This window comes from Streptomyces sp. NPDC046821 (genome assembly GCF_040645335.1).
In the GTDB taxonomy this organism is placed as follows: Bacteria; Actinomycetota; Actinomycetes; order Streptomycetales; family Streptomycetaceae; genus Streptomyces.
In genome coordinates, this window is sequence record NZ_JBEYYB010000010.1 from 1 (window position 1) to 56,934 (window position 56,934).

50 protein-coding genes, 1 tRNA gene and 3 pseudogenes (1 of these 54 only partly in view) are annotated in these 56,934 nt (G+C 70.5%); 30 read left to right on the top strand and 24 right to left on the bottom strand.

What is annotated here, in order from left to right; genetic code table 11:
- Positions 1-124: 124 nt before the first annotated feature.
- The 3 genes from ABZ893_RS21025 (at position 125) to ABZ893_RS21035 (ending at position 4,144) form a co-directional block, all read left to right on the top strand.
- Positions 125-1,537, top strand: coding sequence for an FG-GAP-like repeat-containing protein (locus ABZ893_RS21025; RefSeq protein ID WP_361405821.1), 1,413 nt, complete (start codon positions 125-127; stop codon positions 1,535-1,537).
- Positions 1,538-1,589: 52 nt separating this feature from the next.
- Positions 1,590-3,059: an FG-GAP-like repeat-containing protein gene (locus ABZ893_RS21030; protein WP_361405824.1), complete on the top strand. Its 1,470-nt coding sequence runs from the start codon at positions 1,590-1,592 to the stop codon at positions 3,057-3,059.
- A gap of 74 nt (positions 3,060-3,133) precedes the next feature.
- A complete protein-coding gene (locus ABZ893_RS21035) occupies positions 3,134-4,144 on the top strand; it encodes a Yip1 family protein (protein ID WP_361405827.1) in 1,011 nt (336 codons plus the stop codon).
- An 85-nt stretch (positions 4,145-4,229) separates the two neighbouring features.
- On the opposite strand, the gene ABZ893_RS21040 is transcribed toward ABZ893_RS21035, so the two are convergent.
- Positions 4,230-4,727: a phosphoribosyltransferase gene (locus ABZ893_RS21040; RefSeq protein ID WP_361405830.1), complete on the bottom strand. Its 498-nt coding sequence runs from the start codon at positions 4,725-4,727 to the stop codon at positions 4,230-4,232.
- A gap of 8 nt (positions 4,728-4,735) precedes the next feature.
- Positions 4,736-5,311 (bottom strand): dCTP deaminase, encoded by a 576-nt coding sequence (gene dcd, locus ABZ893_RS21045; protein ID WP_361405833.1) that lies wholly within the window; start codon positions 5,309-5,311, stop codon positions 4,736-4,738.
- 555 nt (positions 5,312-5,866) lie between these two features.
- Here dcd and ABZ893_RS21050 point away from each other — a divergent pair.
- A tRNA-Gly gene (locus ABZ893_RS21050) sits at positions 5,867-5,940 on the top strand.
- A 173-nt stretch (positions 5,941-6,113) separates the two neighbouring features.
- On the opposite strand, the gene ABZ893_RS21055 is transcribed toward ABZ893_RS21050, so the two are convergent.
- Entirely contained in the window at positions 6,114-7,106 is a 993-nt protein-coding gene (locus ABZ893_RS21055) for a hypothetical protein (protein WP_361405836.1), read from the bottom strand.
- A 113-nt stretch (positions 7,107-7,219) separates the two neighbouring features.
- On the opposite strand from ABZ893_RS21055, the pseudogene ABZ893_RS21060 reads away from it, so the two are divergent.
- Positions 7,220-7,291 (top strand): annotated as a pseudogene (locus ABZ893_RS21060) (hypothetical protein); the annotation flags it as partial.
- Positions 7,292-7,346: 55 nt separating this feature from the next.
- On the opposite strand, the gene ABZ893_RS21065 reads toward ABZ893_RS21060, so the two are convergent.
- Positions 7,347-8,540, bottom strand: coding sequence for a hypothetical protein (locus ABZ893_RS21065; RefSeq protein ID WP_361406653.1), 1,194 nt, complete (start codon positions 8,538-8,540; stop codon positions 7,347-7,349).
- Positions 8,541-8,753: 213 nt separating this feature from the next.
- Between ABZ893_RS21065 and ABZ893_RS21070 the strand changes: the two genes are divergently transcribed.
- On the top strand, positions 8,754-9,149 hold the full coding sequence (locus ABZ893_RS21070; RefSeq protein WP_361405839.1) for a helix-turn-helix transcriptional regulator: 396 nt from the start codon (positions 8,754-8,756) through the stop codon (positions 9,147-9,149).
- Between the two features lie 59 nt (positions 9,150-9,208).
- Here the strand turns inward: ABZ893_RS21070 and ABZ893_RS21075 are convergent, their stop codons facing one another.
- Positions 9,209-9,691, bottom strand: coding sequence for a molybdopterin-dependent oxidoreductase (locus ABZ893_RS21075; protein WP_361405842.1), 483 nt, complete (start codon positions 9,689-9,691; stop codon positions 9,209-9,211).
- A 202-nt stretch (positions 9,692-9,893) separates the two neighbouring features.
- Here ABZ893_RS21075 and modA point away from each other — a divergent pair, with 202 nt between their 5' ends.
- From modA to ABZ893_RS21095, 4 genes are all read left to right on the top strand, one after another.
- Positions 9,894-10,739 carry a molybdate ABC transporter substrate-binding protein gene (modA, locus tag ABZ893_RS21080; RefSeq protein ID WP_361405845.1) on the top strand — a complete coding sequence of 282 codons (846 nt, stop codon included), beginning with the start codon at positions 9,894-9,896 and terminating at the stop codon, positions 10,737-10,739.
- 209 nt (positions 10,740-10,948) lie between these two features.
- Entirely contained in the window at positions 10,949-11,749 is an 801-nt protein-coding gene (modB, locus tag ABZ893_RS21085) for a molybdate ABC transporter permease subunit (protein WP_361405848.1), read from the top strand.
- A complete protein-coding gene (locus ABZ893_RS21090) occupies positions 11,746-12,822 on the top strand; it encodes an ABC transporter ATP-binding protein (RefSeq protein WP_361405851.1) in 1,077 nt (358 codons plus the stop codon). Before modB ends, ABZ893_RS21090 begins: the two co-directional genes overlap by 4 nt.
- Positions 12,823-13,001: 179 nt before the next feature.
- Positions 13,002-13,421, top strand: coding sequence for a TOBE domain-containing protein (locus tag ABZ893_RS21095; RefSeq protein ID WP_361405854.1), 420 nt, complete (start codon positions 13,002-13,004; stop codon positions 13,419-13,421).
- A gap of 501 nt (positions 13,422-13,922) precedes the next feature.
- Here ABZ893_RS21095 and ABZ893_RS21100 read toward each other — a convergent pair.
- Positions 13,923-16,982, bottom strand: coding sequence for a tetratricopeptide repeat protein (locus ABZ893_RS21100; RefSeq protein ID WP_361405857.1), 3,060 nt, complete (start codon positions 16,980-16,982; stop codon positions 13,923-13,925).
- 178 nt (positions 16,983-17,160) lie between these two features.
- Here ABZ893_RS21100 and ABZ893_RS21105 point away from each other — a divergent pair, with 178 nt between their 5' ends.
- Positions 17,161-18,087, top strand: a complete 927-nt coding sequence (locus ABZ893_RS21105) for an ATP-binding protein (protein ID WP_361405859.1) — start codon at positions 17,161-17,163, stop codon at positions 18,085-18,087.
- Positions 18,088-18,144: 57 nt separating this feature from the next.
- Positions 18,145-19,602 (top strand): tetratricopeptide repeat protein, encoded by a 1,458-nt coding sequence (locus ABZ893_RS21110; protein ID WP_361405862.1) that lies wholly within the window; start codon positions 18,145-18,147, stop codon positions 19,600-19,602.
- A gap of 29 nt (positions 19,603-19,631) precedes the next feature.
- Here ABZ893_RS21110 and ABZ893_RS21115 read toward each other — a convergent pair whose 3' ends face one another.
- The 4 genes from ABZ893_RS21115 to ABZ893_RS21130 all read right to left on the bottom strand — a co-directional run bounded on the left by ABZ893_RS21115 (position 19,632) and on the right by ABZ893_RS21130 (position 22,699).
- Complete coding sequence (locus tag ABZ893_RS21115) at positions 19,632-20,210, bottom strand: hypothetical protein (RefSeq protein ID WP_361405866.1); 579 nt, start codon at positions 20,208-20,210, stop codon at positions 19,632-19,634.
- On the bottom strand, positions 20,207-21,451 hold the full coding sequence (locus ABZ893_RS21120; protein ID WP_361405869.1) for a hypothetical protein: 1,245 nt from the start codon (positions 21,449-21,451) through the stop codon (positions 20,207-20,209). Before ABZ893_RS21120 ends, ABZ893_RS21115 begins: the two co-directional genes overlap by 4 nt.
- A 127-nt stretch (positions 21,452-21,578) precedes the next feature.
- Positions 21,579-22,307 carry an MIP/aquaporin family protein gene (locus ABZ893_RS21125; RefSeq protein ID WP_361405872.1) on the bottom strand — a complete coding sequence of 243 codons (729 nt, stop codon included), beginning with the start codon at positions 22,305-22,307 and terminating at the stop codon, positions 21,579-21,581.
- Entirely contained in the window at positions 22,304-22,699 is a 396-nt protein-coding gene (locus ABZ893_RS21130; protein ID WP_361405874.1) for a metalloregulator ArsR/SmtB family transcription factor, read from the bottom strand. The genes ABZ893_RS21125 and ABZ893_RS21130 overlap by 4 nt, the downstream gene beginning before the upstream one ends.
- Positions 22,700-22,785: 86 nt before the next feature.
- On the opposite strand from ABZ893_RS21130, the gene ABZ893_RS21135 reads away from it, so the two are divergent.
- The 5 genes from ABZ893_RS21135 to ABZ893_RS21155 all read left to right on the top strand — a co-directional run bounded on the left by ABZ893_RS21135 (position 22,786) and on the right by ABZ893_RS21155 (position 28,330).
- A complete protein-coding gene (locus ABZ893_RS21135; RefSeq protein WP_361405877.1) occupies positions 22,786-23,490 on the top strand; it encodes a methyltransferase domain-containing protein in 705 nt (234 codons plus the stop codon).
- 309 nt (positions 23,491-23,799) lie between these two features.
- Positions 23,800-24,849, top strand: a complete 1,050-nt coding sequence (locus ABZ893_RS21140; protein WP_361405880.1) for a hypothetical protein — start codon at positions 23,800-23,802, stop codon at positions 24,847-24,849.
- Between the two features lie 211 nt (positions 24,850-25,060).
- Entirely contained in the window at positions 25,061-26,596 is a 1,536-nt protein-coding gene (locus ABZ893_RS21145) for an AMP-binding protein (protein WP_361405883.1), read from the top strand.
- 533 nt (positions 26,597-27,129) lie between these two features.
- Positions 27,130-27,927: a DUF4389 domain-containing protein gene (locus ABZ893_RS21150; RefSeq protein ID WP_361405886.1), complete on the top strand. Its 798-nt coding sequence runs from the start codon at positions 27,130-27,132 to the stop codon at positions 27,925-27,927.
- Between the two features lie 103 nt (positions 27,928-28,030).
- Positions 28,031-28,330, top strand: a complete 300-nt coding sequence (locus ABZ893_RS21155; protein WP_361405888.1) for a DUF6401 family natural product biosynthesis protein — start codon at positions 28,031-28,033, stop codon at positions 28,328-28,330.
- A 16-nt stretch (positions 28,331-28,346) separates the two neighbouring features.
- Here ABZ893_RS21155 and ABZ893_RS21160 read toward each other — a convergent pair whose 3' ends face one another.
- The 7 genes and pseudogenes from ABZ893_RS21160 to ABZ893_RS21190 form a co-directional block, all read right to left on the bottom strand.
- On the bottom strand, positions 28,347-29,123 hold the full coding sequence (locus tag ABZ893_RS21160) for a hypothetical protein (RefSeq protein ID WP_361405891.1): 777 nt from the start codon (positions 29,121-29,123) through the stop codon (positions 28,347-28,349).
- Positions 29,124-29,238: 115 nt separating this feature from the next.
- Complete coding sequence (locus tag ABZ893_RS21165) at positions 29,239-30,066, bottom strand: urease accessory protein UreD (RefSeq protein WP_361405894.1); 828 nt, start codon at positions 30,064-30,066, stop codon at positions 29,239-29,241.
- A gap of 26 nt (positions 30,067-30,092) precedes the next feature.
- Positions 30,093-30,803: an urease accessory protein UreG gene (gene ureG, locus ABZ893_RS21170; protein ID WP_361405897.1), complete on the bottom strand. Its 711-nt coding sequence runs from the start codon at positions 30,801-30,803 to the stop codon at positions 30,093-30,095.
- Positions 30,804-30,891: 88 nt separating this feature from the next.
- The gene (locus ABZ893_RS21175; protein WP_361405900.1) at positions 30,892-31,566 is read right to left on the bottom strand and encodes an urease accessory UreF family protein; all 675 of its coding nucleotides are present in this window, start codon (positions 31,564-31,566) and stop codon (positions 30,892-30,894) included.
- Between the two features lie 127 nt (positions 31,567-31,693).
- Positions 31,694-33,703 carry an urease subunit alpha gene (locus ABZ893_RS21180; protein ID WP_361405903.1) on the bottom strand — a complete coding sequence of 670 codons (2,010 nt, stop codon included), beginning with the start codon at positions 33,701-33,703 and terminating at the stop codon, positions 31,694-31,696.
- The gene (locus ABZ893_RS21185; protein WP_361406656.1) at positions 33,700-34,116 is read right to left on the bottom strand and encodes an urease subunit beta; all 417 of its coding nucleotides are present in this window, start codon (positions 34,114-34,116) and stop codon (positions 33,700-33,702) included. Before ABZ893_RS21185 ends, ABZ893_RS21180 begins: the two co-directional genes overlap by 4 nt.
- A 51-nt stretch (positions 34,117-34,167) precedes the next feature.
- Positions 34,168-34,464 (bottom strand): annotated as a pseudogene (locus ABZ893_RS21190) (urease subunit gamma); the annotation flags it as partial.
- A 346-nt stretch (positions 34,465-34,810) separates the two neighbouring features.
- Here ABZ893_RS21190 and ABZ893_RS21195 point away from each other — a divergent pair.
- Entirely contained in the window at positions 34,811-35,884 is a 1,074-nt protein-coding gene (locus tag ABZ893_RS21195; RefSeq protein ID WP_361405906.1) for a hypothetical protein, read from the top strand.
- Positions 35,884-36,804: a ParB/RepB/Spo0J family partition protein gene (locus ABZ893_RS21200; RefSeq protein ID WP_361405909.1), complete on the top strand. Its 921-nt coding sequence runs from the start codon at positions 35,884-35,886 to the stop codon at positions 36,802-36,804. The genes ABZ893_RS21195 and ABZ893_RS21200 overlap by 1 nt, the downstream gene beginning before the upstream one ends.
- A gap of 102 nt (positions 36,805-36,906) precedes the next feature.
- On the opposite strand, the gene ABZ893_RS21205 is transcribed toward ABZ893_RS21200, so the two are convergent.
- On the bottom strand, positions 36,907-37,542 hold the full coding sequence (locus ABZ893_RS21205; protein ID WP_361405912.1) for an NAD(P)-dependent oxidoreductase: 636 nt from the start codon (positions 37,540-37,542) through the stop codon (positions 36,907-36,909).
- 101 nt (positions 37,543-37,643) lie between these two features.
- On the opposite strand from ABZ893_RS21205, the gene ABZ893_RS21210 reads away from it, so the two are divergent.
- The 7 genes from ABZ893_RS21210 to ABZ893_RS21240 all read left to right on the top strand — a co-directional run bounded on the left by ABZ893_RS21210 (position 37,644) and on the right by ABZ893_RS21240 (position 45,980).
- A complete protein-coding gene (locus tag ABZ893_RS21210; protein WP_361405915.1) occupies positions 37,644-38,072 on the top strand; it encodes a hypothetical protein in 429 nt (142 codons plus the stop codon).
- 96 nt (positions 38,073-38,168) lie between these two features.
- The gene (locus ABZ893_RS21215; RefSeq protein WP_361405918.1) at positions 38,169-39,131 is read left to right on the top strand and encodes a hypothetical protein; all 963 of its coding nucleotides are present in this window, start codon (positions 38,169-38,171) and stop codon (positions 39,129-39,131) included.
- Entirely contained in the window at positions 39,128-39,640 is a 513-nt protein-coding gene (locus tag ABZ893_RS21220; RefSeq protein ID WP_361405921.1) for a hypothetical protein, read from the top strand. The genes ABZ893_RS21215 and ABZ893_RS21220 overlap by 4 nt, the downstream gene beginning before the upstream one ends.
- 144 nt (positions 39,641-39,784) lie before the next feature.
- The gene (locus tag ABZ893_RS21225) at positions 39,785-40,729 is read left to right on the top strand and encodes an endonuclease/exonuclease/phosphatase family protein (RefSeq protein ID WP_361406659.1); all 945 of its coding nucleotides are present in this window, start codon (positions 39,785-39,787) and stop codon (positions 40,727-40,729) included.
- Between the two features lie 33 nt (positions 40,730-40,762).
- Positions 40,763-42,730, top strand: coding sequence for an FUSC family protein (locus ABZ893_RS21230; RefSeq protein WP_361405923.1), 1,968 nt, complete (start codon positions 40,763-40,765; stop codon positions 42,728-42,730).
- A 363-nt stretch (positions 42,731-43,093) separates the two neighbouring features.
- On the top strand, positions 43,094-44,827 hold the full coding sequence (locus ABZ893_RS21235) for a VWA domain-containing protein (RefSeq protein WP_361405926.1): 1,734 nt from the start codon (positions 43,094-43,096) through the stop codon (positions 44,825-44,827).
- 139 nt (positions 44,828-44,966) lie between these two features.
- Complete coding sequence (locus ABZ893_RS21240; protein ID WP_361405928.1) at positions 44,967-45,980, top strand: zinc-dependent alcohol dehydrogenase; 1,014 nt, start codon at positions 44,967-44,969, stop codon at positions 45,978-45,980.
- 49 nt (positions 45,981-46,029) lie between these two features.
- Here ABZ893_RS21240 and ABZ893_RS21245 read toward each other — a convergent pair.
- Both ABZ893_RS21245 and ABZ893_RS21250 read right to left on the bottom strand, forming a co-directional pair.
- Positions 46,030-46,146: pseudogene (locus ABZ893_RS21245) on the bottom strand (IS5/IS1182 family transposase); the annotation flags it as partial.
- A 91-nt stretch (positions 46,147-46,237) separates the two neighbouring features.
- Positions 46,238-46,837 carry a DUF4822 domain-containing protein gene (locus tag ABZ893_RS21250; protein WP_361405931.1) on the bottom strand — a complete coding sequence of 200 codons (600 nt, stop codon included), beginning with the start codon at positions 46,835-46,837 and terminating at the stop codon, positions 46,238-46,240.
- Between the two features lie 253 nt (positions 46,838-47,090).
- On the opposite strand from ABZ893_RS21250, the gene metG reads away from it, so the two are divergent.
- Together metG and ABZ893_RS21260 are read left to right on the top strand one after the other, a co-directional pair.
- Positions 47,091-48,803, top strand: coding sequence for a methionine--tRNA ligase (gene metG / locus ABZ893_RS21255; RefSeq protein ID WP_361405934.1), 1,713 nt, complete (start codon positions 47,091-47,093; stop codon positions 48,801-48,803).
- A 97-nt stretch (positions 48,804-48,900) separates the two neighbouring features.
- Positions 48,901-49,344: a hypothetical protein gene (locus tag ABZ893_RS21260; RefSeq protein ID WP_361405937.1), complete on the top strand. Its 444-nt coding sequence runs from the start codon at positions 48,901-48,903 to the stop codon at positions 49,342-49,344.
- A gap of 116 nt (positions 49,345-49,460) precedes the next feature.
- Here ABZ893_RS21260 and aspS read toward each other — a convergent pair whose 3' ends face one another.
- Positions 49,461-51,230: an aspartate--tRNA ligase gene (gene aspS, locus ABZ893_RS21265; RefSeq protein ID WP_361405940.1), complete on the bottom strand. Its 1,770-nt coding sequence runs from the start codon at positions 51,228-51,230 to the stop codon at positions 49,461-49,463.
- A gap of 134 nt (positions 51,231-51,364) precedes the next feature.
- Between aspS and ABZ893_RS21270 the strand changes: the two genes are divergently transcribed.
- Positions 51,365-53,560, top strand: a complete 2,196-nt coding sequence (locus ABZ893_RS21270) for a SpoIIE family protein phosphatase (protein WP_361405943.1) — start codon at positions 51,365-51,367, stop codon at positions 53,558-53,560.
- Here the strand turns inward: ABZ893_RS21270 and ABZ893_RS21275 are convergent.
- The 3 genes from ABZ893_RS21275 to ABZ893_RS21285 form a co-directional block, all read right to left on the bottom strand.
- A complete protein-coding gene (locus tag ABZ893_RS21275) occupies positions 53,494-54,621 on the bottom strand; it encodes an AI-2E family transporter (RefSeq protein WP_361405946.1) in 1,128 nt (375 codons plus the stop codon). The two genes, ABZ893_RS21270 and ABZ893_RS21275, sit on opposite strands and share 67 nt — an antisense overlap.
- An 85-nt stretch (positions 54,622-54,706) precedes the next feature.
- The gene (locus ABZ893_RS21280; RefSeq protein ID WP_361405949.1) at positions 54,707-55,672 is read right to left on the bottom strand and encodes a pirin family protein; all 966 of its coding nucleotides are present in this window, start codon (positions 55,670-55,672) and stop codon (positions 54,707-54,709) included.
- 151 nt (positions 55,673-55,823) lie between these two features.
- Positions 55,824-56,291, bottom strand: a complete 468-nt coding sequence (locus tag ABZ893_RS21285; protein ID WP_127827615.1) for an SseB family protein — start codon at positions 56,289-56,291, stop codon at positions 55,824-55,826.
- Between the two features lie 204 nt (positions 56,292-56,495).
- Between ABZ893_RS21285 and ABZ893_RS21290 the strand changes: the two genes are divergently transcribed.
- Positions 56,496-56,934 carry the 5' end (the start) of an acyl-CoA dehydrogenase gene (locus ABZ893_RS21290; protein WP_361405952.1) on the top strand. Its footprint extends 1,388 nt past the window's final position, so 439 of the gene's 1,827 nt are visible here — the first part of the coding sequence; its start codon is at positions 56,496-56,498; its stop codon lies off the right edge, out of view.

Here is a 56,934-nt window from a genome sequence, read left to right on the forward strand (position 1 = left end):
GGGGCGCGCGCCCGGCGGCCGCCCCCCCGGCCTGGGGGCCCCCCCCCCCCCACCCCCCCCCCCCCCCCCCCGGGGGGGCCCCCCCCCCCCCGGGGGGGGCCCCACCGCACCTCCCTGGAGCCCCATGCGCAAGCGCACCCTCCTCCTGACCACCGCCCTGACGACGACCCTGCTCACCCTCCCGACGACCCCGGCCTCCGCCACGCCTTCGGGCCTCTCGGGGGACTTCAACGGGGACGGGTACCGCGATCTGGCGATCGGGGACCGTGGCGCCACCGTCGCCGGGGCGAAGAAGGCCGGCGCCGTCGTCGTACTCCTCGGAGACGCGAACGGCCTCGACCCCGCCCGGCGCGTGATCGTCTCGCAGAACAGCCCCGGGATTCCCGGGACGGCGGAAGCGGGCGACGCGTTCGGGACGGACATCGTCACGAAGGACATGAACAAGGACGGTTACGCCGACCTCGTCGTCACGGCCCCCAGCGAGAACGACGGCGACTACACGGGCACGGTCACCGTGCTGTGGGGCTCCGCCTCCGGGCTGACCCGCGGCAGCGCGTACAAGAACCCCAAGTACAAGGACAAGGGGTTCGCCAAGGACATCGCGGTAGGCGACTTCAACGCGGACGGCCGCCAGGACCTCGTCGCCGTCGACGACGACAACATCTGGTACCTGCGAGGCCCGTTCACCACGTCCGGCTCCCGCGGCAGCGCCACGAACTTCGACCCCACAGACGGCGAGAACATCTCCCCCGACCGGGTCGTCGCGGGCAAGATCACCAAGGACGGCACCGTCGACTTCGCGGTCCTGGGCGACGACTGGGACACCGACAGCAACCGCGTCTGGTTCTACAAGGGCGGCAGCGGCGGCCCCACGAAGACGAAGAAGGTGAGCCTGCCCGCGTCCGCGTCCCTGACGGAGGCCAGTGTCACCATCGCGGACTACGACAAGAACGGGTACGGAGACCTCACGCTGGGCAGCCCCCGTACCAGCCCGGGCGGGGCGGTCTACGTCCTCCCCGGCACCTCGACCGGCCCCAGCTCCTCCGCCAGAACCATCACCCAGTCCACGTCAGGGGTGCCCGGCGCCCGCGAGTTCGGTGACAGGTTCGGAAGCGACGTGTCGGCCGCCGACGCCGACGGGGACGGCTACCCGGACCTCGCCGTGGGCGTCAGCGGCGAGATGATCGGCGACGGCCCGTTCTACGCCGGCGGCCTCACGCTGCTGCGCGGCGGCTCGTCCGGCCTCACCGGCAAGAACGCCCGCTGGTACGACTACGGGACGCCCGGCATCGAGGGCGAGACCACCGACGACGGCGGGCTCGGCGACTCCGTCCAGCTCACGGACGTCACCCACGACGGCCGCCCCGAACTGGTCGCGTCGGCCCCGAACGCCGACTTCCCCGACGGGACGCTGGGCCGCGTCTTCGTGCTTCCCGGCACCTCGTCCGGCCCGACCGGAACGGGCTCGCTGTCCCTCACCCCGGCCACGCTCGGGGACACCTCCATCAAGTACCTCTGGGGCGCGCTGAGCGACTGACCCGCGACCGCGACAGAGCCCGACTCCCGAAATCCCGAAAGGACCCCCACCAGTGCGCCTGCGCACCACCACCGCCCTCGCCGCCCTCGTCGCGGCGGGCCTCACCCCGCTCACCCTGGCCTCCTCCCCTGCCTCCGCGGCACCGGCCAAGTACGGCGACGACTTCAACGGTGACGGCTTCCGCGACCTCGCCGTCACGGCGCCGTACGCCACCGCCGCGTCCGCCGATCAGGCCGGTGCCGTGGTCGTCAGTTACGGCTCGGCGAACGGCGTGACCTCGGCCAGATCCACCGTCATTTCGCAGAGTTCCGCAGGAGTGCCCGGCGCGTCCGAAGCCGGTGACCTCTTCGGATCCGCCGTCGCGGCAGGCGACTTCAACAGCGACGGCTACGGAGACCTCGCCGTGGGCGCCTCCGGAGAGGACACGAGCGCCGGGGTGGGCACAGGAGAGGACACGGGAGCCGTCACCGTCCTGTGGGGAAGCAGTGCCGGCCTCTCGGGCGGCACCGCGCTCGAACTCCCGCCGGTGAACTACCCGCACGGGTACGGCGTTTCTCTCGCCTCCGGAGACTTCAACGGCGACGGCCGCGACGACCTGGCCATGGGCTCGATGTCGTATCACGGCATCTTCATCTACGACGGCGGGACGGAGAAGGGAAGCAGCACCCTCGGCGGGCGCCACGGCTTCGCGGCGACCTCGCTGTCCAAGAACAGCTACATCGAATCCCTGGCCGCCGGCGACATCGACCACGACGGCACCGACGACCTGGTGGTCGGCGGCAACAACAACGAGACCGAGGACTTCTTCAAGCAGTCCGTGTATCTCGCGCCAGGAACCACCCGGCACACCTACGCGGGAGACGTCTCCCACGGAGACACCGCCGCGGTCGGTGACGTCGACGGCGACGGATACGCCGACATCGTGACCGGTCACAAGTCGGAGCCGAGGTCCATCTTCGCCGGGACCACACTCGGCGGGAATGTCACACTCACCTACGGCTCGGCGAGCGGTCCCGACACCTCACGCCCGCCGGTGACCATCACCCAGGACACAGCCGGTGTGCCGGGTGCCTCCGAAGCGAACGACCAGTTCGGCGCGTCGGTGACGCTTGGCGACATCACCGGGGACAAGTACGCCGACCTCGTCGTCGGCGCCCCGCAGGAGAGCGTCGGCGCGGCTGAGTACACGGGCTCCGTGACCGTGATCCCCGGCGGCCCGTCCGGCCTGTCCACGGCCACGTCGTACACGTACCACCAGGACACCGCGGGCGTCCCCGGCGCGGCCGAGAGAAACGACAACTTCGGCTCGTCCGTCGCTCTGCGCGACACCAACGCCGACGGTCGGGCGGACCTGGCCGTCGGCGCCTCCGGCGAGAACAACTACACCGGCGCGATGTGGTCCCTGAAGGCGAACTCGTCCCGCCTGACGACGACCGGAGCGACCAGCTTCAGCGCCACGACGGTCGGCCTGCGCACCACGGGTGTGGCGAACGAGCCGGAGTTCGGCACGGGCATCGGCTGACCGGCCCGGACCCTCGCGACCGCTGGGAAACCCCTGAGAAGGCCCTGAGAAGGCTCTGAGGAGCCCCCTAGGGGATGTCACAGCTCGGCCGCAAAGCCGGGCCCGATCCACCGGGCCCGGCACGTCACTCAGCGGGACCAGGTACGTTCGATTACGTGGCTGGATTCAGGATCGGACGCGGCCGCGACAACCGCGCCCCGCAATCGCAACCGTACGGACAGCGTGCCCCCGAGGGGCAGCCCCCGTACGGCTACCCTCCCGCGCCCCCGAACGGGCAACCTCGGCAGCAGCACCAGTACGGCGGACAGCAGCAGCAACCGCAGCCGCCGTACGGGCAGCGCCAGCAGCAGTGGCCCCAGTCGGGGGGCCACGGGGAGCCGGAGTACTTCGGCGACCCGCGCAACCCCCAGGGCCCAGGTCAGGGCCAGGGCTACGACCCGTACGCGGCGAACAACCCGGGTCACACGCAGGCGTTCTCGATCGACGAGGACGCGTACTCGCAGGGCGGCATGTACCGGGCGGGCTCGGCCCCGGCCCCGGTGGGCCCGCGCCTGCACTGGAAGGAACTCCTGTCCGGGACGGTCTTCCGCCCCAGCCAGACGTACCTCCAGATGCGGGACCACGCGATGTGGGCCCCGGCCCTGATCGTGACGTTCCTCTACGGCCTGCTCGCGATCTTCGGCTTCGACTCGGCGCGCTCGGACGTGATCAATGCCACGTTCTCGTCGGCGGTCCCGTACACGCTGACCACCGCCGTCGCGATCACGATCAGCCTCTTCATCCTGGGCGTGGTCACGCACACGCTGGCCCGCCAGCTCGGCGGCGACGGAGCGTGGCAGCCCACGGTCGGCCTCGCCATGCTGATCACGGCGATCACGGACGCGCCGCGCCTGGTCGTCGCCATGTTCATGGGCGGCGACGCCCCGTTCGTCCAGATCATCGGCTGGGCGACGTGGGCGGTGGCGGGCTTCCTGTTCACACTCATGGTGAGCAAGTCCCACGACCTCCCGTGGCCGAAGGCGCTGGCCGCGTCGGCGATCCAGCTGATCGCACTGCTGTCGATCATCAAGCTGGGCACGTTCTAGAAGGATCTGCGCGCGTAAGCGCGTACGTGAGTGGGGCCCGGCACATCGTGTGCCGGGCCCCACTCACGTACGTACTACGTGCTGCTCAGGCGTCGAGAACCTGCCCCGACCGACTGACCACGGGCGGCTCAACGCTCCACGGGAAGTTGATCCAGTCATCGGTCCGCTTCCACACGTACTCGCACTTCACGAGGGAGTGCGACTTCTCGTAGATCACGGCGGAGCGGACCTCGGCGACCGTCTCGAGGCAGAACTCGTGGACGAGCTTCAGGGTCTTCCCGGTGTCGGCGACGTCATCGGTGATGAGCACCTTCTTGTCCGAGAAGTCGATCGCGTTGGGCACGGGCGCGAGCATGACGGGCATCTCGAGCGTCGTGCCGACGCCGGTGTAGAACTCCACGTTGACCAGGTGGATGTTCTTGCAGTCGAGGGCGTACGCGAGCCCGCCGGCCACGAAGACGCCACCGCGCGCGATGGAGAGCACGATGTCCGGCTCGTAGCCGTCGTCGGCGATCGTCTGCGCCAGCTCGCGCACGGCGGTGCCGAACTTCTCGTACGTAAGGTTCTCGCGTACGTCACTCATGCTGCTTCTCACACCTGCGTTCGATGGAAATTGAGGAAGGAACGGGATGCCGTGGGGCCGCGCTGGCCCTGGTAGCGGGACCCGTAGCGCTCGCTCCCGTAGGGGAACTCGGCGGGCGAGCTCAGCCGGAACATGCACAGCTGGCCGATCTTCATGCCCGGCCACAGCTTGATCGGCAGCGTCGCGAGGTTCGACAGCTCCAGCGTGACGTGCCCGGAGAACCCGGGGTCGATGAAGCCGGCGGTGGAATGCGTGACGAGCCCGAGCCGCCCGAGCGAGCTCTTGCCCTCCAGGCGCGACGCGATGTCGTCGGGCAGGGAGATGACCTCGTACGTGGAGGCGAGCACGAACTCGCCGGGGTGCAGGATGAAGGGCTCGTCACCCTCCGGCTCCACCATCCGCGTCAGATCGGCCTGCTCCACGGCGGGGTCGATGTGCGGGTAGCGGTGGTTCTCGAACACCCGGAAGTAGCGGTCGAGCCGCACGTCGATGCTCGAGGGCTGCACCATGGATTCGTCGTACGGATCGATGCGGACCCGTCCGGCGTCGATCTCGGCCCGGATGTCCTTGTCTGAGAGAAGCACGTAGCGAGGATACGCAGAGCGCGCGGGCCCGCCACAACCCGGCCATTCCACCGCGCTGCGGCGCACCCGCGCGCCGGATAATTCCCCTACGAACAGCGACAGCGCCGCTGCGAGCCGCTACGAACCGCCTACCGCTTCTCGAACTCCACGGGGACGGCGTTCCTCAGCCGCGCACACCGCGGACATCGGATCAGCCGGCCGGGACCGAGCCGGTCGGCCTGCTGCATCGGGAACGAAGCGGTACTGAACACGTGCCCCTCGGCACAACGGACGACGGTGCGCTCCATCGAGTCCCAGAGTCCCTTCCCCACGAGCCACTACGCCATTTCTGGCTGACAACGAGCGCCACATTACGGGACGAAAGGGGCGCCGCTCCACGCGGCACTCCGACACCGAAGGACCCTCGAAGAAGGCCCCACCGTACGCCCCAACTCCCTTCACCCGCAGTCACATCCACACGGCACAACGCATCCGGACCCCGCGGCGAAAACACCGGGGGCCTGCCATGGGGTACAGTGAGCGACGTTACGACTCCGGCCCTCACCGGCGTCTTACGCGGGTGTAGTTTAGTGGTAGAACATCAGCTTCCCAAGCTGAGAGTGCGAGTTCGATTCTCGTCACCCGCTCCATAGTTGAGGCCCAGGTCAGCGACCTGGGCCTTGTTTGTTGTCCGGGCCTTGTTTGTTGTCCGGGCCTGTTCAGCTGTCTTCAGCTGTCGCGGACCACATGCGCGCCATTGCGACCGCCGGGCGCTGTCGGGCGGCTCGTCCTTGTGGTGCTTCGCACGCCGACCGCGCACCATCTAACGCCGACGGCGGCGTCGGAGAGGCTGCGGCCGGGCCGCCGCCTCGAGAGGCGCGAGGACCTTAAGGAGCCGTCGATAGGCGTCCGGGTCCCGCTCGAAGTCCGTCCCGGCTGCGAGGGCGGCCCGGTCGGTGTCCTGTCCCCGGAGCAGGTCGACCGATGCCTGCGCGAACCGCTCCCACAGGCCGTGCCGTTCGGCGTCGGCCAGCAGCCGGCGCAGCTCGGTGACCGCCGCCTCGGCGTCGGCGCGGGCGGCCGGGCCGGCCTGAAGCCTGTTCCGCAGCCCGGCGGCGGGGGCCGCCTCACTGAGCAGCGGGCGCAGCCGGTTCGCGAGGTCCCGGGCGTCCGCCGCCGTCCTGTGCGCCTGCGGCCCGGCCTCCCGCAGAACCCAAAGGGAGCGGACCAGTTCGGGGTCAGGTGCCGCGTCGAGCGACCCGTGGCGCCCGGCGTCCCGCACCGCGCCCACCGCCCGCGCGTAGTCCTCGGCTGCCCACCCGGCAGCCTCGGCCAGCCGGGTCGCGCGACGTACGAGCCGCGCCTCCACGCCGAGGACCCGGGGGAGGGCGCGGAGGTTGCCGCCGACCAGCCCGATCAGGATGAGCGGCACCCCCAGCAGCAGGAGGGTGTCCGAGGTGGTGAAGTCCTCTTCCGAGAAGGCTTCGAAATCGTCCAGGTCACCCCGGTTCGGCCCTTCCGTGAACATGAACCCGGACTCCCAGCCGTAGCCCCGGTCGTCCGGGTAGTTCGGCGCCTTGAGGTCGTCGCTCCGGCCGGCGTCGCAGTGGTACGGCCCCTCCCGCGTCTTCTTCTCGTACGGGTCGCTCCACCGGACCCGGCAGGTGCCGTCAGCTTTCTCGTCGACCACCGCCAAGTCGATCTGGCGCGTCGCGGGCAGCTCCGGATCCGACTCGATCGCGTACAGCCCCGCCGAACACGCGAAGAGCAGGAAACCGGCCGTCAGAACCCAGCGGAAGAAAGGTATGTGCCTCATGTCGTCATCCCCCACCGTCAGCCTCGCACGGCGCATACAGGTGAGCCAGAGACTGGCTCCGGCAGCGTGTTCGCCGCCGTCCCTGCCCGGGTCCGGCAGGAAACCGCGTCCGGTCCGCCTCACTGACCCTGTCCGGCCTACGGGACCTGGCCGTCCCTTACGCCGACCACTCCGACTTTCGCGAACAGTGGCTGCCGCACCACATGCGCACCGGACAGGGCAGGGAACATCGGCGTCGGCTCAAGACGCGTTCGGCGGCAGTTCAGGGGCCGTGGTTGACCGGTCCTGCGCCTCGTTCACGTGACGGTGCGTGGCCTGCCCCGGTACGGCGGGGGCGCTGGTGTGGGGCCGGGGGTGTCGGCGGCGTCGGTCTCGTACCGGCCAGAGCAGGACGTATGCGGTGGAGGCGATGACGAAGGCCAGGCGGATCAGACCGCGGGCCGCGTCACCGGGAACGACGAAGACCGCGCCGTACAGGGTGGTCAGGCCGATCCAGCTCCACCAGGGCACCAGGCGCCGCTGTCCGATCACATCCCACAGCAGTGTGCCCAGCAGCACGGAGGCCGTGTAGTACGTGTAGACGCTGGGGTCCAGGGCGATCCGGGCATTGGCGCCGAGCAGGACGACGGCGGGCCAACGGCCTCGCCAGACCGCGACGCAACCCAGCGCAAGGCCTATCGCGGCCTGCGCGGGCCGGTCCCAGGGGGGAGTTCGCGGATCGTCGACGCCGAGCCAGTGCAGCGCGGACGCGGGCTGGTTGGGGATGGTGAACTTGGCGGCGGTCAACGACTGCGGGTCGCTGAGCAGAAACGGCAGCCAGGCGAGCGCGACCAGAGCCGCGCACCACAGCCCCGCGCGCAGCCACTGCCGCCTCGGCAGTGCGAGCAGCAGCGGCAGGAAGGCCAGTGCGGTCGGTTTGGAGTCCATGGCCAGGGCCAGGAACGCGCCCGTCGCAGCGGGGTTGCCGAGGGTGAGAGCACGTACGGCAAGGGTTGTGAAGAAGAGTGCCAGCACGTCGTCCAGGTGGCCGAAACGAACGGCGACCTCGATCCACATCGGGATGAAGGCCAGGCCCGCGATCAGCACCCGCTGCCGCAGCCGCTGGTGATTGGTGCCCGTGCCCAGGAGATGCCAGGCGGCGCTGCGTCCGACCACCACCAGGATCAGCAGCCCCAGCAGGGACATCACACCGGCGGCCAGGAACTGCCCGACGTGCTCGGGAAAAGGGTTGAACAGGCCCGCCGTCAGGAAGCTGACGGGCCCCATCTGGAGTTCGGGGTGGTGGGCGTACAGATTCAGACCGCCATCTGGGCTGCCCGAGCCCGCGTAGAGCAACTCCCCACCCGTACGCAGGTAATGCCAGGAGAACCCCCCGTGCCGCTCCACCACGGCGAACCAGAGGATTGTCCAGGCAGTGAGCAGCACCAGGTGCATCCGCTGGCTGATGGCTGACACGCTCTCTCGCTTTCGGATCTTGCCGCCTCGCTCGGTTCCCCCACGTCATGCGCCCCTCCTAGAGATGACAGGAAGGCAGGGCAGGTTCTCAGCCGGAGGTAAAGGGCAGGTTGTCAGCCGGAAGTAAGAAGCAAACGCCTGGTCTGCTGAGCCGGACAGGCTGCGGATTCTCGGGGGCCTATCTTGGCCGTCATGCAGTCATACACAATCGGGCAGGCCGCGCGGCTTCTCGGCGTGAGTCCGGATACCGCGCGCAGGTGGGCGGATGCCGGGCGGGTGGCCACCCATCGCGATGAGGGCGGCCGGCGGCTCATCGACGGGAAGGACCTTGCCGCCTTCTCCGTTGAGCTCGCGAAGAGCGGGGGTGGTGAGGAAGACGCCTCCCACACCTCCGTACGCAACGCCTTTCCCGGCATCGTCACCGCGATCAAGCTGGGCGACGTCGCCGCCCAGGTCGAGATCCAGGCCGGGCCGCACCGGCTTGTGTCGCTCCTCACCCGCGAGGCCGTGGAGGAGCTGGGGCTCGAGGTCGGCGTCGAGGCGACCGCCCGGGTGAAGTCGACGAACGTGCACATCGATCGCGTGTGACCTGCATGACAGGGCGGTGTCCGCCATGGACACCACCCGCGGCTCCGGCCCGCGCGGCGTCAGTTCCACCCTCCGTATCCGCCGTCCACCATGATCGCCTCGATGCCGCTGATGTACCGGGCGCCGCAGCGGTCCTGCGGGAGGACCAGCTGGGAGCCGGCGCGGTCCAGCGGGGTGGCGTCGAGGGTGGCCGCGAGGAGGACCGGGGCGCGGCCGAAGTCGGGGTCGATCTCCGCCCAGGACAGCAGTACGTGGTGACCGTCGGCTCCGCGCACCGCGATCAGGAAGCGCAGGCGGTCCTTGCGGCGGGCGGGGTCGAAGGCCGGGCCCGCGTGCATCAGTACGTCGTGCAGGAGCGGGCCGGTGAAGGTGTGGTTCCGGACGCCGCTCGTGGCGCACTCGAAGGCCACCTCCGCCCGGTGCTGGGGCCAGGCGAGCAGGTCGGGGACGGTCAGCCGGGCCGGGCGTTCCAGATCGCCGGCGAGGACGAACTCCGCCGCGGGTCCGGCGGTCGTACGGGCAGCTGCGGGGGACTGACTCACGGCCACCACCTCCCCGAGGACCGTACCCGAAGTACTGTGCTGTACAAACGCACATGCCATGACCTTGGAGGCATCGTCCAGCTTGTGCGACTCGACAGGAGACTTTCTCCTTGCAGCTGCGGCATGATGATCGGCGGCCTACGGGGCATTCCGGGGCCGGGAAGTGATGAGTCCGTCAGGACCAGAGGGAGTGGACCCCGTGATGACCCGTTCCGTGCGCCGGACCCGTCGGATGCTGAAGGCGGCCGGCGCAGGTGCCGCCGCCCTGCTGGCCCTGAGCGCCTGCTCGTCCTCCGGCTCGGACTCCTCCGCGAAGTCGGACTCCGCCGCGTCGGCCTCCCCCTCGGGCAAGGCCTCCGCCTCCGGCAAGCTGTCCGGGAACGTGACCGTGTTCGCCGCAGCCTCCCTGAAGGAGAGCTTCGGGAAGCTGGGCAAGCAGTTCGAGCAGGCCCACCCGGGCACGAAGGTCACGTTCAGCTTCGGCGGCAGCGACGCGCTCGCCGCGAGCATCACCGGCGGTGCGCCGGCGGATGTGTTCGCCGCGGCCAGCCCGAAGACGATGAAGATCGTCACGGACGCGAAGGACAACGCCGCCGCGCCGGCCACGTTCGTACGCAACCAGCTGGAGATCGCGACGCTGCCGGGCAACCCCGGCAAGGTCAAGACCCTGAAGGACCTCACGAACCCGAAGCTGAAGGTCGTGCTGTGCGACAAGGCGGTGCCCTGCGGTGCCGCCGCGCAGAAGGCCCTGGACGCGAGCAAGCTGAAGCTGACGCCGGTCTCCTACGAACAGGACGTCAAGTCCGCGCTCAACAAGGTCGTGCTGAAGGAGGCCGACGCCGCGGTCGTCTACAAGACCGACGTCAAGGCGGCCGGCAGCAAGGTCGAGGGCGTGGAGTTCCCCGAGTCCGCCGACGCCATCAACGACTACCCGATCGCGCTGCTCAAGGACTCGAAGAACGCCGAGACCGCCAAGGCGTTCATCGCGCTGGTGCAGTCCGCCGAGGGGCAGAAGGTCCTGAACGAGGCCGGGTTCCTCAACCCGTGACCTCTCCGTCCATGGACAAGGCCGACGCCGCGGACACCCTCACCGGTGGCCCGCGGCGCCGCCGTGTCCTCGGTCGTCGCGAGGGCGCCGGGGGGCACGGGGGCCGCGCGGGGCGTGGGCCTCGCGAGGGCGCCGGGGGCCGTGCGGGGCGTGGGCCTCGCGGCGGCGCCGGGGGCCGTGCGGGGCGCGGGCCTCACGGCGGCGCCGGGGTGCGTACGGGGCGCGGGCCTCGCGGCGGCGCCCCGCTGCCGCTCCTCGTGCCCGCGGTGATCGGCCTGGCCTTCCTGGTGCTCCCGCTCGTCGCCCTGCTGATCCGCGCGCCCTGGCGGAACATGCCCGGCCTGCTGACCAGTACGGAGGTGTGGCAGGCGCTCCAGCTCTCCCTGGTCTGCGCCACGGCGGCGACCGCGCTGAGCCTGGTCATGGGTGTGCCGCTGGCCTGGCTGCTGGCCCGCGTCGAGTTCCCGGGGCGTGGGCTCGTACGTGCACTGGTGACGCTGCCGCTGGTACTGCCTCCGGTGGTCGGCGGTGTGGCGCTGCTGATGGCGCTCGGCCGCAACGGCGTCGTGGGGCACTGGCTGGACTCGTGGTTCGGGATCACGCTCCCGTTCACCACCACGGGAGTCGTGATCGCCGAGGCCTTCGTCGCGATGCCGTTCCTCGTGATCAGCGTGGAGGGGACGCTACGGGCCGCCGACCCGCGTTACGAGGAGGCCGCCATGACGCTGGGCGCCTCCCGTTTCACCGCGTTCCGCCGGGTCACGCTGCCGCTCATCGCGCCCGGGATCGCCGCCGGCGCGGTCCTTGCCTGGGCCCGCGCCCTCGGCGAATTCGGGGCGACCATCACGTTCGCCGGCAACTTCCCCGGCCGTACCCAGACCATGCCGCTCGCCGTGTACCTGGCGCTGCAGAGCGACCCGGAGGCCGCGATCGCCCTCAGCCTGGTGCTGCTCGCGGTGTCGATCGCCGTGCTGGCGGGGTTGCGGGACCGTTGGATGACCGCCTCATGACGGAGACGTACAACGTCCATGACGACACCGCCCTGGACGGACTCGACGCCCGCCTCGTGGTGGAGCGCGGCTCGTTCCGCCTCGACGTGAGCCTGCGCGCGGCACCCGGTGACGTGGTCGCCCTCCTGGGTCCGAACGGTGCAGGCAAGACGACCGCGCTGCGCGCCCTCGCCGGCCTCGTCCCGCTGTCCGACGGCCATCTGCGGCTCGACGGCGCGGAGTTGGACCGTACGCCGCCCGAGTCCCGCCCGGTCGGCGTGGTCTTCCAGGACTACCTGCTCTTCCCGCACCTCACCGCACTCGACAACGTGGCCTTCGGGCCGCGCTGTCACGGTGCCACCAAGGCGGAGGCCCGCGCGCAGGCCTCCGGGTGGCTGGACCGGATGGGCCTGGCCGAGCACGCGGGCGCGAAACCCCGTCGTCTGTCCGGCGGCCAGGCCCAGCGCGTCGCGCTCGCCCGCGCCCTCGCCACGCACCCTCGCCTGCTGCTCCTCGACGAGCCGCTCGCCGCCCTCGACGCCCGCACCCGGCTCGATGTCCGCGCCCAACTCCGGCACCATCTCGCCGACTTCGAGGCAGTCGCCGTACTCGTCACGCACGACCCGCTGGACGCCATGGTGCTGGCCGACCACCTCGTCGTCGTCGAGGACGGCCGTGTCGTCCAGGAGGGCACGCCCGCCGACATCGCGCGCCACCCGCGTACCGACTACATCGCCCACCTGGTCGGCCTCAACCTCTACCGGGGGCGGGCCGAGGGCCACGCCGTCCACCTCGACGACGGCCCCGCCGTCACCACCACCGAGGACCTCACCGGCCCGGTCTTCGTCGCCTTCCCGCCGAGCGCGGTCACGCTGCACGGCGACCGCCCCACGGGCGCCAGCGCCCGCAACCTCTGGCGGTGCGAGGTCACCGGCCTGGAGACCCACGGCGACCAGATCCGCGCCGCCCTCACCGGCGAACTGCCTCTGGCGGCCGACCTGACGACGGCAGCCGCGGCGGAACTCGGCCTCCACACCGGGGCCACGGTCTGGGCGACGGTGAAGGCGACCCAGACCCACGCGTATCCCGCCTGAGGGAACCCACCAACGAGTACGCCTGCTCTGCTTCTGCTTCTGCGAGGCACGGCGCGGCCAACGGCTCGCGGTTGCGACGGGGCTCGCACGAAGAACACCAACTCCGGACTACGGTGAGAAACAACGGCCAAAAAGCCGTATGTCGAACAAACCACCCACACCCTGCGAGGCGTACGACCATGAGCCTGAGCATCCGCAACCAGATCCCCGGAACCGTCACCTCCGTCACCCCGGGGGAGGCCATGGCGACGGTCAAGGTCCGGCTCGACGGCGGCCAGAACGTCACCGCCGCGATCACCGCGGACGCAGTCAAGGACCTGGGCCTCACGGAGGGCTCCGCCGTACGCGCCCTGGTCAAGGCCACGGAGGTCGCCCTGGCGACCGGCCCGGTGGACGGCCTGTCCATCCGCAACCGCCTGCCCGGCACCGTACGCGAGGTGTCGACCGGCGCCGCCATGGCCTCGGTACGGGTCTCGGTCGACGGCGGCGAACTGACCTCCGCGATCACCAAGGACGCGGCCACCGACCTGGCCCTCGCACCCGGCTCCGCCGTCACCGTGCTGTTCAAGTCGACCGAGGTTTCGCTGGCGACGGGTTGAGGCGGGCGCCCACCGGTGGCGGAGGGGGCGGCAGGCTGAAGGCCGCACAGTTCCCGGCTATGCGCGCCGGCACGCGCATCCGCTGTCTCGGTTGACTTCGCTGCCCTCAGCGGTGGGACGTCATCTCCGTCGGCCCCGTCGGCGGGGCCGGATGTCCAGCGCCGAGCCTTGTTTGCCGCTGGGCGCTGGACACCGGAGCCGTTCACATGCTCGAGCCTCCCGAAGCGGGACCGCTGAATATGCCAATCACGTATGCAATGCAAGTCAGCGCGAGCGGGAAGGCGGCGTGCACATACTTCACTGGAATTTGAACCTTTCGGTCTTTCATTTGGTGATGACCACCATGAGGGGCGCAGGCAAGGTTGAGCGCCAACCCGTGGCCACGACGCCCGTGATGCGGAATGATGACCATAGCGCTCTGCGGGGTCCCCGCGCACGCCGCGAGCTTTCGCCACCTTTACGGCGTACAGCATCGACTCGCCATCACGGCGCTCGAATTTACTAAGCGGCACCCTCGCGCCGCATCCGGGTCAGGGCCTTCACGGCACGCGCCTCTTCTGAGGGGGCATTGACGGCCTTACTGGCCACGCGGCTTTCATTCATGTGTGCCACGGCTTGGGACGTATGCCCCATATCCAGTTCCGTAAGGGCCAGGTCGTACAGCACATCGATCTCTTCACCGACTGCGTGAATCGCGCGCGCGACACCGAGCGCGGCGGCGTGCTGCCGCAAGGCCTCCTCCATACGCCCGGCCGCACGGTATGCCCTGCCCATCCTCGTGAGGGCGATAGCCTCCGCCCGCCGGTCCCCGACGCTTCTCAGCACTGGCAGGGCCATGTCATACAACGAAAGGGCTTCATCGGTCCTGCCGAGCCCGTCCATGACGGAAGCCAAATTCATTTGGAGCGTGGCCTTATCCCTTGGATTCCCCAGACTGTCCGCCACCCCCATAGCGCGCCGATACGCGACTTCCGCGTCCCCCAAGCGGCCGGCCCTCCTATGAAGTTCCGCCCTGTTATTCAGCGCGCTATACTTACCCCTTTCGTCGCCAATGGAAGTGAAATCAACGAGAGCAGAATCGAAGCAAGTCAATGCCTCTTCGCTCTCCCCCAAGTGGAGATGGATTATCCCTAGCAGGTTTCTGCAGCGCGCCCCCCTCAGTGAATCATCTATTTGCATGAGGAAATCTAGAGAATCCATCAGGAGTGATTTTGCCAGCGCGTACTGACCTGTCTGCCACAGAGATATCGAGAGCTGATGAACACACTCGCTCTCCAGTTCCCGATCCTGCAGTGACCGTGCGAGGTCGAGCGCCTCACGCGCAGCCGAGATCGCCTCTTCGTAGCGGGAACCATGGGTGTACACCGCGCAGAGGTCGAGCAGGGATCGCGCCCTCGCCGCCCTGTCACCTGCAGCATCCCAATGTGCGGCGGCGCGCCGGAGTGACGGCTCGGCCGCGGCGAGGTGCCCCTCCATGTCCAGGAATCCCGCCAACACATGGACAGATATGGCAAGTTGATGATCCGAGCCATGGTTTGCGAGCCAGTTCAGAGTGTCCAGAAGATTGGCCGACTCAGTGATCAGCCAGCGCTCTGCGGACTGCGCATCGACGATTTCCGGACAGAGCGAGGCGGTCGGATCGCCGACCACAAGATCGGCGCGGGAGCGGAAGGGATAGGCCAGCCGGTCCGCCCTGTCCGCAGCCTTGATGTAGTAATCCACCAGACGCTGCATGGCCTGCCGGACATCGCCCTCGATGCCGTCGACCTCGACCAGTGATCGCGAGTAGTCGCGTAAAAGATCATGCATGGCGAAACGGTGTGGGACAGGCTCAGAAACCAGGCAATGAAGCAGGAGTTCTTCCGATATGCGTTCGACGGTCTCCAGGGAGAATCCTGTGAGCGCAGCGATCGCACCGGGCCCGAACTCGACCCCCTTGTGCAAGCCCATGCAGCGGAAGACCAACTGCTGCTCGGCATTCAGCGCGTGGTACGAGACCTCGAAGACGCGAGTCAACGTCCGGTCCACATCATGGAGTTGAGCGAGATGGCCGCTACCGCCCCCTAGTTGGCGCAGCAGGTCGGACGTGGTCCACGAGGCACGGGCGAGCAACCGACTCGCGGCGATCTCGACGGCCAGAGGGAGGTGTCCGCAGATCCGGACGATCTCTGACACATCCGATGGATCGGCGTCGCGCCCTCTCCCCAGCCGCTGCGAAAAGAGAGCGGCCGCTTCCCTGGTCGGCAGCACGTCGAGAGAGACCGGCCGCACTCCGGGCAATCCGGGCAGCCGTCGACGGCTGGTCACGACCACCGCAGTGGGGGAAGCCCCTGGAAGCAGGGGGCGAATCTGATCAGAGGAGGTCGCATCGTCCAGGATCACCAACATGCGGCGGTGACGTGCAGCCGAGCGCCACAGTGCGACCAACTCATCCAATTCGCCAGGTAGTTCCTTGCTCGTCATGCCGAGAAGTCGCAGCAGTTCGGTGAGCGCTCGAACCGGGGTCAGAGCTGTCCGGTGCGCGGAACAACCGCCCAGGTGAAGGAAGACGCGCCCGTCCGGGAAGCGGTCGCGTAGGCGATGCGCCAGATGAACGGCCAGGGCGGTTTTTCCGATACCTCCCATTCCGTGGATGGCCTCGACGGTGACGACGTCCGAGGTCCCCTGGCCCTCACACAGCGCCGAGCTGAGCCGCTGCAGTTCATCGCGTCGTCCGGCCCACGGAACATCTCGTGGCAAATTATCCGGAACCCGATGCTCCGGGCGCGCAGACGCTCGCTCTTCGGCCTTGCCTCCGGGGAGCAGGGCCGCCGCAGAGGTCCCCGCCAGGATTCCCTGGTGAACTCGATGCAGCCCTCGGCCGGCATCCAGCCCGATGTCCCGGACGACGCGTTGCCGCGTCCGCTGGAGCAGTCGTGTCGCCTCTGCTGTCCGGTTGCTGCCATACAGCGCGATGGCCAGCCGTTCAGCCAGCGCCTCGTCGACCGGGTGCGCCTCGACCAACGGCAGAAGCACGTGAACGGCGTCGCTGAACTTGTCTCTGCTGAGCAGGATCTCCGCTCTGGTCATCGTGGCCGCGAGACTGGTCTCGCCGATGCCGACTCGCACATGCTCAGCCCAGGATCCGGTGATTCCGGCCAGCGGTTCACCACGCCAGAGGCTTTCCGCTCGGTCCAGCAGGTCCAGGGCGGACTGCTCATCTCCGCTGTCCCTGAGAGAACGGGCTCGCTCGACACAATTCGCGTAACAGCGCAGGTCGACCCGGTTCGGGTCGACGTCCAGGGAGTACGAGTTCGCGCGGCTCACGATCGTGGGTGCGTTACCCCCGGCTGTCCGCAGGGAACGTCGGATCCGTGAGATGTGAGCGTGGAGCGCTTCCCTGGCCTTGGCGGGCGGATGGTCGTCCCAGATCCTGTGGATCAGCGTGTCCACACTCACCGTGCGGCCCGCGTCCCAGGCGAGTGCTGCGAGCGCCACCCTGGTTTTCGTCGATCCGAGATCACTACGGCGGCCCGCCGCTCGGAGCTCCACCGATCCCGAAAGTCTGATCTCGAACTTCACCAGAGTCCTCCCCGCCGGTAGGCCTGTGATTGCCGAGCATTCGAGAGTGTCATGGACCTGGCATGAAGCCCATACAGAGACGACATGGGTTCAAGGTTGACCGATAAGGGGCCGAATTAGTTCATACATTTGTTCGAAGTGGGGAGTAACTCCCGGAGGGTGGAAAGGAGTGGTCCACATGGATGCTTTCTCCTCGGACGGACTGGAAGCCTTGCTGTCGGCCATGGCCGTCCGAGACGCCGACCACGAATCTCCCGCGTGGCACGGTCTGGCCCGAGTGATGGACGCTGCGGCCCGCGCAGACCCCTCGGTGACTCGTTTCTGGCCCCTGCCCGCCGTGGGGAGAGGTCCGGCCGCAACAGCGCTTCTTCGGGAACTGACCCTGGTACTGCAAGCGTTGGCCGAGCGCGACGCTGCGACACGGCGTGCGCTGACCGAGTGGTTGCGCCACCACACTGCTTCCGCCGAGGCCTCCCCCGGCACAGCCACCAACGTCATCAGCGGAGGTTCCGTCCTCCATGGCCCCAGCGTGCAGGCGCGGGACGTCCACGGCGGCATCCACTTCCACTCGCCCTCACCCCCGTCAGCGATCCGTCCCGACGTCCCCGTGCCTCGCCAATTGCCCCCGGTGACCGCGCGGTTCATCGGCCGGGAGGCCGACCGGCAAGCCCTGAACGCTCTGCGTGCCCAGCATCCGGCACACGCACCGCAGGTGCTGGTGGTCAGCGGGCTCGCCGGCATCGGAAAGACCACCCTCGCCATCCGCTGGCTGCACGAGCACGCCGACAGCTTTCCGGACGGCCAGCTCTACGCCGACCTCGGCGGACAGTCCGCTGCGCCGGACGGGCCCACCTCCACAGCCGTCGTCCTGGAAGCGTTCCTGGTCGCACTCGGTGCATCCTCGGTACCGAACGGGATCGCGCAGCGGAGCGCACTGTGGCGTTCGATGACCTCGGGGCTACGGCTCGCAGTCCTCTTGGACAGCGCGTTCACGGCTGCTCAAGTACGTCCGCTCCTCCTCGGCACGCCGACCGGCCTCACCCTGGTGACCAGCAGAAACAACCTGACCGGACTACATGTCGACGGCGCGTCCATACATCGTTAGGGAGGACTCCCGGCGGAGTCGGCAATCGAGCTCCTCGCCGTCGGTGGAGGAACGCGCGTGGCCCACGAGCCGGCCGCCGCGCGGGAAGTGGTCAGCCTGTGCGGCCGCCTGCCCCTTGCTGTGGCCCTGGCCTCCGCCCAACTTTCGTTACGCCCCCACCATTCCGTGTCAGACCTGGCCGACAGCCTGTCGCGCGGTCAGGGCGCCGTCGACACGCTGCGCGTCGACGGTCAGGCCGTAATGCGTACGGCGCTCGACCTGTCGTACAGCTGCCTCCCGGACGAGAGCCAAGCGTTGTATCGCCGGATGGGGCTGCTCCCCGCAAATCGCCACGATCTTTCCCTGCTGACCGCTCTCGCGGGCAACAGGGAAGACTCAAATGACGCCGGGCATAGTTCCGACATCGCCGTCGGCACTCTCGTCGAGGCGAATCTTCTGGAAGAGACCGGGCCGGGTACCTATCGCTTCCATGACCTCGTCCAGCCGCACGCCCGTCGACTCGGCGAAGAGGTGGAGGACCCCCGCGGACGCGAGCAAACTCTGCGCGATTTCGTCGACTGGTGCCTTTCCACCGCGGCTTCGGCGGAAAGCATCCTCACCCCGAGCCATCGGCTTTGGGGACACAGCTTCCCAGCGAGGACCGTGCGTCCGGCCCCACTCGACGGCCCGGACGAAGCACTCGCCTGGCTGGACACACACCGCAACGGCTTGATGGGCGCGGTACGGCACTGTGCGCAGGTCGGCTGGCATTCCTCCTGTTGGCAGCTCACGGACCTCATTTGGCCCCTTTTTCTCCGGTTACGTCCGTCCGAGATGTGGATCGAGGCGCACAGACTGGGTCTCGAAGCAGCGCGCCGGAGCGGGTCCCGGCAGGGGGAGGGCCGAATGCTCACGTCCGGCGCGATCGGCTTACGCGACGCAGGCCGGTACACGGAGGCTTCCGACTGGTACCGGCAGGCGCTGGAACTCGCGGCAGAGGACGGCGATGCACGCCAACAGGCCCAGGCCATAAGCGGATTGGGGCACGTCAGCCTCCTGGCCCACCGGATCGACGAGGCACGTGCGCACTTCGAGCGCGCCCTCCAGCTCCGGGTGTCGATCGGATATCAGCGCGGAGCCGCCCTCTCCCGGCGGCGCCTGGGCGAAACAGCGCTGGCCGGCGGCGACCTGGCCACGGCTGCCGAACAACTCCGCCGGGCCGGCGCCGAACTGGACTCGCTGGGAGAGGTGTACGAGGCGACTCGGGTTCTGGCCCTGCTCGGCCATGTCCTGGACCGCCGCGGGGACCGCATCGGCGGCGTCCAGCGATTACAGGAAGCTCTCACGCGCTTCCGAACGGGCACCGCTCGGTCCGAGCACTGGGAGGCACGTTGTCTGGAATGGCTCGGCCAGGCCGCCGAGTCACTCGGCGACAAGGCCGAATCGACTCGCCACTACGAAGCCGCCCGAGACCTTTTCCGACGCCTCAGTCCGGTAGACGCAGAACGCCTGGACGACCGGCTGCGGCAGCCGTGATCGTCGCCGCAGCCGATGGGCTCGGTCGGTCAGCGATGTGGCATCAGATCGACAGAGCGCAGTGCGCACGGTGATTCACCGGACGCCACCCAGGCGTGCGCGACCGACACGACCAGGTGCGGTGGGATCGGGATGTCGGCCCCACCTCGGTCCAGCCGTACCACCGAGGCGGCGCCTGTCCCGCGTCGTACACCGACGACACACATCGTGTCCGCGCCGGGTACGGCGGCGACAAGGCATCCGGGGTGGTCTGCCAGCATCTCGCGCACCCGCCGGTCAGCCGATTCCGGCGCGAGCGGCACGCAGCTCACGAGCACATCGGCGTGCTCGGCGAGCTGTGTACGTTCACGGCTGCTCACAGCCGCCCAGAGATGCACATCGCAGGGAAGCGGGCCCGGCGTGTGCGAGCAGGGGAACGGGTTCGCGTGCGTGCGCAGCCGGTCGAATCGAACGAGAACCGCACCGTGCGCCGCGTCCGAACGCCAGACACCGGAGAACGACCGGTCATCCAATCCGTCACCACTGGGCGCCCCGCCGCCCTGCGTCACCCCGAAGCAAACAGTGGCCCACCCGGCATCCGGCTCCGCGGGCGCGGTCCGCTCGCTCACAGTGCCGCACCGCCGCAGGAAGAGGTCTCCCACTGCGTCAGTGACGGCGGAAGCGGGGGCGGCGGGACGAACGTCGGACGGGCGGGTTCCCCAAGCCCGAGCATTCGGTAGACGACCGTACGCATCCGCCGGTGAAACTGACCCGGCGCCGACGACAGCGACGCGGCGACGTGGTCGTACTGTCCCGGGCGGCGCACCTGTGACGCGTACTCCAATTGCTCCGCCAGCGGGTACGCCGGAGAGACCACAGGCGCGACTGCGGACAACAGAGCCGCCGGGGAACAGGCCGACACCTCACGTCGGGATCCGTCCGTCAGCAGCATCGTCGCGCCCGTGAGCGTTCCGTATGCAGTCAGTGACCCATGGTCACCAATTATCCAGTCGGCCGCGATCAACAGGGCCTGCCAGTCGGCTTCCGGCGGGACGACCGCGATGCCCCGGCCCCGGCAGCAGGCCAGCCAGCCGTGCACTTGTCGGGTGCCGTGCCCGGCGTACACATTGGGATGGAGCAACATCGCTACGCGATAGCCGCCGCCCGGCAGCTGGCTGAGCAGCTGGGGCAGGAGGGATTCGAGCCGTCCGAACGTGGAGGTCGGCCCCCACGTGGATGTGACGACCGCGAGCCGCTGCCCGGTCTCGATTCCCAGCGCACGGCGGTAGGACTCGCGCCTCGGCCTGCCGGCCGTGATCCGGTCGACGCACGGATCGCCCATCACATGGGCCACCGAAAGCGCCTCCGGGCAGGACTTGGCGAGCTCCTCCACATCCCGGTCATGGGCATAGACGATCGCCGCCGGAACCAGCCGCCCCTTGTCCATTAGATGCTGGCGGCTCAGCATTCCGGGGGACCTCCGCTCTCCGGGGGCCAGCGTGGTGACGTCGGTGAGCAGTTTGATCTGCCCTGCTCCGTGCGAGATGCGCAGGACCGGAGCCCGCAGTTCGTGGACTCCGCGCGAGCCCGCCGCGAGAGCGAGGTCGAACTCGGCCCTCAGGGCCTCTTCCCACGGCACCGTGGTGATGCCCAGGCTCTGCAGGAACTCGAGAGCACCGCTGCCGAAGGCGTGGGGTGCGACCGTGAAGACCAGTTGAATACGCAGGTCGGTCTCCAGCAGCTCGAAGACCTCGCGCAGTCGCTGGGCGAAGGTCACTGTGTGTACGACCACCAGGACCCTCTTGCAGTCCCGCACCGTCAGCCAGTGCCCTTGTTCGATCAGTGCCGGTTTCGTCGTTCGGACGGACATGCGATCCCCCATCGCTCGTCGTGCGTACAACAGATGAAATGGGGGTTCCCCGCACACACGGCGGTTTCCTTGCATACCGCTTGCAGCAGCCTTGCTCTGCTACGTGGCGGCTTCAGGAGTTGTCGGGTTAGAGGGTGTCATGGGCGAGGACGGTATCCGTTGCCCGTACGGGAGTTGGGCTTCCGAAGACCGCTGCTGCCAGCGCCAGGCCCAGCCCCGCGCCCAGCATCTGGGCCGCCACGAAGGGGGCTACCGAGGCCGGGGCGATGCCGGCGAATGTGTTCGTGAAGGCTCGGCCTATCGTCACTGCCGGGTTCGCGAACGATGTTGAGGACGTGAACCAGTACGCCGCTCCGATGTATGACGCCACCGCGAGCGGGGCGGCCTGGGTGTGGGCGGTTCTCGTCAGGCCGGCGATCAGCAGGATCAGGCCCGCCGTTGCCACGACTTCGCCCAGGAGCAGGTGACCCGCCGAGCGGTCGTGCGTCGACCACTGCACGAGTGGCCTGCCGAACATGGCGTCGGCCAGTATCGCGCCAACTATCGCTCCGCCGATCTGCGCCGGGATGTATGCGGTCACGTCTCGCGCCGTGAGGCCGTCGCCGTTGCCCGCGCGGCGGTCGGTGAACCAGGCCGCCAGCGTCACCGCCGGGTTGAAGTGCGCTCCGGAGACAGGGCCGAGCAGCGCGATGAGGACGCCCAGGCCGAAGACGGTGGCCAGGGAGTTGGCGAGGAGTTGGACGCCTACGTCGCGCGACAGGGCGGCGGCCTGGATTCCGGAGCCGACGACGACGGTGACCAGCGCCGCCGAGCCGACGGCCTCAGCGAGGGCGCGGCGGCGCAGGGAGGCGGTCACGCCGTCACCTCCGCCGGAGCGCGTCGGCCCCCGTACGCCCTCGCCAGAAACCCCGTCAGCGCGTCCAGCGCCGCCGGAAGCGCCCAGTAGTACACCCACGTACCCCGCCGTTCGCAGTCGACCAGGCCGGCCTGGCGGAGGAGTTTGAGGTGGTGGGAGATGGTCGGCTGGGAGAGGTCGAAGGCCGGGGTGAGGTCGCAGACGCATGTCTCGCCGCCCTCCCCGCGTGACGCGATCATCGACAGCAGGCGCAGGCGGACCGGGTCGCCGAGCGCCTTGAAGACCTTGGCCAGTTCCGCCGCCCGCTCGTCGTCGAGCGGTGCGGCGACCACTCCCGGGCAGCAATCGGCGCCGGCGTCCTGGCCGATCACCTCAAGCTCTTGTTTCGACATTTCTCTATGTTGACGTTCCTCGATTCAAGGCGCAAGGTTGCATTGACAGGAATCGATACAGGCAGTTCGGTATAGGTGGTGTTCTCGTGAATGAGAAGCCCCGCGAGCTCCGCGAGAGTGTCCGTCGGCATTACGCCGCCGCAGCTGTGCAGGTCAGCGAAGGCGGCGGCGCCTGCTGCGGGCCGCAGCCCTCCCTCGGCTGCGGCGATCCGGTCGCCGTCGCCGAGCTGCGCGAGGGTGAGCGCGTGCTCGACCTCGGTTCCGGCGGCGGTGCCGACGTACTGCTGTCCGCCCGTCGCGTCGGAGAGACCGGCAAGGCGTACGGGGTCGACATGACCGACGAGATGCTCGCGGTCGCCCGCGCCAACGCCGCGAAGGCGGGCGCCGCCAACGTCGAGTTCCTCAAGGGCACCATCGAGGCGATCCCGCTGCCCGCGGGCGTCGTCGACGTCGTCATCTCCAACTGCGTGATCAACCTGTCCGTCGACAAGACAGCCGTCTTCGCCGAGGCCTGTCGCGTACTCCGGCCCGGCGGCCGTATCGGCGTCGCGGACATCGTGGCCGAGGACAGACTCTCGCCGGAGCAGCGTGCCGAGCGCGGCGATCACGCCGGCTGCGTCGCCGGCGCGCTGTCCTTCGGCGAGTACCGGGAGGGGCTGGAAGCGGCCGGGTTCACGGGTGTCGAGGTCACGGCCGACCACCCCGTCGCCGACGGGATGCATTCGGCCGTCGTGCGCGCGGTCAAGCCGGACGGCGACGCCTCGTCGGCCGGGCGCTCAACTCGCCCGTGACGTCCAGGCGTTGGTTACCCCCGGTTACTGTCCGGAGTCGCGGGTGAGCCCCGTCTCATTCTCGGCTTCGCCTCGGGCATGGAGCGCGCCGGCGTCTTCTGCAAGAACGCGCAGGTCTGACCAAGAGTCGGGCAGCCTGTCCGCCGTTTCAGACAGTCACCGGATTCTCACATCTTCGCAAGAGCGTCACATTGTGTGCGCATCGCCTTCGGAAAGCGTGGCTAGCGTTGCTGCGCGCTCGATTCCCCCGCGCGAACGCGACCAGATGCCCGGCGTCCCTGCGGCGCAGTCAGCCACAGAAAGATCGCAATGGACTACTGCTCTTCGTGCAGGCGAATACTCAACGGGGCGCTCGTGTGCCCCGGTTGCGGCGCCTACGCCCCCGACATCGCCCCGCCCAGCCACCAGCTGCACAGCGACGCCCCGACGGCGTCGGACGCGGGTGGTGGCGCCGCGGCGGGCGCGAGCGCGTCGTTCGACGCGTTCAGTGCCTCGCAGGCGTTCGGTACGTCTTCGCGTGCCGCGTCGTCGTCCGAACCGCAGCCCGCATCGAGTGTCTCTGACACCTCCGGCGCGACCGGTGGATTCGACACCGTCGCCGCCGTCGCCGCCTTTGACGCGTTCGACGCGTTTGACACGGCCAAGACGTTCGACGAGGCCGACGCCGCCGCGACGGTAGGTACGGCCACTGGTGCGGCAGCGCACACCGCCGACCTGGGTGGCCGTGCCGCCCGGCGGCGGAAGCTGGCGCAGTGGAAGAAGAACAAGCGCCGGGCCGTCGCCGCGACCGCCGTCGCCATCGTCGGCGGCGGGCTCACCATCGCCGCGCTGCCGAACAGCGCGTCCCGCGAGGCCACGCACGCGTCCGCGACGCCGGAACCGGTGACCACGTCGCCGTCGCTGGCCAACACCGACTCCGTGACGAACACGCCGGACGACCGCGCCTCGCGGCACCGCAGCGCGGACGCGCCCAGGGTCTCGGCGCCGAAGCACGCGGGCCCGTCCGCGCCCGACGAGGCGTCGGCCCCGGCCCGCACCTCGGCACCCCGCCACGCGGCGCCGCGCACGGCACCCGCACAGGCGGCGCAGCCCCACACGGCCGCGCCGGCCGCCCCGGCCCCGCACGCCTCGTCCCCGGCCCCGGCCACCCACGCGGGCTCCGGATCGGGTTCGGGTTCGGGCACGAGCGCGAACACCGGCTCGGGCACGGCCACGGGTACAGGTTCCGACAAGGGAACCGGTTCCGGCACCGGCTCCACGGGCGGCGGCACCCAGGCCACCACCCCCGCACCCGCTCCCGCTCCCAGCACGGCCTCTCCCCAGCCCATATGCGTACTGGGCGTGCTCTGCGTGAGCTGACCTTCCTCGTCTCCGAGCGGCGTGGGGATCTGCGGGCCGTATGTGGCTGGTCTCGCAGTTCCCCGCGCCCCTTCAGGGCGCCACGCCCCCGAAGCGTCACCGTCACCCTCCCCCGACAACCGCGACAGCGAAGACCGCGCGCCCGCGCCGTGGTTCGCCCATGCTGTGGGCGGAGAGAAACGGTTCAACGTCTGTGCTTCGGGAGGCCAGGATGTACGTCCCGTTCGGGGCCCTTGATTTTCTGGAACGTGCCGCGACCGTCTACGGGGACCGGATCGGTGTCGTCGACGAGCCGGACCAGCCGGCCGAGCCCTGGGAAGACCTCACCTACCGGCGCGTGGCCGAGCTCGCGCGGGCGCAGGCCGCCGGGCTCGACGCGCTCGGGGTGCCGCTCGGCGCGCGCGTCGCCGTCGTGTCGCACAACAGCGCGCGGCTCCTCACCTCGTTCTTCGGCGTGAGCGGCTACGGGCGGGTCCTCGTGCCCGTCAACTTCCGCCTCACCCCAGAGGAAGTCAGTTACGTCGTCTCCCACTCGGGCGCCGAAGTCCTCCTCGTCGATCCCGAGCTGGCCGACCGCCTCGCGGACGTCCCCGCCAAGCACCGCTTCACGATCGGCGCCGCCGCCGACTCCGAGCTGTACCGATTCGGCGTGGACCCCGCTCCCTGGACGCCCGACGAGAACGCCACCGCCACCATCAACTACACGAGCGGTACGACCGCGCGCCCCAAGGGCGTCCAGATCACCCACCGGAACATCTGGGTCAACGCCGTCACCTTCGCCCTGCACGCCGGTGTCACCGACCGGGACGTCTACCTGCACACGCTGCCGATGTTCCACGCCAACGGCTGGGGGATGCCGTTCGCCATGGCCTCCCTCGGCGTACGGCAGGTCGCGCTGCGGAAGGTCGACGGCGCCGAGATCCTGCGCCGGGTCGCCGAGCACGGCGTGACCGTCATGTGCGCCGCGCCCGCCGTCGTCAACGCCGTCCTGGACGCCGCGAAGTCCTGGAAGGGCGCGATCCCCGGGCGCGACCGGGTCCGCATCATCGTCGCCGGCGCCCCGCCGCCCACCCGCACGATCGCCCGCGTCGAGTCCGAACTCGGCTGGGAGTTCATCCAGATCTACGGGCTCACCGAGACCTCGCCCCTCCTGACGGTGAACCGGTCCCGCGCCGAATGGGACGACCTCGACGCGCCCGCGCGCGCCGAGAAGCTCGTACGGGCCGGGGCGCCCGCTCTTGGCGTGACGCTGCGGACGGACGAGGAGGGCGAGGTGCTCGCCCGGTCGAACGTGATCCTGGAGGGGTACTGGCAGCAGCCCGAGGAGAGCGAGAAGGCGCTGGCGGGCGGCTGGTTCCACACGGGTGACGGCGGCACGGTCGGCGAGGACGGCTACCTCACGATCAGCGACCGCAAGAAGGACGTGATCATCACCGGCGGCGAGAACGTCTCGTCGATCGAGGTCGAGGACGCGCTCTTCAGCCACCCCGACGTCGCCGAGGTCGCCGTCATCGGCGTCCCGGACGAGAAGTGGGGCGAGACGATCAAGGCACTCGTCGTACGGGCGCCCGACGCGACGGTCACCGAGGCCGAGCTGATCCGCCACTGCAAGGACCGCCTCGCGGGCTACAAGGCGCCCACGTCGGTCGAGTTCCGGGAGGAGCTCGCTCGCACGGCGACCGGCAAACTCCAGAAGTACAAGCTGCGCAAGCCGTACTGGGAGGGGCGGGACCGGGGGGTCAACTGAGGCGGCCATCGGGGTGGGGGTGGGCGTCGGGGGGTTTTCTCCCCCAGCCCGCCCCTTCCCGAAAGTCGGGGGGGGGGGGGGCCGCCCCCCCCCCCCCCCCCCCCCCCGCGCCCCGCGCCCCCCCCCCCCCCCCAAAAACAAAATGAAAACCCCCCCACACACCCCCGCCCCGCCCCCCCGGGGGGGGGGGGGCCCGGGGGGCCCCCCGGGGGGGCCCGGGGGGGGGGGGGGGGGCGCCGGGGGGTTTTCTCCCCCAGCCCGCCCCTTCCCGAAAGTCCTGGGGCTCCGCCCCAGACCCCGCTCCTCAAGCTCCCCCAGACTCCGTCCGGGGGGACCCCCAAGGGGCTGAAATAGCCAGCAGGAGTCGGCTGGATCAGCCCCGCGGGTGGTGGGCCGGGTGCGCGTCACTCGGCCGGCACACGGGTGCCCAGGGCAAACAGCCCGGGGCACCCATCCCCCGCCCCGCACAACTCCCACCACCCAGGCGGACGACCCGACGTGCCCATGCGGCCCACCCTCGGCAGAGTTACGGCATGGAACCCCACTACGGCTCGGTCCCGCTGGTCCCGGGTGCCGAGGCCCTGCCCGAGCTGGACATTCCGCGGCCGGACCGGCAGAACCGGCTCACCGTCCTCCTCCGGCTGCTGCTGCTCGTACCGCATCTCGTCATGCTCGCCGTACTGTCGGTGGTCGCGTTGTTCGCGGTGGTCGTCGGCTGGTTCTCGGCGCTGCTGATCGGGCGGCTGCCCGATCCGGTCGAGCGGTATCTCGCGGGGTTCCTCGGCTACGACACCCGCGTGAACGCGTACGCGATGCTCCTGACCGGCCGCTTCCCGACGGTCGAGCTCGGCGACACCATGGGGTACCCGGTGCGGGTGCGCGTGCGGCAGTCCGTGCGGCTCAACCGGCTCGCCGTGTTCTTCCGGCTCGTCCTGGTGATCCCCGCCGCGATCCTCGAGTCGCTCGTCACCGCCGGCTGGTGGGCCGTCTCCGTGATCTGGTGGCTCATCGTGCTCATCCTCGGCCGGATGCCGCTCCCCCTCTTCGAGGCGACCGCCGCCGTCCTGCGCTACCGGCTGCGGCTCGGCGCGTACATGCTGCTGCTCACCTCCGCGTACCCGAAGCGGCTCTTCGGCGACCAGACGGCGCCGGACGCCGTCGTCGGCACGCTGTCGGGCCCGTCCGCGACGCGTCCGCTGTTCCTGGGCCCGTACGCCAAGGTCCTCGTCGGGGCGTTCATCGCCTTCGGCCTGATCGGCGGCGCGGCCAACGGCTCCCAGTACGGCCGTCAGGGCTCGGACGCGGTACGGGCTTCGCTGCTCGGCGAGTGACGACGTAACGGTCCGATCGGCCCCGTGGACCGGGGCCGTCTGTGACCAAAGGCATGACGATCAGCCCTCTTCTGAGGGCTTTCGCCGCATTACGGTGGATTGCATGTCCCCTCTGGCCAGCATCAGCACCTCGTACGCGCCCCGCTTCGCGGAGTTCGCGTTCGAGCCCGGTTTCACGGCGGCCGTCGACCAGCACGTGGCGGAGCTGCGGGACAAGCTGGCGGCGGGCGGGGGCGACACGCTGCTGCCCCGGGCCCCCGACCCGGAGATCCTCTCGGACTACGCACTCGGGTTCCTCGACGCGCTCAGCGAGAACGGCTGGCGCGAACCCGTCGGGCACGACTACGCAGTGTGCCGCCTCACCGCCATCAGCTGGCTGGTGAGACGGCACGAGCTCGCGTAGACGCGCAGACGACCTGTCACATGGTGTCGGTGCGCTCCTGGGCCGGCTGGTTGGTGAGCGCGTCCTCGCGTCCCGCCTGGTAGGCGGAGAGTCCGGCGCGGGCCTTGGCCGTCTCCTGCTCGGCCGAGTCCAGCATCCGCTCCCAGCGCTGCCGCATCGGGCCGATGAGACCGCCGCCCACCCCCACGACGACGACACCCACGCCGGTCGCGAGCGCCGCGATGAGGACCGGCTGGGTGACCGCCGTGGCGATGCCCGCCTGACCGAGCGCCGCGATCGCGCCGAGGGCGACGATGCAGGCCCAGACGGCCGTGCCGACGGTCTTGCCGTACGACATCGAGGACAGCGCGTTGGTGACGATGTCGCGTACGACGTTGGCGATGGCCATGGAGACGACCACCAGGACGACGGCGACGATGCCGCGCGGCAGCCAGGCCACGATGCCGTTGATCATGGTGCTGACGGGGTTCGGACCGAAGACCCCGAAGCCGAGCTGCAAGGTGATCAGCAGCAGGGCGAAGTAGACGATCTTGCAGATGATCGCCGTCATGTCGTACGTCGAGCCCTGGAGCACCCGGGCCGCGCCCGCGCGTTCGGCGAGCTTCTCCGAGCCGACCTTGCGGAGCACCCGGTCGAGCACGCGGGCGATCATCTTCGAGATGAACCAGCCGATGGCCAGGACGACCAGGAAGCCCACGAGCTTCGGCACGAACTGGGCGACCTTGGACCAGGCGTCGTTGAGGCCCTGAGTGAAGTTCACGGCGAGTGCGGGTGTGTCGGTGAGCTGGGGCATGAGTGGTCTCCACTCGCTGGGGCCCGTGCGCGCAGCGCGCCAGGCGGTCAAGCCCCCCATGTCAGGAGCGGGTCGGTGCTCCTTCATGTCCGGAGCGATGTGCTCCTTCTGGGTATCAGCGCTCCACTGGCCTCGGCCTGCGGACCGCGTCCGTTCGTGTGACGCGGGCCAGGGCCAACGCCTCGTCGAGGAGCTCACGCAGGGCCGAGGAGGTGGGTGCGGTGACGGTGGCGAGCAGGGCGTGGGGGTCGGCGAGGGGGGTGAGGATGCCGGAGTCCCGTAGCAGTACGGGGGCGTCCAGCGGCGGCAACTCGGGGTCCACGACGAGGAGTTGACCGACGGCTCGGTGGTCTCCGAGTACGGCGGGGCCGTCCCAGCCGGGCTCCCGGGACCCGTACGCGCACTGCTGGTCGAGAATCGTGCGGCCGGCCCGGCGGACACGGAGGCGGGTGACGAGGTGGCCGGGCTCCTCGTCGGCGCGACCCAGGAGCTGTTCCTCGCGCAGTACGAGCCGTGCGGTGGCGGCGAGTTCGACCGTGCAGGTCTGGCGCAGGTTGCTTCCGGCCGCGCTGATCAGCGGGTGGGGCAGCCATTGCAGACGGGCGCCCTCCCCTGCGGTCAGTCTGACGTCGTACGTGGCGGGGGCGGTGGTGGGACCGCGCAGGGCGAGGGTGGCGGCGCCGGTGGTGATCTTGAGGTCGGCGCGGTCCTCGGCGGTGACGTCGATGGCCAGCCGGTCGCCGCCGAGGGGCGCGCTCATGGCGCCGATGATGCCCACGGTCGCGGCAGGTCCACCGCCGCCCCGCATGTGGCGCAGGTGGAACGGGCCGTCGCTGAGGAGCTGCGGGAGGGTGGTGACGCGTCCGTTGTAGGCGGCGCGGATGCGGGCGGTGGCGCGTACGCCGTCGGGATGGCCGACGGAGGCCGGTTGGGTCGTGGTCATTTGGGGCGTGGTCATTTGGGGCGCGGTCATGCGGCGGCCGCACCCGCCCGCCACTCGGTGAGGTGTCCGGTGACCCAGTCGGCGATGTCGCGGACGCCGTCGTCGGCGGTGAGGCTGGTGAAGACGACGGGCAGGTCACCGCGCTGCCGCTTGGCGTCGGCGGCCATGGTGGCGAGGTCGGCGCCCACGTACGGGGCGAGGTCGGTCTTGTTGACGACGAGGAGGTCGGCGGTGGTGATGCCGGGCCCGCCCTTGCGCGGGATGTCGTCACCGCTGGACACGTCGATGATGAAGATCTGCACGTCGACGAGGCCCTTGGAGAAGGTGGCGGTGAGGTTGTCGCCACCGGACTCGACCAGTACGAGGTCGAGAGGGGCGAGGGTCTCCTCCAGGTGTTCCACGGCCTCCAGGTTGGCGGAGATGTCGTCGCGGATCGCGGTGTGCGGGCAGGCCCCGGTCTCGACGGCGCTGATGCGCTCGGGCGGCAGCACGGCCTCGCGGCGCAGGTACTCGGCGTCCTCGCGGGTGTAGATGTCGTTGGTGACGGCGGCGATGGACCAGTGGTCGCGCAGGGCACGGCACAGGGCGGCGACCGTGGCGGTCTTGCCTGAGCCGACGGGACCGCCGAGGCCTACGCGCAGGGCACGCCGGGTGCCGTCGGGCCGGTTCGGGTCGGCGCTGTGGGTGTGACGGTGGGGCATCGTGCCGGTGGTGTCGGTGGAGTGGTCGAGGTGCATGGGTGGCTCCAAGTGGGTGAGGGGGCTCGGGAGTTCCGTGGGTGAGGGGCGCGGGGCGCAGGGGTTCCGTGTGTGAGGGGCGCGGGGCTCAGGAGGCGAAGAGGCGTACGGGCCAGGCCGCGTGGTGTTCGGCGGTGATGTCCAGCAGCGGTGCGGACGCGGACGGCAGCGCGTCGACGCCTTCCGTCGCGAAACGGGCCGCTGCCCGGGCGGCGGCGTCTGCGACGTCGTCCATCTCGGGCCCGAGGCGCGCGAGGAGTCCGGAGGCGTCGAGCGGGTCGAGACTCAGCAGGCGTACCGCCGCCGTGGCCGGGCCGCTGGCGTTCTCGTACGCGGCCGCGTGGGCGGCGTCCACCGGGGCGAGCCCGGCCGCGCGGGCCGCGAGTCCGAGGACGACGGGCTGATGGGCGCCCTGGGGGCGGGCGGACGCCAGCCGTTCCAGGGCCTCGGACGGGAACGTCGCCCGCGCGGCGCGCAGCATCTGCCGCCCGAGCCGGCGGGCGACGGTGCGCAGGGCGGGCGTCGGCGTGCGGGCGTCGGCGGCCTCGTCGAGAAGCAGCGGGTCGTGTCCGGCGGCTGCCGCGGCGGCGAGGCCGGCCGTGGTCAGGCCGGTGGTGTGGAGACGGCCGCGGCAGAACGCCTCCAGGGTGCGGGTGTCATGGACGGCTCCGCTCGCGACCGCGGCTTCCACGCCGCCGGAGTGGGCGTGCCCGCCGGCGGGGAAGCGGCCGTCGGCCAGCAGGAGCAGGGCTGCACGGCTCATGGTCGAGCGGCTGCCTTTCGGTCGGGGTGAGGTGGGGCGCGCCCAGGGCGGACACGGGTGCCCGCCCTGGGGCAGCGGCGATTTCGGGGGCCGGCGCTTTCAGAAGCTCCGGTTCAGACGCCCGGGTTCAGAAGAGGAAGTACCGCTGTGCCAGCGGCACTTCGGTCACGTACGCGCGGGGCACGATCGCGCCCTCGATCTCGGTGCGGGCGTCGTTGGTCGTCGCGCCGCCGATGGTGACCTCGAAGCTGTTGTGGTCGACGTTCAGGTCCAGTTCCTTGCCCTCGGCGCCACGGTCGTTGAGCAGCATGGACGCCTTCGAGAGTTGCCGGGTGTCGGTGATGTCGGCGAAACGCTTGGCGAGGCCGGGCCCGTGGGTGTCGCTGTTGAGCCTCGCTCCGACACCCGGCGCCACGAAGTTGAGCGAGTTGCGGCCCGGAGAGTGACCGGTGGCGCCCCAGACCGGACGCGGCAGATAGGGCTGCGGGGTGGTGATGGAGGCGTTGGCGTCGCCGACCTGCGCGTACGCGAGCTGTCCGCCCTTGAGGACCATGTGCGTACGGACGCCGAAGAACTTGGGCTCCCACAGCACCAGGTCGGCCAGCTTGCCCTTCTGCACGGAGCCGACGTACGTGTCGATGCCGTGCGTGATCGCCGGGTTGACGGTGTACTTGGCGACGTAGCGGCGGGCCCGGACATTGTCGTTCGGTGCCTGCTGCCGGTCGTTGTACGCGTGGTCGATGTGCTTCGGGACGGTGTTCAGGCTTGCCGCTTCCAGGTCCTCGGCGAGCGGACCGTAACGGACCTTCATGACGTGCGCGGTCTGCCAGGTGCGCATGACCATCTCGCCGATGCGGCCCATGGCCTGGGCGTCGGAGGACATCATCGAGATGGCGCCCATGTCGTGGAGCAGGTCCTCCGCGGCCATGGTGGACGGCCTGATGCGGGAGTCGGCGAAGGCCATGTCCGCGGGGATGTCGGGGTTGAGGTGGTGGCAGACGATCATCATGTCCACGTGTTCCTTGACGGTGTTGACCGTCAGGGGACGCGTCGGATTGGTCGACGCCGGAAGGATGTTGGGGGCCTTGACCAGTTCGATCATGTCCGGCGCGTGACCTCCGCCGGCGCCCTCGACGTGGAAGATGTGGATGGGCCGGCCACCGATGGCCTCCCTGGTGGATTCCAGAAAGCCGGATTCGTTCAACGAGTCGGCGTGCAGGGCGAGTTGGACCTTACGATCGGCGCAAACCTTCAGCGCGCTGTCGATCACGGCGGGCGTCGCGCCCCAGTCCTCGTGCACCTTGAACCCGCAGGCGCCCGCGTCGACTTGGGCGTTGAGCTCGTACTCGTTCATCGAACTGCCCTTGCCGAGCACACCGACGTTGACCGGGAACTCGTCCAGGGCCTCGAACAGCCGGGTGATGTGCCACGCGCCCGGCGTGACGGTGGTGGCCGTGCTGCCCTCGGCCGGGCCGGTGCCACCGCCGATGAGGGTGGTGACGCCCGAGGTCAGAGCCTCGTGGACCTCTCCGGGGCAGATGAAGTGGACGTGGGTGTCGACGCCGCCCGCGGTGAGGATGCGGCCGTTGCCGGAGATGACCTCGGTGCTGGGACCGACGACGAAGTTCTCCGGTTCCACGGGGGCCGTGGTCTCGTCCGCCTGCCCGTGCGCGGCGAATCTCGCCCCGAACTCGGGCGGCATCTCGAAGTCCGTGATCGGGTCCATCGTCTCGGGGTTGTACGCCTTGCCGATGGCAACGATGTCGCCGTCGCGGATACCGATGTCGGCCTTGACCACACCCCACCAGTCGAGGATCAGCGCTCCGGTGACGACGGTGTCCACGGGCTCGTACGCCGTGGGGTCGCCCGCGCTGTTCCTGCCGTCCCTGGCCAGGTGTGACATGCCCATGGACTCGCGGATCACCTTGCCGCCGCCGAAGATCATCTCGTTGCCGCTGTGCGACGGGCCGCCGCTCCAGTCGGCCTCGATCTCCAGGGTGAGATCGGTGTCCGCGATCCGGACGCGGTCGCGGGTGGTGGGGCCGTAGAGGGCGGTGTAGTCGGCGCGCGCCAGTTCGTTGCCGGGCGGCTTCTCGCCGGGCGTTCGGTTCGCGCCGGTCAGCTTCTGGTCGCTCATCCGACGATCCCCTCGCGCAGGCCCTGGATCTTGGTCACGTCTGCGTCGGGGCCGACCTCGCCCTGGATCCTGACCAGTTCGACGCAGCATTCGTCGCCCGGTTCGAATCGCACGGAGGTGCCCGCGGCGATGTTGAGCCGTCGGCCTCTCGCGTCGGCGCAGTCCCACAGGTCCGAGATGGTTCCCTGCGGGCCGATGACCTTCAGCCCCGGGTTGACCTCGGCGAAGTGGTAGTGCGAGCCGACCTGGAGGGGGCGGTCGGCGGTGTTCCTGACCTTGATCGTCTTCTTGTCGGCCTGGAGATCCCGGTTGAAGAGGATCGCGTCGTAGCGGGCCGCGGTGTCGTCGTCGCACGCAGGCGGGTTCTCGTCGCCGGGGCACTCGACGGAACCGGCGGCCGCGCGGGGAGGCACGGGGTGCTCGATCTTGCCCGGATGGATCTCGGGCTCCTCCGCACCCTCCGGGATGGGGTGATGGAGGGTGACCAGCTTGGTGCCGTCCGGGAAGGTGGCCTCCACCTGGACGTTCTTGATCATCTCGGGGACGCCGTCCATCACGTCGTCCCGGGTGAACAGCCGGCGGCCCTCGTCCATGATCTCGCTGACGGTCCTGCCGTCGCGGGCCTGCTCGTAGACGTACACGGTCAACAGGGCCATGACCTCCGGGTAGTTGAGGCGGAGCCCCCGGTCCCGGCGCCTGCGCGCCACGTCGGCCGCGACGTGGACGAGTAACCGCTCCTGCTCGTGCGGGGTCAGATGCACGATGGATCCCTTCCGTCGTACGGATGGAGCCGCGGCCGGAGGGCTTGCAGAGGGTGGTCGATCCGGCCGCGCCGTCATCCTTGGCAGCGGAACGCCCCGGGAATCCCGGGCGACGGATGGTCGACACGATCTGGTGAACTCGCACGTGGGGGGCTGTACGCGGGCGTACGGGTCGTGCGTGGGCCCGGTCTCGACGGCGCCTGGTGCGTAACCACCCTCTGACTACGGCGTGTTCGCTCCGCGCGCCCCGGCTCCCACTGCCAGAGTGATCGGGTACAGAATCACCCGTTTCGCGCGTTTCACAGGTTTCGCGCGCTTCGCCGGTCTCCCAGGGAGTGTGGTGAGCATGGCCCACGTGCACGTGATCCTCAATCAGAAAGGCGGCGTGGGGAAGTCGACGCTCGCCGTCAACCTCGCCGCGGTGACGGCGGACGTGCTCGGCGCGGGGAACCCGAGCGACGGGCAGCCGCCCGTCGTGGCCGTCTCCATCGACCCGCAGGGCTCCGCCGTGTGGTGGTCGGAGCGCGTCGGCGACGGACTCCCCTTCGACTTCGTGCAGGCCCACGACGACCTCGACGGACTCGCCGCGCTCGCCCGCATCCCGTCCGCCCAGCACGTGTTCGTCGACACCCCGGGCTGGCTCGACCTCGCCGAGTCCTCCGGCGAGGACCCGCTCGGCAAGGGCGCCGCCGCGGACGCGCTCCGCGCCGTCCTGTCCAACGCCCACGACGTCATCGTGCCGATCGAGCCCGAGCCGCTCGGTTTCCAGCCCACACAGCGCACCATCGAGCGCGTCGTGAAGCCGCGCGGGCTTCCGTACCGGGTCGTCATCAACAACTGGGACCCCCGCGACGGCAAGGCCGACCTGGAGCAGACTCGGGCGTTCGTCGAGGCCCAGGGCTGGCCGCTCGCCCGCACCGTCGTACGCCACTACAAGCTGCACACACGCGCCTCCGCCGACGGGCTCGTCGTCACGCAGTACGGCGCGAACCGTGTCGCGCTCCAGGCCCGCGAGGACTTCTTCCGTCTGGCCCTGGAGGTGGGCCTCGCGGCGATCCCGGCCCCGGCGAGGCGCTCCACGGGTGCGAAGACGAAGGCGGCCGCCAAGACGCCGGCGCAGGCCAAGACTCCTGCTCAGGCCAAGACTCCGGCTCAGGCGCAGAGGAAGGCGCCGGCGCAGGCCAAGACTCCGGCGCAGGCGAAGGCGCCCAAGCAGGCACCGAAGCGAGCGCCCAAGCAGGCGCGGGCTCAAGCCGCCGGGAAGTCCAAGGGCGCGCAGAACACCCAGACCTCACAGAACACTCCGGGCGCACAGAACACTCAGACCGCGCAGGCCACTCAGGGCGCACAGCGCTCCGCGCAGGCCAAGACCACCAAGCGCGCCACGAACGCGAAGAGCACCAAGAAGGTGAACGTCTGATGGGGCGCCGTACCGATCTGTCCTCCCTGCTGTCGGCCGCACCAGCACCCGCGCCCGCGGCCGAGGGCAGCGTGCAGACCGCGGCCCCGGCCGCCCGTGCCACGCGCAAGGCCACCCCGGACGCCGACAAGGCCCGCGACGCCGGCGAGACCCAAGGCGCACGCAAGACCCCGGACACCCACCCGACCCCCGACCGCGACACCCCTCCCCCCGTCCGCATCGCCCTCACCGATCTCGCCGAGAACCCCGACAACCCTCGCCACGAGCTGCGCGACCTCGACGGGCTGGCCGAGACGATGCGTGAGCGTGGCGTGCTCCAGGCCCTCGGCGTGGTGACCCGTGCCGTGTTCCTCAAGGCCCACCCGCACCACGAGAAGGCCGTGGGCAGCGCCCCCTACATCGTCTTGCACGGCCACCGGCGCCTGGCCGCCGCACGCATGGCGGGCCTGGACGAGGTCCCCGTACTGGTCCGCGACGACGCCTCCCGTACCGGCGAGGACGCCCTGATCGAGAACGTGCAGCGCGACGACCTCACGGAGCTGGAGCAGGCGCAGGCCATCCAGGGCCTCATCAAGAGCTACGGCTACTCACAGCGCCAGGTCGCCGCCCGTATCGGCAAGACGCAGGGCTTCGTCTCGCAGCGGCTGTCCCTGATGAAGCTCCGCGAGGACATCCAGGAAGCGCTGGCCGACGGACGCGTCTCGGTGGAGGACGCCCGGCGCATCGCGCGCCTCCCCCTCGACGAGCAGGCGCTCCCCGGCGACACCGGCGCGCCCCCGCCGTCGGTGCCGAAGGCCCGCCGCGATTACGGCGTAATCAAAATCGACAGCCGGGGTACGCCCGAACAGGTCGTCGAATCCCTCCGGCGGCATCTCGCCCCCGCGGCCCTCGACCGGATCCTGGAACTCCTGGGCCGCTGACGGCCCCTCCCGGACCCTCCCGGACCCTCCCGGGCCCTCCCGGATTCACCGATTCACCAATTCACCGCCAAAGCCCCCGGCCGCCCCATCCACGCCCACCCCTCAGTACGCCACCGAGATCCGCCCCCGCGGATGCGCCCCGCTCTCCAGCTCGTCCACGAAGGCGATCGCGTAGTCCTCCGCCGAGACGCGCGAGTTGCCGTATTCGTCGGTGAGGAGCTGGTCGCCGCCGAGGCGGAAGGTTCCGGTGCGTTCGCCGGGGCCGAATTCGGCGCCGGGGGACACGTATGTCCAGTCCAGGTCGTCCACCGTGCGCAGATACGCGAGGAGGTCGCGGTGGGCGAGGGCCTCGCCCCGGTACGCGTCGGGGAAGTCGGGGCGGTCGGCGAGCGCCTCGCCCGGGGTGACCTCCAGGCTGCCCGCCCCGCCCACGACCACCAGGCGTGACGTGCCCGAGCGGCGCACACCGGCGACCAGGGACTCGTTGAGCGCGAGGAACAGCGTCCCCGGGTCCGAGATGTCGCGCTGGGGCGCGAGGGCGGACGCCACCACGTCCTGACCGGTCGCCAGCTCGCCGACCTTGAGCGGGTCCGAGCAGTCCGCCGCCGTCGCCGTCAGACCCGGCACCGGGGACCCGCCGGACCGGCTCACCGCCATCACCTGGTGCCCGCGGTCCACCGCCTCCGCCGCGATCCGGCTGCCGACCATGCCGGTCGCTCCGAACAGCACGATCTTCATAGGCCTCAGGGAAACACGGTCCGGGACCGCCCGCATGTTGCGGAACACAGGGCGGCGGAGGTCAATGGAAACGCGGGGAAAAACAGCAGAAAGGAGCCGTCATGGCTCACGCGGCACCCGTCTCGGGAACCTCCGGTCTGCGCTCCACGGTGACCGGTTCCCGGCTCTCGATCGTCCTCTCGCTCCTGCTCGGCGCCGTCTACGGCATCTGGGCGGCGGGCATCAAACGTGACGCCACCCCGATCACCGGCGCGGTCGCCAGCCCGTACGTGACCGGCGGCAACATCGCGTTCGGCTTCGTCACCGGCATCATCGTCGCCGCGGTCTGCTACGGCGTGCACATGTTCCTCCGGTCGTCCCGGATGCAGCGTGAACTGCGCGCCGCCGTCTGGGCGGTGTTCGGCGGCTGCGCGTTCGGGTTCATCTACAGCCTGACCGACGCCTCGGTCCTGCGGTCCACGATCATGGCCCTGATCGTCGCGGTGGGCGTGGGCGCGGGCACGTTCTACCACTACTACACGACCGAGTAGGACGGGCACCTGCGGCCGGTGGCGCATCGTCCGTGATGCGCCATCTGCCGTCCCCCGCTGGCGCCGCCCGCCGCGCGCGCCTTGCCTGGAAGGGTGATGCGAAGAGCCCTGTCCGTGGTCCTCCTGGTCCTGGCCTGCCTGCTCGTGCCGCTCGGCACGCTGTCGGTGTGGGCCAGGTACGAGGTCGGGGACAGCGACCGGTACGTCGCGACGATGGCACCGCTCGGCTCGGAACCGGCCGTGCGCGGCGCGGTCTCCGGCGCCGTCACGAACGCCATCATGGAGCAGCTCGACAACGGGCCCATGCGGTCGGCCGTCGAGCGGTTCGTGCACGAGGCCGTGCAGTCCTTCACCGGAACCGAGTCGTTCCGCGCGGCCTGGGACACGGCGAACCGGGCCGCGCACGACGCCGTCCAGGAGGCCGTCGACGACGGCACCGACGGCCCCGTCACCATCGACCTCGCGCCCGTCACGGCGCAGGTCAAGCAGCACCTCGCCGACGACGGCGTGCCGTTCGCCGACCGTGTCCCCGTCACGCACACCGAGGTCACGGTGATGGACCCGCAGGACCTCGACCGGCTGCGCCAGGTGCTGCTGCGGCTCCAGCAGGCGGGACTGTGGCCGCCGTTCGCCGCGCTCACCTTCGCCGCCGCCGGGCTCGCGCTCGCGCGGCGCGGGCGACGGAGTTCCGCCCTGGCCGCCACCGCGCTCGGCATGTCCCTGACATCAGCGGCTCTCCTCGCCGCCCTCGCCGCGAGCCGCGACCTGACCCTCGACAGCCTTCCCTCGGACGTGGACCGCCCGGCGGCGGGCGCGGCCTACGACGTGCTCACCCTGTCGATGCACGACGCGTCCTCGGCGATCGCCGGCGCGGCCCTCCTGATCGCCGCCTGCGCCTGGCTCGCCGGCCGTTTCCACGGCGCCGTGAGAGCAGCCGTACGGCCCCGTCCCGTACCGCCGCCTGCCGCGTCCGGGATGCGGGCGAAGCCGGCCGGAGCCAGCATCTCGGTGAACCGAGCAGGCCGAGCGCAGGCCGAAATGGAGGAAGGCCGACCATGAGCGAGAACCACGTCCCGACCACGCCCCCGTCCCTCAAACGCGACCCCGACCCCGGCGCCTGGTCCGGCGACCACCGCACGCCCCGGCCCGACGCCGCACCGGGCGCCGGCGCCGTCGGCGAGCGGGGACGGTCGGCGGGCGGCGCCACGTTCGCCGGTGTCCTGATGATGATCGGCGGCGCCCTGGGCATCCTGAACGGCATCTCGGGCATCGCCCGGGACAACATCTACACCCGCGTCGGCGCCTACGTGTACGCCCTCAGCCTCAGCTCGTGGGGCTGGATCCATCTGCTCGTCGGCGTCGCCGTCACCACCGTCGGCTACGGCATCCTCAAGGGGGCGTCCTGGTCCCGCACCGCCGGGATCGTCGTCGCCGCGCTGTATGTGATCGCGTACTTCCTGTTCCTGCCGTACGCGCCGGTCTGGTCGGTGATCGGGATCGCGATCGGGGTCTTCGTCATCTGGGCGCTGGCGAGCGAGGGTCCGAAGCGGGCCGACGCCTGGCCGTGAGTTGGGCAACCCCGCGCGGCGCCCGGGCGTCTTATCCGGCCCAGGCACACTCAGCGGAAGGCGGCCCGAGCCTTGGAGCACGTGACCAGCCCGCCGGTCCTCGCCCACGGCCATGACGAGGACCGTTCGCGCAGGCCGGGCCGCGTGCTCGCCGGCTGGCTCGCGGCTCTGCTGCTCGCCGGGGTCAGCGTGGTCGTCGGCTGCCGGGCCGCCGACACCGACGGGGTCACGCCGGTCCCGCAGCTCCTGGCGTTCCTGCCGTGGCTCCTCGTCCCCACCGGCCTGGCGCTGCTGCTCGCGCTCCTGGCCCGATGGCGCCTGGGTCTGGTGTGGGGCGTCGCCGTCCTCGGCGGCCTCGCCTGGTTCATCGAGCCGTACGGCAAGGACGCCGAGGCGAGCGGGCCGACCGTCGCCGAGGTGCGCGTGCTCGCGTCGAACGTCCAGTTCGGGCGCGGCACGGGATCGCTGGTCAGCGCGGTGCGGCGGGAGCGGCCCGGTCTGGTGTTCGTCGAGGAGTGCGACTACGGGTGCCAGGACACCCTGCGACGGGAACTGCCGCCCTCCGAGTTCCCGTACCGGCAGGCTGTGGCGGCGGGCGGGTCGCAGGGGTCGGTCATCCTCAGCCGGTACCCGCTCAAGGCGGCGGCGGGCGTGCCCGGCACCATGGGGATGCCCGGTGCCGTCGCCGACATCGAGGGGCACGCGGTACGGCTCCAGCTCGCCCACCCGATGCCGCCGCTGCCCCGGCAGGTCGGCCTGTGGCGCTCCGAGCTGGGGAGACTCCGTGACTTCGCCGCCTCAGGGCACGGGGAGCCGACCGTCCTCGCCGGGGACTTCAACGCGACGCAGGACCACGCCGCGTTCCGCCGCATCCTGGACACGGGCCTGCACGACAGCGCACGTCAGGCCGGGAAGTCGCGCGCCCCGAGCTGGCCGTCGAGCGCCCCGTCGCCCCTCGGCACACAGATCGACCACGTCCTCGTGAGCGCGGAGTTCTCGGCGCGTTCCGCCCGCTTTCTGACCCTGGCCGACACGGACCACCGGGCCCTGCTCGCCGACCTCGCGTTCCACCTGCCGGAAAGGCACTGACCTGGGACACCGCCATGTCGTTCAATGGGCGACATGCGACGCCCCGTGTCCCCGGCCCACCGTCTCGCCCCGCCCGACTGGCTGGTCAGGACGCTGCGCCCCCGGCCCACCCCGATCCCGTGGGCCGCGGTGGCGCGCGCCGGTGTGGGCATGGCGCTGCCGCTCGCGATCGGGCTCGCCGCCGGGTACCCCGCGTACGGGGCGCTCGCCTCGATGGGTGCGCTGTCCGGCGTCATCGGTGACACCGCCGACGCGTACCGGATGCGGATCCTCAACATCGCGGTGCCGCAGCTGTTCGGCGCCGTCGGCGTCACGATCGGCTCGCTCGTGTTCGGGCAGGGCTGGATAGCCGTCGCCACGGTGACGTTCGTGGCGCTGATATCCGGGATGATCTCGACGATCGGCGCGGTCGCCTCCGTGTCGGGGCTGCTGCTCCTGCTGAACTGCGTCGTCGGCGCCGGTCTGCCGATGCCCGGCCAGTGGTGGCTGACGCCGCTCCTGATGACCGCCGGCGGGGCCCTCGTCCTCACGCTCGCGCTGCTGGCCTGGCCACTGCGGTCCGGGGTGCCGGAACGCGCCGCCGTCGCCGCGACCTACCGCTCCGTCGCGAACCTGCTCGCCTCCGCGGGCGACGACGAGAACTACGTCGAGACCCGCTTCGCCGTCACCCAGTCCCTCAACCAGGCCTACGACCTCGTACTCGCCCGGCGCGCCCTCTCGCACGGGCGCAGCCCCGAACTCGTGCGCCTGATGGCCCTGTTGAACGCGATCACGCCGGTCGTCGAGTCCGCGCCGGCCGCCCATCAGCGCGGGAAGCCGCTGCCCGCCGCCGTCCCGGCCGCCGTCTATCTGATGGCCGACGCGGTGGACACCGGCCGCACCGACATCGGCCCGCTCAACCTGCCCGAACCCGAGGGGCCCGCCGCCCGCGCCGTCGACCAGGCCGTGCGGCACGCGGCCGCCCTCATCGCCGGGAAGCACCCGGCCCTGGGCAACTCCATGTCCACCACCGACCGCCTCGGCCGGCCCGCCGCCCTCCGCGAGCGCGCGACCCGCGCGACCCGCGCCGTCCTCGTGTCCGGCAACTCCTGGCGCTACGGGCTGCGCCTCGCGCTGTGCATCGGCATCGCCCAGATCCTCGTCTCGACGGTGCCGGTACCGCGTTCGTACTGGGTGGTCCTGACGATCACCTTTGTCCTCAAGCCGGACTTCGGGTCGGTGTTCTCGCGGGCCGTCCTGCGCGCCGTCGGCACGGCGGGCGGGCTCGTGACCGCGACGGTGATCCTCGCCGGGGTGCCCCGCGGCTGGCTGGCGGTGCCCGTGCTCGCGGTCCTCGCGACCGGCATCCCGCTGGGCACCCCGCGCGGCTACGGCTACCAGACCGCCGCCATCACACCCGTCATCCTGCTGCTCTCCGACGTCCTCAACCACCAGGGCATCGCGCTCGTCCTGCCGCGCCTCGTGGACAGCGTGATCGGCTGCGCGATCGCCCTCGTCGTCGGGTACCTGCTGTGGCCCGAGAGCTGGCACACCCGCATCGGCGACCGGCTCGCCGACGCCGTCGCCGCCACCGCGCGGTACGTGGAGTACGCGTTCGGCGACCTCCCCGACCCCGACGCGCCGGCCGCCCGCGCCCGGATGCGGCGCCGCCTCTACCGCGACCTGTCGGTGATCCGCTCCGAGTTCCAGCGCGCCCTCACCGAGCCGCCGCCCACCGGCCGTCATGCCGCCGCCTGGTGGCCGCTCGTCGTCGCCGTCGAACGCATCGTGGACGCGACGACGGCCGCCCGGGTGCAGGTCAAGCACGGTGCGCCGGCGCCGAGCGCCGCCGACGTCGCCCAGGCCGCGGGCCAGCTCCGGGAGCTCGCGGACGGCCTTCGCGCGTCCGAGGTACTGGACGAGGTACGGGCCGACTTCGGCGAGTCCGACGACCACGACGGCGTACTCGAACCGGTCCGCCAGGAGGTCGCGGCGGCCCGCGCGATCGCGACGCCTCGCTGACGCGAAGAGGGGTGCGGCTACGGGTGCGGGGCTACGGGGCTACGGGTGCGGGGCTACGGGGTGCGGCGGCGTGACCGGCGTGAACCTCGGGCCGCGCGCCCCCTGTTCACCCTCACGCGCTGCGCCGTCCGCCGACGGCTTTGGAGTGACAAACGGCCCCTCGGCGTGACGCAGAAGGCATGTCCGGGCGCAGAGGGGGACGGTGGGTCGAACCAGGAGTGAACCTGTGCCGGTCGGAGGCCAGTTGGCAGGCCCGCGCCCGGGTGGGCGACCCTCCCCAAGATCACCCGGCGTGGCGGCTAACCTTACGTGTCCGCCCTGGCCAGGGGTTACGGAAACCAACTCATGCGAAGGGTTGCGCACATGGGCATTCGGAATCTCCTGCGGAACGCGTTCGGCAGGTCGCGGAAGTCTTCGCGGGGCGCGGACGAGGCGTCTGCGGCGGTTGCGCCTGCGAACGAGTCCGCGTCCGGCTCCGCCTCCGCCGAGGACGGGACGACGGCGGCCGCGGTGACGGTGCCGGCGCCTGCCAGCGAGGCGATCGTGCGGGAGACTCCGTCGGCCGAGGCGTCGCTCGCGCCGTCGCCCGCCGCGACGGCCGTCCGGGAAGCGGAGCCCACCGAGGCGAAGGTCCCGGCCCCGTCGACCGAGCGGACTCCGGCCCGCGAGGCGGACGACCTGGTGGCGGCGGCGTTCGACAACGTGACGATCCCCAAGCCGACGCGTCCGGTTGAGCCGGAGGCGGCGGTTGAGGCGGAGGCGGTTGAGACTGCCGCCGAGCCGGAGGTTGTGGCCGAGGCTGCCGTCGAGTCTGAGCCGGAGGTTGCGGCCGCCGAAGCCGAGGCTGCCGTCGCCGCTGAGCCCGAGGTTGAGGCCGAGCCCGAGCCGGTGGCCGTGGCGGAGGCTGTCGCCGAGCCGGTCGTCGAGCCGGAGGCCGTAGCGGAGGTTGTCGCCGAGCCCGCCGCCGAGCCGGAGGTTGAGGTCGCCCCGGAGCCGGAGGCTGCCGCCACCGTCGCACCCGAGACCGAGGCCGAGCCTGAGCCCGAGCCCGCCGCTGTGGCTGAGGCCGAGCCGGTCGTCGAGCCCGAGCCCGCCGCCGAAGCGGAACCGGTAGTGGAGCCCGTCGCCGAGACGGTCACCGAGCCCGTTGCCGAGCCGGCCGCCGAGGTCCCGGAGCCCGTCGCTGCCGCCGCCGAGGCCGCCGTGGCGGAGCCCGTCACCGAGCCGGAGGCCGAGCCGAAGGCCGCCGCCGAGCCCGTAGCCGACGTAACCCCCGAGCCCGTCGCGGCCCCGGAGCCCACCCCCGCCGCCGTCACCGAGCCCGAGCCCGAGCCCGAGACGGAAGCCACCCCCGAACCGGTGGCCGCGGAAGCCACCCCCACGCCGGAGGCGACCCCCACCTCCGCCACCCCCCTCCCCCACCTCAAGACCCGCGCCCCCGCCCTCGCCCCCGCCTACAAGGCCGCCGGCAGCGCGCTGAAGAAGAGCGGGATCGCCGGGGTCCGGGCCACCGTGTACCTCGTGCTCGACCGGTCCGGTTCGATGCGGTCGTACTACAAGGACGGGTCCGCGCAGGCGCTCGGTGAGCAGGTGCTGGCGCTCGCCGCGCACACCGACCCCGAGGCGAACGTGCAGGTCGTCTTCTTCTCCACCGACATCGACGGCACCGGCGAGCTGACCCTCGGCGGGCACGAGGGCCGCGTCGACGAGCTGCACGCGTCGCTCGGTCACATGGGCCGCACCAGCTACCACCGCGCCGTCGAGGAGATCGTCGCGCTGCACGAGAAGTCGCAGTCCCAGGAGCCCGCCATCGTCGTGTTCCAGACGGACGGCGCCCCCGACGCGAAGGGCCCCGCCACCCAGGCCCTCGCGGACGCGGCCCGGCACCCGCTGTTCTTCAAGTTCGTCGCGTTCGGCGAGCACGACGCCAAGGGCTTCGACTACCTCCGCAAGCTGAAGGCGCCCAACGCCGCGTTCTTCCACGCGGGCCCCACCCCCCGCGAGCTCACGGACGCCGAGCTGTACGAGGGCCTGCTGGCCGACGTACCGCAGTGGCTGGAGTCCCTCGGCGGCGAGAAGGGCGAGAAGACCGCCTGACCCGCACGGCCGTCCCGGCGCCCCCTGTTCCCACCCCGGTGGGAGCAGGGGGCGCCGCCGTTTCCCGCACAGATATGCTGTTCACCCCGAATTGGGCGAAGCTGGGACAGCCCCCGTAGCGAGGGAAGGACGACGCAGCATGAAGGCCGCCGTAGTCACCGGTTTCGCCCGGCCCCTGGAGATCCAGGACCGGGTGATCCCTCTGCCGGCCGCGCACCAGGTCCTCGTCCGGATGGAGGCCAGCGGCCTGTGCCACACGGACATCCACGCGGCCGCCGGTGACTGGCCGGTGCGACCCGACATCCCGTTCGTGCCGGGTCACGAGGGCATCGGGATCGTGGAGGACAAGGGCGAGGGCGTCGACCGTATCCACGTCGGCGACCGCGTCGCCCTCGCCTGGCTCGCCGAGGCGTGCGGCCACTGCGACCACTGCGTCTCCGGCCGCGAGAACCTGTGCCCCGAGCAGCGCAACAGCGGCTACTCCGTGGACGGCTCCTTCTCCGAGTACGCCGTCGCGCACGGCGATTACGTCGTAAAGGTCCCGGAGGGCGTCGACCCCCTGGACGCGGCGCCGCTGACCTGCGCGGGAGTGACGACGTACAAGGCGGTGAAGGTGTCGGGCGCGGGGCCGGGGAAGCGCGTCCTGATCTCCGGGATCGGGGGCCTCGGGCACCTGGCGCTCCAGTACGCGCGGATCGCTGGCGCGGAGACCGTCGCCGTCGACGTCACCGACGCCAAACTGCGGCTCGCGCACGAGCTGGGCGCGGACCACGTGGTCGACGCCCGTACGCAGGACGTCGCGAAGGAGGTGCGCGGGCTGGGCGGAGCCGACGTCGCGATCGGGCTCGCCGCGTCGAACGCGTCGCTGCGGGCCGCGTACGACGCGCTGCGCCGGCACGGCACGCTCGTCCTGGTCGCACTGCCCGCCGACGGCCGTCTCGAGCTGCCCGTCTTCACGCACGTGCTGGAAGGCAAGAGCGTGATCGGTTCCATCGTCGGCACCCGGCAGGACCTCGCGGAGGTGTTCCGCCTGCACCGCCTCGGCCGGACCCGCGTCATCCGTGAGCAGCGCCGCCTGAAGGAGGTCAACGAGGCGTTCGCGGACGTCCTGGCCGGGCGGATCACGGCCCGCGTGGTCTTCGACTTCCGCTAGGGCGTGTATCGAATGTGCTGGTCACAGCCACTCGCTGACGGCCGCGACGAGGACGACCGCCACAAGAACCACGCTTCTTGCGGTGGGCCGCCCGGTCGGCCTTGTCCGGGATCGTGCAGCGGATACCGCGCCTACGCAGGTAGGCGCGGTTCTTGCGCGATGCGTACACGGCCTGCGCGAATGACGAGTTCGGCTCGACGGCGGGCAGCTCGATTCAGCGGATCGCGATCAGTGGGCGTTGCCGTTGTCGAACGCGATCAGTGGGCGTTGCCGTTGTTGAAGTGGTAGTCGCCGTTGCCACCCTGCTTGCCGTTCGCGCCGGGGCCGCGGCCGTCGGTGCCGGGCTCCACGTGGTTGGTCTTGGTGTGCACGATGTCGTAGTACACGTTGGTGTCGCCGGCGTTCGGGAAGACGCGGTAGGTGAACACGTTCTTGTCGAGCTGGACGATCGGAACGGTGCGCTGGAAGAGCACGTTGCCGTTCGCGTCCTTCGAGTTGATCCAGCGCTCGGAGCCGTCGGGGGTGACGGTCCAGTCACCGTGCATCTTCGGGCTGTCGTCGAGGTTGTACATGGCGAACGTGCCGTCGGCGTCGAAGTACGCCCAGCCCACGAAGTTCGACACGGCCGGGTTGTTGAGGGCGACGCGGTTGCCGTTCTGGTCGACGGCGCTGGTGGTCTTCCACGGGGTCGAGGCGAGCACGTCGGACGGAGTCGCGTTCTTCAGCGTCGCGGATGCGGGTGCCGGCGCGGCAGGCGCCTCGGCGGCCATGGCCGAGACGGGCACCAGGGCGGACACGGCGATCGCGATCGCGGATGCGGTGAGAGCGGAACGACGGGAGATTCGAGTGATGTTCATGTCCTCAACGCTATGGGCGGCACCGGGGCGGGCATGTCATCCGATCGGCTATAGCTGGATGCCCTGGATTGCCGATTCGCGAGTCGACCGGACGGCCGTGACGCACGGATGCCCCGGTTTTCGGCACATGGCCCAGGGCCTGTCCCACCGCCTGAAATGCGGTGGGGGCCGCCTCGCCGTGTCGGATACGATTCTTTGATTCGACCGACGTCCACCGTCACCACCGCACGCAGCGACTTGGGAGCAGCCCCCGATGGCTCGACACCTCATCACCAGCGCCCTTCCGTACATCAACGGAATCAAGCACCTGGGCAACATGGTGGGGTCCATGCTCCCGGCGGACGTGTACTCCCGGTACCTCCGCCAGCGTGGCCACGACGTCCTGTACATCTGCGCCACCGACGAGCACGGCACCCCCGCCGAGCTGGCCGCGAAGGAGCAGGGGATTCCGGTCGCCGAGTTCTGCGCGCAGGCGCACGACGCGCAGAAGGCCGTGTACGACGGCTTCGACCTGGCCTTCGACCACTTCGGCCGCAGCTCGTCCGCGCAGAACCGGGAGATCACCCAGCACTTCGCGCGCAAGCTCAACGAGAACGGCTTCATCGAGGAGCGCGCGATCCGCCAGGTGTACTCGCCTGCCGACGGCCGCTTCCTGCCGGACCGCTACGTCGAGGGCACGTGTCCGCACTGCGGCTACGACAAGGCGCGCGGCGACCAGTGCGAGAACTGCACCCGCGTCCTGGACCCGACGGACCTGATCAACCCGCGTTCGGCGATCTCCGGCTCGACGGACCTGGAGGTCCGCGAGACGAAGCACCTCTTCCTGCTCCAGTCGAAGCTGCAGGTCGAGGTCGAGGAGTGGATCGCGCAGACCGCCGGCGAGTGGCCGCACCTCGCCTCCTCGATCGCCCGCAAGTGGCTGACCGAGGGCCTGCACGACCGCGCGATCACCCGTGACCTGGACTGGGGCGTGCCCGTCCCGGCCGACACGTGGCCGGAGCTGGCCGAAGAGGGCAAGGTCTTCTACGTCTGGTTCGACGCTCCGATCGAGTACATCGGCTCGACCAAGGAGTGGGCGGACCAGGACCCGGAGAACCGCGACTGGAAGTCGTGGTGGTACTCGGCGGACGACGTGCGCTACACGGAGTTCATGGCCAAGGACAACGTCCCGTTCCACAGCGTCATGTTCCCGGCCACGGAGATGGGCGTGCGGGAGCCGTGGAAGAAGGTCGACTACCTCAAGTCCTTCAACTGGCTGACGTACTACGGCGGCAAGTTCTCCACGTCGCAGAAGCGCGGCATCTTCACGGACGCCGCCCTGGAGATCCTGCCGGCCGACTACTGGCGCTACTTCCTGATCGCGAACGCCCCGGAGTCCGACGACTCCTCGTTCACGTGGGAGCACTTCACGGCCACGGTGAACAAGGACCTCGCCGACACCCTCGGCAACTTCGTGAACCGCGTCCTGTCCTTCTCCCGCAAGCGCTTCGGTGACGAGGTGCCCGCGGGCAAGGAGGCCGGCGAGGCGGAGGCGAAGCTCGGCACGGAGATCGCCGGGCTGCTCGCCGAGTACGAGACCCAGATGGAGGCCCTCCAGTTCCGCAAGGCGGCGGCCGCGCTGCGCGCCCTGTGGTCGGCGGGCAACTCCTACCTGGAGGAGAAGGCCCCCTGGCTGGAGATCAAGGCCGACCCCGAGGCCGCGGCTCTCACGCTGCGTACGGCGATGAACCTGATCCACCTGTACTCGGTCGTCTCGGAGCCGTTCATCCCGGCGTCCTCGAAGGCGATGCGCGGCGCGTTCGCCCTGGCCGACGACACGGCCACGTGGGTCACCGCCGAGCAGGCCGCGGCCCTGGACACGGTCCCCGCGGGCACGGCCTTCACGGTCCCGCCGGTGCTCTTCGCGAAGATCACCGAAGAGGACCTGGAGAGCTACCGCGAGCGCTTCGGCGGCGCGCCGGAGTAAGGCGGAAACCAGCCGAGGGGTGCGGGACCTGACGGTCCGGCACCCCTTCGCCGTACCCGGCTAGTGGCATGTTCACGACCGCGATTAGGGTTTCGCCATGCCAGTTCCCGCAACCATCCCGATCGCCCACGAGCCGGGCAGCCGCACCGCCACCATCGGCCGGTACGCGGACGGCCAGTTCCTGGCCACGGTCACCTACGCCTTCCCCGAGGGCTACCGCCCCGACGACGGCTGGGAGGAGCACAAGCGGCTGTACGCGGTGCTCCACACGTTCGACGCAGCGGGCCGGTACCGCGACTCGGAGATCCGGTGCGCCGGAACCTGGGCCGAAGGGGCCGAACTCGACCAGGCCCAGGCCTACTTGGACAAGCTTCTGTCGGCCCTCGAGGGCCGTACCACGGGCGACATCTCCGTCCGCCCCTTCCGCCTCGCCGTCGAGGGCGTCGTCTTCGGCCTGATCGTCGAGGACGACGACTGGGTCGAGCTCTACCCGGACCGTCTCGGCTTCGGCGAACCGTGGGACGGGAGCTACGACGCGTAAGCCCGCCCGATACGCCGAAAGGGGGCCGGAACCGATCACGGTTCAGGCCCCCTTCGGGTGCGCGGGGTGCGCTACTTCTGCGCGGCTTCAGCGCTACGTCAGCGCTGCTTCAGCCGCTACTTCTTGTCGGCCACCGGCTTGCGGAGCTGGATGTTCAGCTCGCGCAGGCGGGTCTCGTCGAGCTCGGTGGGCGCGCCCATCATCAGGTCCTGCGCGTTGCCGTTGAGCGGGAACGCGATGGTCTCGCGGATGTTGGGCTCGTCGGCGAGGAGCATGACGATACGGTCGACGCCGGGGGCGATCCCGCCGTGCGGCGGGGCGCCGAAGCGGAACGCGCGCAGCATTCCGGCGAACTGCTCCTCGACGGTGTCACGGTCGTAGCCGGCGATCTCGAAGGCCTTGAGCATGATCTCGGGCTCGTGGTTCCGGATCGCGCCGGAGGACAGCTCCACGCCGTTGCACACGATGTCGTACTGCCAGCCCAGGATGTCGAGCGGGTCCTGGGTCTCCAGGGCCTCAAGACCGCCCTGCGGCATCGAGAACGGGTTGTGCGAGAAGTCGATCTTGCCGGTGTCCTCGTCCTTCTCGTACATCGGGAAGTCGACGATCCAGCAGAAGCGGAACACGCCTTCCTCGAAGTGCCCGGCGCGCTTGGCGGCCTCGACACGGACGGCGCCCATGATCTTGGAGACCTCGTCGAACTCGCCCGCGCCGAAGAAGACGGCGTGGCCGTGGACGAGGCCGAGGCGCTCGGTGAGGACCTTCGCGTTCTCCTCGGTGAGGAACTTGGCGATCGGACCCTGGAAGGAGCCGTCCTCGCCGACGCGGATCCAGGCCAGGCCCTTCGCGCCGTGCTCGACCGCGTAGTCACCGAGGCCGTCGAAGAACTTGCGGGTCTGCGACGCGGTGTCCGGGACGGCGAGCGCGCGCACGTGCTTGCCGGCGAACGCCTTGAACTCGGAGCCCTCGAACACGTCGGAGATGTCGGTGAGTTCGAGCTTGGCACGCAGGTCCGGCTTGTCCGAGCCGTACTTGAGCATCGCCTCGCGGAACGGGATCCGCGGGAACGGCGACGTGACGTGGCGGCCGCCGCCGAACTCCTCGAAGAGCTCGGTCATCAGCTTCTCGATCGGGCGGAAGATGTCCTCCTGCTCGACGAAGGACATCTCCACGTCGAGCTGGTAGAACTCGCCCGGCGAGCGGTCCGCGCGGGCGTCCTCGTCGCGGAAGCAGGGCGCGATCTGGAAGTAGCGGTCGAAGCCGGAGATCATCAGCAGCTGCTTGAACTGCTGCGGGGCCTGCGGCAGGGCGTAGAACTTGCCCGGGTTCAGGCGGGAGGGGACCACGAAGTCGCGGGCGCCCTCGGGGGAGGTGGCGCTCAGGATCGGCGTCGCCATCTCGTTGAAGCCGAGCGACGTCATCTTGTGACGGATCGCGGAGATGACCGCCGAGCGCAGCATGATGTTCTTGTGCATCCGCTCACGGCGCAGGTCGAGGAAGCGGTACTCCAGGCGCCGCTCCTCGTTCACCCCGTCGTCCGCGTTGATCGTGAACGGGATCTGCTGGGCCGCGCCGAGCACCTCGACCTCGGCGGCCTCGATCTCGATCTCGCCCGTGGGCAGTTCGGGGTTCACGTTGTCGGCGCCGCGGGAGACGACCTTGCCGTCGACGCGGACGACCGTCTCCTTGGTCAGCTTGTCGAGGACCTCGGCGGCGGCGGTGCCGGGGCGGGCGACGAGCTGCGTGATGCCGTAGTGGTCGCGCAGATCGATGAAGAGGATGCCGCCCAGGTCGCGCCGATTGTGCAGCCAGCCGCTCAGCCGGACGTCGGTGCCGACGTCAGAGGCGCGGAGCTCGCCGCAGGTGTGGGACCTGTACCGATGCATCGTCGTTCATCCAGTCTTCGCGATGGTGTATCGGGCCGGGCAGGCCCGAATACCCCAGGGTACCGGCCGCCTCAAGATCGCTGGGCGAATAGTCTCGGTGGCCGTCTTCGATCACCTCTTCTTAGAGTGGGGCCATGCGCACAGGTGAGCCCTTGCCGCCCGTCGGGGACGTCCTCGCCGCCCTCGACACCGGTGTCTGGCGGTGGGACAACCGTGCCGGGCTCGTCACCTTCGACGCCGAGGCGGCCCGGCTGCTCGGCCTGCCCGGACGCACGGTGACGTTGACGGAGGCGGCCGTACGGTCCCGTTTCCACCCGGTCGACTGGAACGAGATCGACGGTGTCGTGCAGCTCGCCGTGGTCGAGGGCACCCTCGCCGAGGCCCGGCTGCGGATCATGGACGAACAGGGCCGGGTCATCAGGACCGTCCGCAGCCGCTCCAAGCCGATCGTGTACGGCGACACGCACGCGTACGAGCTGATCGGCACGCTCCAGGAGGTCAGCGAGCCCGTGCCCGGGTCGGCGGCGCGTACGCCGGTGACCGGTGACTGGCGGCGCTCCCGTGAGGCGTTCCTGCTCGACGCGGGGCGGGCGCTGGCCGAGGCGAGGTCCACGGAGGAGGTCCTGCGGGTCGCGGCCGGGCTCTCCATGCCGGGGTTCTCGCCGGACGGTCTCGCGGTGTTCGGCGCCGGCGGCGACCGGCTCACCGTCGTCGGGCACCACGGGCACGCGCCGGGCGAGGAGACGCCGTTCACGGACATGCCGCTGGACACCGACTACCCGGCCGCCGAGGTGGTGCGCACCGGGCGTGCCGTGTACCTGTCGTCGCCCGAGGAGTACCGGGGGCGCTATCCGGCGGCCTGGCCGCTGGCCGCGCGCTTCAGACGGGAGTCCTGGGCGTTCCTGCCGCTCGTCGTCGCGGGCCGCACCATCGGCACGTGGATGGCGGCGTTCGCGTACCGGGTGTCGTTCACGCCCGACGAGCGTTCCGTGCTGACGACGGTGGCGCGGATGCTCGCGCAGGCCCTGTCGCGCGCCGGGATCACCGAGTCGGAGCGGGAGCTGACGGACGGGCTCCAGCGCTCGATGCTGCCGACGCTCGGCCCGCAGATCCCGGGGATGAACGTCGCCGCCCGCTATGTGCCGACCGGCGGCGGCCTCCAGGTCGGCGGCGACTGGTACGACATGATCCCGCTGCCCAGCGGGCGGTTCGCGCTCGTGATCGGTGACGTGCAGGGGCACGACGTGCGGGCGGCCGGCCTGATGGGCCAGCTGCGGATCGCACTGCGCGCGTACGCGGCCGAGGGGCACCGCCCGGACGCCGTCCTCGCCCGCGCCTCCCGCTTCCTGTCCGGGGTCAGCGACTCCATCACGTACGGCTCGACCGGCGGTCCCGGCAAGGACGTCGGGAAGGTCGCGGAGCCGGACCCCCGCTTCGCGACCTGCCTGTACGTCGAGGCCGACCCGACGACCGGCCTCCTGGAGATCGCGCGGGCGGGCCACCCCGACCCCGCGATCCGTATGCCCGACGGGACGGTGCTGCTGCGGCCCACCGCGGGCGGCCTGCCGCTCGGCGTCGACCCGGACGTCGACTACCCGACGACCCGGCTCGCCATGGAACCCGGCGAGACCCTCCTGATGTGCACCGACGGCCTCCTGGAGACCGGCGGGCACGACCTCGAAACCGGCTGGGCCCGGATCCGCGGCATCCTGGAGAAGCAGGACGAACTCACCGAGCCCGAACACCTGGAGGATCTGGCCGACAGGCTCGTCCAGGCCGTGCACGGGCCCTCGTCCCACTACACGACGGGCCCGCTCGCCGACCGGCGCGAGGACGACATCGCGCTGCTGCTGCTCGCCCGGTCGACCCGCCCCGAGGTCCCCACCCTCGTCCGCCGCACCGCGATGACCGTGGCCCAGGCCGAGCCCGAGCGGGTCGGCGCCGCCCGCCAGCAGCTGCGCCAGCTGCTGCACGACTGGGCCGACGAGGACCAGGTCGACTCGGCGGTCCTGATGGTCTCGGAGATGCTCACCAACGTCCTGGTCCACACGGACGGGGACGCGCTCCTGGTCGCCGAGGTCACCGGCCCGCCCGGCACGCGCCGGCTGCGCGCCGAGGTGGCGGACGCCAGCGACGACCTGCCGCACAAGCGCCACCCCGGCGAGCTGGCCTCCTCCGGGCGCGGCCTCGTCCTGATGGAACTGCTCGCCGACCGCTGGGGCGTGGACCCGAGGGGCGAGGGCAAGAGCATCTGGTTCGAGCTCTACGAGCCGTCGCCCGACGTTTCACGTGAAACGCCCGACGGCCCTTCGCCCTCGCCCGAGGAGTAGCGCGTCCGCAGCTCGCCGATCACGCCGAAGGCGGCCGCCGTCACGGGCACGGCGAGCAGCATCCCGAGGATGCCCGCGACGGAGGCGCCCGCCGTGATCGCCAGCATCACCATCGCGGGGTGCATCTGCACGGTGCGGGACTGGATCATCGGCTGGAGGATGTGCCCCTCCAGCTGCTGCACGGCGAGGATGACGCCGAGCGTCCACACGGCGATCACCCAGCCCCGGTCGGCGAGCGCCACGAGGACGGCGACCGCGCCGGAGATCGCCGCCCCGAGGTAGGGGATGTACGCGCCGACGAAGACGAGGGCGCCGAGCCCGACCGCGCCGGGCACCCGCAGGATCAGCAGGCCCACGGTGATGCACACGGCGTCGATGAGCGCGATGAGCGTGGTCCCGCGCATGAAGCCCTCGACGGCTCCGAACGCGCGGCGCCCGATCGCCTCCAGGGTCTCCCCGGCGCGGCCGGGCAGGATGCTGTGGGCGAGGCCCGAGGCCCGGTCGGAATCCTTGAGGAAGAAGAACGTGAGCAGCAGCGCGAGGACGCTGGTCGCGACGAGCGAGCCGATGAGGGAAAGCCCGGTGAGCACCCCGCTCGCGGCCTGGGTCCCCCACTTGGAGATCAGGTCCTTGAGGTTCCCCGCGGCGGACCCGAGGTTGTCCGCGGCGCTGATCCCCAGATGGACCTTGATCCAGTCGCCGGCGACCCGCACCGAGTCGACGATCTGGTCGGCGGAGTCGATGAGCGCCTTGACGACGATGTAGCCGGCCCCGCCGACGACGGCGACGAGGGCGACGCAGGTGAGCCCGGCGGCGAGCCCGCGGTTGACCCTCATGCGGATCAGCCAGCCGTGCACGGGACCGAGCAGTGCGGTGCCGAGCAGGGCTAGCAGCAGGGGAGTGACGGCTGTCTTGAGGACGACGGCCAGCCATACGCCGACGGCCGCGACCCCGGTGACGAGCAGCACGACGACGCACCAGGCGGCGACGCGTCGGGCCGGCTCGGGGAGAAGCGGCTTACCTGAATCGGGTCCTGTACCTGGTCCTGTACCTGTGTGCACCTCCACAGGCCATCACGCGCGCGTGGCCCCGACCTTCCGGACGGGGCCACGCGGGTGACGGTGCATCAGATACGGCTCAGGCGGTTCACGACGTGTGCGGGACGCGCTCGCCGGGGATCACGCCGAGGCGACCGGCCTGGTAGTCCTCGAACGCCTGCTGGAGCTCGTCACGGGTGTTCATGACGAACGGACCGTAGTGCGCCATGGGCTCCCGGATGGGACGGCCGCCGAGGAGCACGACCTCCATGTCCGGGGTGTTCGAGTCCTGCGAGTCGTCCGCGCGGACGGTGAGCGAGGAACCGGCGCCGAAGACGGCGGTCTGGCCCATGTGGACCGGACGACGGTCGGTGCCGACGCTGCCGCGCCCGGCGAGGACGTACGCGAGGCCGTTGAACTCCTCGCGCCAGGGCAGGGTGATCTCGGCGCCGGGGCGGATGGTCGCGTGGACCATCGTGATCGGCGTGTGCGTGATGCCGGGGCCGTCGTGGCCGTCGAGCTCACCGGCGATGACGCGGAGCAGGGCGCCGCCGTCGGCCGTGGTGAGGAGCTTGACCTGGCCACCGCGGATGTCCTGGTAGCGGGGGTCCTTCATCTTGTCGGCGGCCGGGAGGTTCACCCACAGCTGGAGGCCGTGGAAGAGCCCGCCGGACATGACGAGCGACTCCGGCGGCGCCTCGATGTGCAGGAGGCCGCTGCCGGCCGTCATCCACTGGGTGTCGCCGTTGGTGATGGTGCCGCCACCGCCGTGCGAGTCCTGGTGGATGAAGGTGCCGTCGATGATGTACGTGACGGTCTCGAAGCCGCGGTGGGGGTGCCAGGGCGTGCCCTTGGGCTCTCCGGGCGCGTACTCCACCTCACCCATCTGGTCCATCATGATGAACGGGTCGAGGTGCTTGTAGTTGATCCCGGCGAACGCGCGGCGCACCGGGAACCCCTCGCCCTCGAATCCGCTGGGCGCGGTCGTCACGGCCAGCACGGGTCGGGCCACGGCGTCGGTCGACGCGGCAACACGGGGCAGGGTCAGCGGGTTCTCAACGGTCACTGCAGGCATGTCGGGACCTCCTTGTGCTTCGAGTTTAGTTGAACGTAGAACTTTCTGCCACCCGTAACGCGAAAACGCCCGGAGGGAATTCCCCCGGGCGTTCTGACAGCTCCACCTTCCGCCTCCTCGACCTGCCGTGTATACGGCGGCGGAGTGACGACTAGCCGTACATACGGCGCATCGCGAAGTCGACCATCTGCTCGACCGCCTTCGCGTCGAAGACCATGCGGTGCTCGCCCTCCATGTCGAGCACGAAGCCGTAACCGGTGGGCAGGAGGTCGATGACCTCGGCGCCCGTGATCACGAAGTACTTGGACTCCTTGCCGGCGTACCGGCGGAGCTCCTTGAGCGAGGTGAACATCGGGATGACCGGCTGCTGCGTGTTGTGCAGCGCGAGGAACCCCGGGTTGTCACCGCGCGGGCAGTAGACCTTCGACGTGGCGAAGATCTGCTGGAAGTCCTCGGCGGCCATCGAGCCCGTCGTGAACGCGCGGACCGCGTCCGCGAGGGACGGCGGCGACGGCTCCGGATAGAGCGGCGGCGCCTGCTGCCCGTACCCGCCCTGCATCCCCTGCTGCGGCGGCGCGTACTGCTGTCCGGGTCCCGCGGTCTGGTCGTAGCCGTACATGGGGCTCAGCGTACCGAGCGGGGGCCGTTTCGTGGGCTGCCCGTTCGCCTCCGGGTGCTCCCGGGGTAGACCCTGCTCACATCGGCGCGTCGGGGGTTGCGTCTTATTACCCGTGGGTAGCATCATCGTAGGTGCTTGCTACTTGCTAGTAACGCGTGTTTACGAAGGTCCAGATCCCGCTTCCAGCCAAACGGAGCCGTCGCCATGGGGCACTACAAGTCGAATCTCCGCGACATCGAGTTCAACCTCTTCGAGGTGCTCGGGCGCGACAAGCTGTACGGCAGCGGCCCGTTCGCGGAGATGGACGTGGACACCGCCAAGAGCATCCTCGACGAGGTCGCGCGCCTCGCGGAGAACGAGCTGGCCGAGTCCTTCGCGGACGCCGACCGCAACCCGCCGGTCTTCGACCCGGCGACCAACACCGCGCCGGTCCCGGCCTCCTTCAAGAAGTCGTACCAGGCCTTCATGGACTCCGAGTACTGGCGTCTCGGCGTTCCCGAGGAGATCGGCGGCACCACCTCGCCGCGCTCCCTCATCTGGGCGTACGCGGAGCTGCTGCTCGGCTCGAACCCGGCGATCTGGATGTACTCCTCGGGCCCGGCGTTCGCCGGCATCCTCTTCGAGGAGGGCAACGAGGCGCAGA

Coding starts and splice junctions, on each gene's coding strand:
- ABZ893_RS21055 (WP_361405836.1), bottom strand. CDS start 7,106: ATGAGGCACATACCTTTCTTCCGCTGGGTTCTGACGGCCGGTTTCCTG.
- ABZ893_RS21280 (WP_361405949.1), bottom strand. CDS start 55,672: ATGCCTGCAGTGACCGTTGAGAACCCGCTGACCCTGCCCCGTGTTGCC.
- ABZ893_RS21095 (WP_361405854.1), top strand. CDS start 13,002: ATGAGCCTGAGCATCCGCAACCAGATCCCCGGAACCGTCACCTCCGTC.
- ABZ893_RS21285 (WP_127827615.1), bottom strand. CDS start 56,291: ATGTACGGCTACGACCAGACCGCGGGACCCGGACAGCAGTACGCGCCG.
- ureG (WP_361405897.1), bottom strand. CDS start 30,803: ATGCACCTCGACCACTCCACCGACACCACCGGCACGATGCCCCACCGT.
- ABZ893_RS21205 (WP_361405912.1), bottom strand. CDS start 37,542: ATGAAGATCGTGCTGTTCGGAGCGACCGGCATGGTCGGCAGCCGGATC.
- ABZ893_RS21145 (WP_361405883.1), top strand. CDS start 25,061: ATGTACGTCCCGTTCGGGGCCCTTGATTTTCTGGAACGTGCCGCGACC.
- ABZ893_RS21040 (WP_361405830.1), bottom strand. CDS start 4,727: ATGAGTGACGTACGCGAGAACCTTACGTACGAGAAGTTCGGCACCGCC.
- ABZ893_RS21160 (WP_361405891.1), bottom strand. CDS start 29,123: ATGCCCCAGCTCACCGACACACCCGCACTCGCCGTGAACTTCACTCAG.
- ABZ893_RS21035 (WP_361405827.1), top strand. CDS start 3,134: ATGTCACAGCTCGGCCGCAAAGCCGGGCCCGATCCACCGGGCCCGGCA.
- ABZ893_RS21175 (WP_361405900.1), bottom strand. CDS start 31,566: ATGAGCCGTGCAGCCCTGCTCCTGCTGGCCGACGGCCGCTTCCCCGCC.
- ABZ893_RS21130 (WP_361405874.1), bottom strand. CDS start 22,699: ATGTCGAAACAAGAGCTTGAGGTGATCGGCCAGGACGCCGGCGCCGAT.
- ABZ893_RS21250 (WP_361405931.1), bottom strand. CDS start 46,837: ATGAACATCACTCGAATCTCCCGTCGTTCCGCTCTCACCGCATCCGCG.
- ABZ893_RS21195 (WP_361405906.1), top strand. CDS start 34,811: ATGGCCCACGTGCACGTGATCCTCAATCAGAAAGGCGGCGTGGGGAAG.
- ABZ893_RS21120 (WP_361405869.1), bottom strand. CDS start 21,451: ATGTCCGTCCGAACGACGAAACCGGCACTGATCGAACAAGGGCACTGG.
- ABZ893_RS21220 (WP_361405921.1), top strand. CDS start 39,128: ATGAGCGAGAACCACGTCCCGACCACGCCCCCGTCCCTCAAACGCGAC.
- ABZ893_RS21240 (WP_361405928.1), top strand. CDS start 44,967: ATGAAGGCCGCCGTAGTCACCGGTTTCGCCCGGCCCCTGGAGATCCAG.
- ABZ893_RS21210 (WP_361405915.1), top strand. CDS start 37,644: ATGGCTCACGCGGCACCCGTCTCGGGAACCTCCGGTCTGCGCTCCACG.
- ABZ893_RS21215 (WP_361405918.1), top strand. CDS start 38,169: ATGCGAAGAGCCCTGTCCGTGGTCCTCCTGGTCCTGGCCTGCCTGCTC.
- modA (WP_361405845.1), top strand. CDS start 9,894: ATGACCCGTTCCGTGCGCCGGACCCGTCGGATGCTGAAGGCGGCCGGC.
- ABZ893_RS21025 (WP_361405821.1), top strand. CDS start 125: ATGCGCAAGCGCACCCTCCTCCTGACCACCGCCCTGACGACGACCCTG.
- ABZ893_RS21235 (WP_361405926.1), top strand. CDS start 43,094: ATGGGCATTCGGAATCTCCTGCGGAACGCGTTCGGCAGGTCGCGGAAG.
- ABZ893_RS21150 (WP_361405886.1), top strand. CDS start 27,130: ATGGAACCCCACTACGGCTCGGTCCCGCTGGTCCCGGGTGCCGAGGCC.
- ABZ893_RS21090 (WP_361405851.1), top strand. CDS start 11,746: ATGACGGAGACGTACAACGTCCATGACGACACCGCCCTGGACGGACTC.
- ABZ893_RS21140 (WP_361405880.1), top strand. CDS start 23,800: ATGGACTACTGCTCTTCGTGCAGGCGAATACTCAACGGGGCGCTCGTG.
- ABZ893_RS21180 (WP_361405903.1), bottom strand. CDS start 33,703: ATGAGCGACCAGAAGCTGACCGGCGCGAACCGAACGCCCGGCGAGAAG.
- ABZ893_RS21165 (WP_361405894.1), bottom strand. CDS start 30,066: ATGACCACGACCCAACCGGCCTCCGTCGGCCATCCCGACGGCGTACGC.
- ABZ893_RS21200 (WP_361405909.1), top strand. CDS start 35,884: ATGGGGCGCCGTACCGATCTGTCCTCCCTGCTGTCGGCCGCACCAGCA.
- ABZ893_RS21105 (WP_361405859.1), top strand. CDS start 17,161: ATGGATGCTTTCTCCTCGGACGGACTGGAAGCCTTGCTGTCGGCCATG.
- aspS (WP_361405940.1), bottom strand. CDS start 51,230: ATGCATCGGTACAGGTCCCACACCTGCGGCGAGCTCCGCGCCTCTGAC.
- ABZ893_RS21065 (WP_361406653.1), bottom strand. CDS start 8,540: ATGCACCTGGTGCTGCTCACTGCCTGGACAATCCTCTGGTTCGCCGTG.
- ABZ893_RS21230 (WP_361405923.1), top strand. CDS start 40,763: ATGCGACGCCCCGTGTCCCCGGCCCACCGTCTCGCCCCGCCCGACTGG.
- ABZ893_RS21155 (WP_361405888.1), top strand. CDS start 28,031: ATGTCCCCTCTGGCCAGCATCAGCACCTCGTACGCGCCCCGCTTCGCG.
- metG (WP_361405934.1), top strand. CDS start 47,091: ATGGCTCGACACCTCATCACCAGCGCCCTTCCGTACATCAACGGAATC.
- ABZ893_RS21270 (WP_361405943.1), top strand. CDS start 51,365: ATGCGCACAGGTGAGCCCTTGCCGCCCGTCGGGGACGTCCTCGCCGCC.
- ABZ893_RS21070 (WP_361405839.1), top strand. CDS start 8,754: ATGCAGTCATACACAATCGGGCAGGCCGCGCGGCTTCTCGGCGTGAGT.
- ABZ893_RS21260 (WP_361405937.1), top strand. CDS start 48,901: ATGCCAGTTCCCGCAACCATCCCGATCGCCCACGAGCCGGGCAGCCGC.